Origin of the sequence: Pseudomonas sp. TH37, from assembly GCF_016650735.1 — a bacterium.
Taxonomy (GTDB): domain Bacteria; phylum Pseudomonadota; class Gammaproteobacteria; order Pseudomonadales; family Pseudomonadaceae; genus Aquipseudomonas; species Aquipseudomonas farris.
Map to the genome: position 1 here is coordinate 225,537 of NZ_JAEKFD010000009.1, position 57,158 is coordinate 282,694.

51 protein-coding genes and 4 tRNA genes (1 of these 55 only partly in view) are annotated in these 57,158 nt (G+C 58.9%); 34 read left to right on the plus strand and 21 right to left on the minus strand.

Annotation, left to right across the window (positions count from 1 at the left end; genetic code table 11):
- On the minus strand, positions 1-2 hold a 2-nt sliver of the coding sequence (locus JFU11_RS22140) for a PilZ domain-containing protein (protein ID WP_201062100.1). Its footprint begins 367 nt before the window's first position; only 2 of the gene's 369 nt are visible here; its start codon straddles the left edge of the window (only 2 of its three bases are visible, at positions 1-2); its stop codon lies off the left edge, out of view.
- Between the two features lie 158 nt (positions 3-160).
- Between JFU11_RS22140 and JFU11_RS22145 the strand changes: the two genes are divergently transcribed.
- The 3 genes from JFU11_RS22145 (at position 161) to yjiA (ending at position 3,572) form a co-directional block, all read left to right on the plus strand.
- The gene (locus JFU11_RS22145; RefSeq protein WP_201062101.1) at positions 161-2,227 is read left to right on the plus strand and encodes a carbon starvation CstA family protein; all 2,067 of its coding nucleotides are present in this window, start codon (positions 161-163) and stop codon (positions 2,225-2,227) included.
- Positions 2,228-2,241: 14 nt separating this feature from the next.
- Complete coding sequence (locus tag JFU11_RS22150; RefSeq protein WP_007895266.1) at positions 2,242-2,439, plus strand: YbdD/YjiX family protein; 198 nt, start codon at positions 2,242-2,244, stop codon at positions 2,437-2,439.
- A 161-nt stretch (positions 2,440-2,600) separates the two neighbouring features.
- Entirely contained in the window at positions 2,601-3,572 is a 972-nt protein-coding gene (gene yjiA, locus JFU11_RS22155) for a GTPase (RefSeq protein ID WP_123721381.1), read from the plus strand.
- A 97-nt stretch (positions 3,573-3,669) separates the two neighbouring features.
- Here yjiA and JFU11_RS22160 read toward each other — a convergent pair whose 3' ends face one another.
- From JFU11_RS22160 to JFU11_RS22180, 5 genes are all read right to left on the minus strand, one after another.
- Complete coding sequence (locus tag JFU11_RS22160) at positions 3,670-4,380, minus strand: GntR family transcriptional regulator (protein WP_201062102.1); 711 nt, start codon at positions 4,378-4,380, stop codon at positions 3,670-3,672.
- Between the two features lie 26 nt (positions 4,381-4,406).
- Positions 4,407-5,111 carry a FadR/GntR family transcriptional regulator gene (locus JFU11_RS22165; RefSeq protein ID WP_048396477.1) on the minus strand — a complete coding sequence of 235 codons (705 nt, stop codon included), beginning with the start codon at positions 5,109-5,111 and terminating at the stop codon, positions 4,407-4,409.
- 67 nt (positions 5,112-5,178) lie between these two features.
- Entirely contained in the window at positions 5,179-6,492 is a 1,314-nt protein-coding gene (locus JFU11_RS22170) for a C4-dicarboxylate transporter DctA (RefSeq protein WP_123721383.1), read from the minus strand.
- A 363-nt stretch (positions 6,493-6,855) separates the two neighbouring features.
- Positions 6,856-8,109, minus strand: a complete 1,254-nt coding sequence (gene glyA / locus JFU11_RS22175; protein WP_201062103.1) for a serine hydroxymethyltransferase — start codon at positions 8,107-8,109, stop codon at positions 6,856-6,858.
- 248 nt (positions 8,110-8,357) lie between these two features.
- On the minus strand, positions 8,358-12,206 hold the full coding sequence (locus tag JFU11_RS22180) for a bifunctional diguanylate cyclase/phosphodiesterase (RefSeq protein ID WP_201062104.1): 3,849 nt from the start codon (positions 12,204-12,206) through the stop codon (positions 8,358-8,360).
- Positions 12,207-12,492: 286 nt separating this feature from the next.
- Here JFU11_RS22180 and ettA point away from each other — a divergent pair, with 286 nt between their 5' ends.
- Positions 12,493-14,157 carry an energy-dependent translational throttle protein EttA gene (ettA, locus tag JFU11_RS22185; protein ID WP_123721386.1) on the plus strand — a complete coding sequence of 555 codons (1,665 nt, stop codon included), beginning with the start codon at positions 12,493-12,495 and terminating at the stop codon, positions 14,155-14,157.
- 181 nt (positions 14,158-14,338) lie between these two features.
- Here ettA and JFU11_RS22190 read toward each other — a convergent pair whose 3' ends face one another.
- The 4 genes from JFU11_RS22190 to JFU11_RS22205 form a co-directional block, all read right to left on the minus strand.
- Positions 14,339-14,833, minus strand: coding sequence for a GreA/GreB family elongation factor (locus tag JFU11_RS22190; RefSeq protein WP_123721387.1), 495 nt, complete (start codon positions 14,831-14,833; stop codon positions 14,339-14,341).
- 70 nt (positions 14,834-14,903) lie between these two features.
- Positions 14,904-15,260: a hypothetical protein gene (locus JFU11_RS22195; protein ID WP_008008678.1), complete on the minus strand. Its 357-nt coding sequence runs from the start codon at positions 15,258-15,260 to the stop codon at positions 14,904-14,906.
- Between the two features lie 175 nt (positions 15,261-15,435).
- Positions 15,436-17,289 (minus strand): DUF4105 domain-containing protein, encoded by a 1,854-nt coding sequence (locus JFU11_RS22200; protein WP_201062105.1) that lies wholly within the window; start codon positions 17,287-17,289, stop codon positions 15,436-15,438.
- Positions 17,290-17,394: 105 nt separating this feature from the next.
- Entirely contained in the window at positions 17,395-17,883 is a 489-nt protein-coding gene (locus JFU11_RS22205) for a DUF3015 domain-containing protein (RefSeq protein WP_201062106.1), read from the minus strand.
- Between the two features lie 277 nt (positions 17,884-18,160).
- On the opposite strand from JFU11_RS22205, the gene JFU11_RS22210 reads away from it, so the two are divergent.
- A complete protein-coding gene (locus tag JFU11_RS22210; protein ID WP_201062107.1) occupies positions 18,161-20,599 on the plus strand; it encodes an ATP-binding protein in 2,439 nt (812 codons plus the stop codon).
- A 328-nt stretch (positions 20,600-20,927) separates the two neighbouring features.
- Positions 20,928-21,269: a hypothetical protein gene (locus JFU11_RS22215; protein ID WP_007901845.1), complete on the plus strand. Its 342-nt coding sequence runs from the start codon at positions 20,928-20,930 to the stop codon at positions 21,267-21,269.
- Between the two features lie 5 nt (positions 21,270-21,274).
- Here the strand turns inward: JFU11_RS22215 and JFU11_RS22220 are convergent, their stop codons facing one another.
- The gene (locus JFU11_RS22220) at positions 21,275-23,104 is read right to left on the minus strand and encodes a hypothetical protein (protein WP_201062108.1); all 1,830 of its coding nucleotides are present in this window, start codon (positions 23,102-23,104) and stop codon (positions 21,275-21,277) included.
- Positions 23,105-23,264: 160 nt separating this feature from the next.
- Between JFU11_RS22220 and JFU11_RS22225 the strand changes: the two genes are divergently transcribed.
- From JFU11_RS22225 to JFU11_RS22235, 3 genes are all read left to right on the plus strand, one after another.
- On the plus strand, positions 23,265-23,753 hold the full coding sequence (locus JFU11_RS22225) for a TIGR00645 family protein (protein ID WP_007901849.1): 489 nt from the start codon (positions 23,265-23,267) through the stop codon (positions 23,751-23,753).
- Positions 23,754-23,962: 209 nt separating this feature from the next.
- Positions 23,963-24,259 (plus strand): DUF6482 family protein, encoded by a 297-nt coding sequence (locus tag JFU11_RS22230; RefSeq protein WP_052967582.1) that lies wholly within the window; start codon positions 23,963-23,965, stop codon positions 24,257-24,259.
- Positions 24,260-24,389: 130 nt separating this feature from the next.
- Positions 24,390-25,007, plus strand: coding sequence for an FKBP-type peptidyl-prolyl cis-trans isomerase (locus JFU11_RS22235; protein WP_007901858.1), 618 nt, complete (start codon positions 24,390-24,392; stop codon positions 25,005-25,007).
- 130 nt (positions 25,008-25,137) lie between these two features.
- Here JFU11_RS22235 and JFU11_RS22240 read toward each other — a convergent pair whose 3' ends face one another.
- The 3 genes from JFU11_RS22240 to JFU11_RS22250 form a co-directional block, all read right to left on the minus strand.
- Complete coding sequence (locus tag JFU11_RS22240; RefSeq protein ID WP_123721392.1) at positions 25,138-25,395, minus strand: hypothetical protein; 258 nt, start codon at positions 25,393-25,395, stop codon at positions 25,138-25,140.
- Between the two features lie 206 nt (positions 25,396-25,601).
- A complete protein-coding gene (locus tag JFU11_RS22245; RefSeq protein ID WP_007901863.1) occupies positions 25,602-25,943 on the minus strand; it encodes a zinc ribbon domain-containing protein YjdM in 342 nt (113 codons plus the stop codon).
- Between the two features lie 216 nt (positions 25,944-26,159).
- The gene (locus JFU11_RS22250) at positions 26,160-27,128 is read right to left on the minus strand and encodes a polyprenyl synthetase family protein (RefSeq protein WP_038981482.1); all 969 of its coding nucleotides are present in this window, start codon (positions 27,126-27,128) and stop codon (positions 26,160-26,162) included.
- Between the two features lie 240 nt (positions 27,129-27,368).
- On the opposite strand from JFU11_RS22250, the gene rplU reads away from it, so the two are divergent.
- The 5 genes from rplU to JFU11_RS22275 all read left to right on the plus strand — a co-directional run bounded on the left by rplU (position 27,369) and on the right by JFU11_RS22275 (position 31,130).
- Positions 27,369-27,683: a 50S ribosomal protein L21 gene (gene rplU, locus JFU11_RS22255; protein ID WP_007901869.1), complete on the plus strand. Its 315-nt coding sequence runs from the start codon at positions 27,369-27,371 to the stop codon at positions 27,681-27,683.
- A 35-nt stretch (positions 27,684-27,718) separates the two neighbouring features.
- Positions 27,719-27,994 carry a 50S ribosomal protein L27 gene (gene rpmA / locus JFU11_RS22260; protein WP_007901871.1) on the plus strand — a complete coding sequence of 92 codons (276 nt, stop codon included), beginning with the start codon at positions 27,719-27,721 and terminating at the stop codon, positions 27,992-27,994.
- A 193-nt stretch (positions 27,995-28,187) separates the two neighbouring features.
- Positions 28,188-29,411 (plus strand): Obg family GTPase CgtA, encoded by a 1,224-nt coding sequence (gene cgtA / locus JFU11_RS22265; protein ID WP_123357345.1) that lies wholly within the window; start codon positions 28,188-28,190, stop codon positions 29,409-29,411.
- Positions 29,412-29,534: 123 nt separating this feature from the next.
- Positions 29,535-30,653: a glutamate 5-kinase gene (proB, locus tag JFU11_RS22270; protein WP_038981484.1), complete on the plus strand. Its 1,119-nt coding sequence runs from the start codon at positions 29,535-29,537 to the stop codon at positions 30,651-30,653.
- 12 nt (positions 30,654-30,665) lie between these two features.
- The gene (locus JFU11_RS22275) at positions 30,666-31,130 is read left to right on the plus strand and encodes a CreA family protein (RefSeq protein WP_008068400.1); all 465 of its coding nucleotides are present in this window, start codon (positions 30,666-30,668) and stop codon (positions 31,128-31,130) included.
- A gap of 182 nt (positions 31,131-31,312) precedes the next feature.
- Here JFU11_RS22275 and rpsT read toward each other — a convergent pair whose 3' ends face one another.
- The gene (gene rpsT, locus JFU11_RS22280) at positions 31,313-31,591 is read right to left on the minus strand and encodes a 30S ribosomal protein S20 (protein WP_003185593.1); all 279 of its coding nucleotides are present in this window, start codon (positions 31,589-31,591) and stop codon (positions 31,313-31,315) included.
- A 252-nt stretch (positions 31,592-31,843) separates the two neighbouring features.
- On the opposite strand from rpsT, the gene murJ reads away from it, so the two are divergent.
- From murJ to ispH, 6 genes are all read left to right on the plus strand, one after another.
- On the plus strand, positions 31,844-33,382 hold the full coding sequence (gene murJ, locus JFU11_RS22285) for a murein biosynthesis integral membrane protein MurJ (RefSeq protein ID WP_123721393.1): 1,539 nt from the start codon (positions 31,844-31,846) through the stop codon (positions 33,380-33,382).
- A 129-nt stretch (positions 33,383-33,511) separates the two neighbouring features.
- Positions 33,512-34,462 (plus strand): bifunctional riboflavin kinase/FAD synthetase, encoded by a 951-nt coding sequence (gene ribF, locus JFU11_RS22290; protein ID WP_201062109.1) that lies wholly within the window; start codon positions 33,512-33,514, stop codon positions 34,460-34,462.
- Positions 34,463-37,294 carry an isoleucine--tRNA ligase gene (gene ileS, locus JFU11_RS22295; protein WP_123721395.1) on the plus strand — a complete coding sequence of 944 codons (2,832 nt, stop codon included), beginning with the start codon at positions 34,463-34,465 and terminating at the stop codon, positions 37,292-37,294.
- The gene (lspA, locus tag JFU11_RS22300; RefSeq protein WP_038981489.1) at positions 37,287-37,799 is read left to right on the plus strand and encodes a signal peptidase II; all 513 of its coding nucleotides are present in this window, start codon (positions 37,287-37,289) and stop codon (positions 37,797-37,799) included. The genes ileS and lspA overlap by 8 nt, the downstream gene beginning before the upstream one ends.
- Before the next feature lie 7 nt (positions 37,800-37,806).
- A complete protein-coding gene (gene fkpB / locus JFU11_RS22305; protein ID WP_187326444.1) occupies positions 37,807-38,244 on the plus strand; it encodes an FKBP-type peptidyl-prolyl cis-trans isomerase in 438 nt (145 codons plus the stop codon).
- 145 nt (positions 38,245-38,389) lie between these two features.
- Positions 38,390-39,337, plus strand: coding sequence for a 4-hydroxy-3-methylbut-2-enyl diphosphate reductase (gene ispH, locus JFU11_RS22310; RefSeq protein ID WP_033054296.1), 948 nt, complete (start codon positions 38,390-38,392; stop codon positions 39,335-39,337).
- Here the strand turns inward: ispH and JFU11_RS22315 are convergent.
- Entirely contained in the window at positions 39,334-39,861 is a 528-nt protein-coding gene (locus tag JFU11_RS22315) for a GspH/FimT family protein (protein ID WP_201062136.1), read from the minus strand. The two genes, ispH and JFU11_RS22315, sit on opposite strands and share 4 nt — an antisense overlap.
- Positions 39,862-39,992: 131 nt before the next feature.
- Between JFU11_RS22315 and JFU11_RS22320 the strand changes: the two genes are divergently transcribed.
- Genes JFU11_RS22320 through thiO form a run of 7 tightly spaced genes read left to right on the plus strand, consistent with a single transcriptional unit; the run spans position 39,993 to position 46,789 of the window.
- On the plus strand, positions 39,993-40,466 hold the full coding sequence (locus tag JFU11_RS22320; RefSeq protein WP_008008702.1) for a GspH/FimT family pseudopilin: 474 nt from the start codon (positions 39,993-39,995) through the stop codon (positions 40,464-40,466).
- A complete protein-coding gene (gene pilV / locus JFU11_RS22325; protein ID WP_123721398.1) occupies positions 40,463-40,912 on the plus strand; it encodes a type IV pilus modification protein PilV in 450 nt (149 codons plus the stop codon). Before JFU11_RS22320 ends, pilV begins: the two co-directional genes overlap by 4 nt.
- Positions 40,909-41,622 carry a prepilin-type N-terminal cleavage/methylation domain-containing protein gene (locus tag JFU11_RS22330; RefSeq protein ID WP_123721399.1) on the plus strand — a complete coding sequence of 238 codons (714 nt, stop codon included), beginning with the start codon at positions 40,909-40,911 and terminating at the stop codon, positions 41,620-41,622. The genes pilV and JFU11_RS22330 overlap by 4 nt, the downstream gene beginning before the upstream one ends.
- An 11-nt stretch (positions 41,623-41,633) precedes the next feature.
- Positions 41,634-42,113 carry a PilX N-terminal domain-containing pilus assembly protein gene (locus tag JFU11_RS22335; RefSeq protein ID WP_123721400.1) on the plus strand — a complete coding sequence of 160 codons (480 nt, stop codon included), beginning with the start codon at positions 41,634-41,636 and terminating at the stop codon, positions 42,111-42,113.
- Positions 42,100-45,216 carry a PilC/PilY family type IV pilus protein gene (locus tag JFU11_RS22340; protein WP_201062111.1) on the plus strand — a complete coding sequence of 1,039 codons (3,117 nt, stop codon included), beginning with the start codon at positions 42,100-42,102 and terminating at the stop codon, positions 45,214-45,216. Before JFU11_RS22335 ends, JFU11_RS22340 begins: the two co-directional genes overlap by 14 nt.
- Before the next feature lie 14 nt (positions 45,217-45,230).
- Positions 45,231-45,632 (plus strand): type IV pilin protein, encoded by a 402-nt coding sequence (locus JFU11_RS22345; RefSeq protein WP_048396484.1) that lies wholly within the window; start codon positions 45,231-45,233, stop codon positions 45,630-45,632.
- Positions 45,633-45,688: 56 nt separating this feature from the next.
- Positions 45,689-46,789, plus strand: coding sequence for a glycine oxidase ThiO (thiO, locus tag JFU11_RS22350; RefSeq protein WP_201062112.1), 1,101 nt, complete (start codon positions 45,689-45,691; stop codon positions 46,787-46,789).
- 41 nt (positions 46,790-46,830) lie between these two features.
- On the opposite strand, the gene JFU11_RS22355 is transcribed toward thiO, so the two are convergent.
- From JFU11_RS22355 to JFU11_RS22370, 4 genes are all read right to left on the minus strand, one after another.
- Positions 46,831-48,171: a sigma-54 dependent transcriptional regulator gene (locus tag JFU11_RS22355; RefSeq protein ID WP_201062113.1), complete on the minus strand. Its 1,341-nt coding sequence runs from the start codon at positions 48,169-48,171 to the stop codon at positions 46,831-46,833.
- A 2-nt stretch (positions 48,172-48,173) separates the two neighbouring features.
- Positions 48,174-49,763 (minus strand): ATP-binding protein, encoded by a 1,590-nt coding sequence (locus JFU11_RS22360; protein ID WP_123721404.1) that lies wholly within the window; start codon positions 49,761-49,763, stop codon positions 48,174-48,176.
- Positions 49,753-49,986, minus strand: a complete 234-nt coding sequence (locus JFU11_RS22365; RefSeq protein ID WP_201062114.1) for a PP0621 family protein — start codon at positions 49,984-49,986, stop codon at positions 49,753-49,755. The genes JFU11_RS22360 and JFU11_RS22365 overlap by 11 nt, the downstream gene beginning before the upstream one ends.
- Before the next feature lie 137 nt (positions 49,987-50,123).
- Positions 50,124-51,146, minus strand: a complete 1,023-nt coding sequence (locus tag JFU11_RS22370; protein ID WP_123721406.1) for an outer membrane protein assembly factor BamD — start codon at positions 51,144-51,146, stop codon at positions 50,124-50,126.
- Positions 51,147-51,297: 151 nt separating this feature from the next.
- Here JFU11_RS22370 and rluD point away from each other — a divergent pair, with 151 nt between their 5' ends.
- The 7 genes from rluD (at position 51,298) to JFU11_RS22405 (ending at position 56,390) form a co-directional block, all read left to right on the plus strand.
- Positions 51,298-52,260, plus strand: a complete 963-nt coding sequence (gene rluD / locus JFU11_RS22375; protein WP_007901932.1) for a 23S rRNA pseudouridine(1911/1915/1917) synthase RluD — start codon at positions 51,298-51,300, stop codon at positions 52,258-52,260.
- Positions 52,257-52,982 carry a peptidoglycan editing factor PgeF gene (gene pgeF / locus JFU11_RS22380; RefSeq protein WP_201062115.1) on the plus strand — a complete coding sequence of 242 codons (726 nt, stop codon included), beginning with the start codon at positions 52,257-52,259 and terminating at the stop codon, positions 52,980-52,982. The genes rluD and pgeF overlap by 4 nt, the downstream gene beginning before the upstream one ends.
- Before the next feature lie 129 nt (positions 52,983-53,111).
- Positions 53,112-55,676 (plus strand): ATP-dependent chaperone ClpB, encoded by a 2,565-nt coding sequence (gene clpB, locus JFU11_RS22385; protein ID WP_123721408.1) that lies wholly within the window; start codon positions 53,112-53,114, stop codon positions 55,674-55,676.
- 299 nt (positions 55,677-55,975) lie between these two features.
- Positions 55,976-56,051, plus strand: a tRNA-Asn gene (locus JFU11_RS22390).
- Positions 56,052-56,060: 9 nt separating this feature from the next.
- Positions 56,061-56,137, plus strand: a tRNA-Pro gene (locus JFU11_RS22395).
- A 5-nt stretch (positions 56,138-56,142) separates the two neighbouring features.
- Positions 56,143-56,218: transfer RNA gene (locus tag JFU11_RS22400), tRNA-Lys, on the plus strand.
- A gap of 95 nt (positions 56,219-56,313) precedes the next feature.
- Positions 56,314-56,390 (plus strand) — tRNA-Pro (locus tag JFU11_RS22405).
- A 105-nt stretch (positions 56,391-56,495) separates the two neighbouring features.
- Here JFU11_RS22405 and JFU11_RS22410 read toward each other — a convergent pair.
- Positions 56,496-56,891 carry a hypothetical protein gene (locus tag JFU11_RS22410; RefSeq protein ID WP_052967618.1) on the minus strand — a complete coding sequence of 132 codons (396 nt, stop codon included), beginning with the start codon at positions 56,889-56,891 and terminating at the stop codon, positions 56,496-56,498.
- Between the last annotated feature and the right edge of the window lie 267 nt (positions 56,892-57,158).

Consider the following 57,158-nt stretch of genomic DNA (forward strand, 5'->3'; position numbering starts at 1 on the left):
ATGGCGCAATCCTCTGAATGTCCGCTGACTATAGACCCGCATTGTTAAAGCCCGCCAGCAAAGACAGGCTCTGGATCAATGTCGGGGTATGGCCTTTGCCGTCAGTAGCGCTAAACTCCGGATGGCTGTCTTTCTTGTCCACTCTGGCTGGAATCATAAAATGAAAAATAATAATAGCCTGCTACGCCACCTACCCTGGCTGCTGCTGGCAATCCTGGGAGCGTGCGCCCTGGGCGTAGTGGCATTGCGCCGAGGCGAGGCGATCAACGCCTTGTGGATTGTGGTCGCCGCCGTGGCCATTTATCTGGTCGCGTACCGCTACTACAGCCTGTTCATCGCTAACAATGTGATGCAACTCGATCCGCGTCGGGCTACACCTGCCGTGCTCAACAATGACGGTCTGGACTACGTGCCGACCAACAAACACATCCTCTTCGGTCACCACTTCGCAGCCATCGCTGGCGCAGGGCCTCTGGTCGGTCCGGTATTGGCGGCGCAGATGGGCTACCTGCCCGGTACGCTGTGGCTGATTGCCGGGGTGGTGCTGGCCGGGGCGGTTCAGGACTTCATGGTCCTGTTCATGTCCACCCGCCGTAACGGCCGCTCTTTGGGCGACATGGTCCGTGAAGAAATGGGCCGCATCCCCGGGACCATCGCGCTGTTTGGCTGCTTCCTGATCATGATCATCATCCTCGCGGTGCTGGCGCTGATCGTGGTCAAGGCCTTGGCCGAAAGCCCGTGGGGTATTTTCACGGTGATGGCGACCATCCCGATCGCGATGTTCATGGGCATTTACATGCGCTACATCCGCCCGGGCCGTATCGGTGAAATTTCGGTGATCGGCGTGGCGTTGCTGCTGGGTTCGATCTGGCTGGGCGGGCAGATTGCCGCCGACCCGGTGTGGGCCAAGGCGTTCAGCTTTACCGGGATCCAGATCACCTGGATGCTGATTGGCTACGGTTTTGTGGCGGCAGTGTTGCCGGTGTGGCTGATTCTGGCGCCACGTGACTACCTGTCCACCTTCCTCAAAATCGGCACCATCGTTGCGCTGGCGATCGGCATTCTGATCACCATGCCCGAGCTGAAAATGCCGGCATTGACTCAGTTCATCGACGGCACCGGGCCGGTGTGGAAGGGCGGTCTGTTCCCGTTCCTGTTCATCACCATTGCCTGTGGCGCGGTGTCGGGTTTCCACGCACTGATCTCCTCCGGCACCACGCCGAAGTTGCTGGATAACGAGGTGAACGCCCGTTACATCGGTTATGGCGGCATGCTGATGGAGTCCTTCGTGGCGATCATGGCGATGGTGGCCGCTTCGGTGATCGAGCCGGGCGTGTACTTCGCCATGAACAGCCCGGCGGCGGTCGTCGGCGGTGACGTGGTGGCTGTGGCACAAGCTGTCAGCGGCTGGGGTTTCGCAATTACCCCGGAAGCGCTGCAAGCGGTGGCCAAGGACATCGGTGAAACCACCATCCTGGCCCGTGCCGGTGGTGCGCCGACCCTGGCGGTCGGTATCGCGCAGATCCTGCACAGTGTGCTGCCGGGTGAAAACACCATGGCGTTCTGGTACCACTTCGCGATCCTGTTCGAAGCGCTGTTCATCCTGACCGCCGTCGATGCTGGCACCCGAGCCGGCCGTTTCATGCTGCAGGACTTGCTCGGTTCCTTCGTGCCTGCGCTGAAACGCACCGAGTCCTGGACTGCCAACCTGATCGCAACGGCCGGTTGCGTGGCGATGTGGGGTTACCTGCTGTACCAAGGCGTGATCGACCCGCTGGGTGGCATCAACACCTTGTGGCCGCTGTTCGGTATCTCCAACCAGATGCTGGCTGGTATCGCGCTGATGCTGGCGACCGTCGTGCTGATCAAAATGAAACGCCAACGCTACGTCTGGGTGACCATGCTGCCAGCCGTGTGGCTGTTGATTTGCACCACCACCGCAGGCTTCATCAAGCTGTTCGACGCCAACCCGGCAATCGGCTTCCTGTCGCTGGCGAAGAAATACAGCGATGCGTTGGCCAACGGGCAGATTCTGGCCCCGGCCAAGAGCATCGAGCAGATGCAGCATGTAATCTATAACGCCTACACCAACGCAACGCTGACCGCGCTGTTCCTGTTCGTGGTGTTCAGCATCCTGTTCTATGCGCTCAAGGTCGGCATTGCCGCCTGGGGTACCAAAGAACGTACGGATAAAGAATCGCCGTTCCAGGCTCAGCCGGATGCGTAATCGAGGATTGCACCATGTTCAATGACCTGAGTCGCCTCGGTAAATACCTCGGTCAGGCTGCGCGCCTGATGGTCGGCATGCCCGACTACGACAACTACGTCGAGCATATGCAAACCAAGCACCCGGACAAACCGGTGATGAGCTACGAGATGTTCTTTCGCGAACGTCAGGAAGCCCGTTACGGTGGCAAGGGTGGGCCGAAGTGCTGTTGATGCAACAGCCTGGCTGATGCAATCCCTGTGGGAGCGGGCTTGCTCGCGAAAGCGGTGTGTCATTCAACATTAATGTCGACTGACACGACCTCTTCGCGAGAAAGCCCGCTCCCACATTTGTTTTGTGTTGTTTCTTAACTTTGTGAAACAGGAGAACCCGTTTGTCCTCTCCCATTCCAGTAACAATCCTCAGTGGCTTTCTCGGCGCGGGAAAAACCACGCTGCTGCGCTATCTGCTCAAAGCCGAGCACGGCCTGAAAATCGCCGTGATCGAAAACGAATTCAGTGACGCCGGTATCGACACCCAACTGTTGGGCGATGAGCCGGTACAAGTGATGACGCTGTCCAACGGCTGCGTCTGCTGCACCATCCACACCGATTTGACCAAGGCGCTGTACCTGCTGCTCGAACGCCTGGACAGCGGCGAAATAGCCTTCGATCGCTTGGTGATCGAATGCACCGGTCTGGCCGATCCTGCCCCTGTAGCGCAAACCTTCTTCATCGACGAAGAGCTGCGCGAGCGCTACATCCTCGACGGCATCATCACCCTGGTCGACGCCAAGCATGCCGAACATCACCTGACCCAGACCATCGCCCAGGCGCAGATCGGCTTTGCCGACCGTTTGCTGGTGAGCAAACGGGATCTGGTGGACGAGCCTGCCTTCACCGCTCTCAGCGAGCGTCTGACCCGCATCAACCGCCGCGCGCCGATTCGCTTGGTCGAGCACGGCAAGATCGACCTGGCAGAACTGCTCGACGTGCGCGGTTTCAACCTCAATGCCGATCTCGGCGGTGGAGTGAGTCTGCGTCCAGTGAGCAAGGCGCCGTCCATCGACCGTATCTCCAGCCTGGTGTTGCGCACCGACAAGCCGCTGGATATCGATAAGCTCAGTGAGTTCATGAACGAACTGCTGGAAGACCATGGCAAGCAATTGCTGCGATACAAAGGTGTTTTGAACATCCTTGGCGAACCGCGGCGCATGGTGTTTCAGGGGGTCTTGAAGCTGTACGGATTCGACTGGGATACGGAATGGGCTGATGATGAAACACGCGAAAGCGTGATCGTGTTCATTGCCGATGATTTACCGGAAGAGAAGATTCGTGAGGGGTTTGCGCGGGTGGCGGCAGGCTGAAACGTTTGTAGGGTCAGTGTTGACACCATCGCGGGCAAGCCCGCTCCCACAAGGTCAGCGGTGAACCTGTGGGAGCGGGCTTGCCCGCGATGGCGATTTAACCGGCAACATAACAATCCGGGCTGGGGATATCACCGGAGTTCAGCAATATTCGTTCAAGATGATCCGAATGCCGGCTCATTAACATGATCGCCTTCGCAGCATCCCTACGCTCTACCGCATCGACAATTGTCAGATGCTCCTGCCACGCGCAACAACTGCGCGTCTTCTCGCCAGATCGCGCAATCACCAATGAGGTCAGCGGCACCAGAGTGCCAAGAAAATGCGCCAACGGTGCGTTCCCCGCCATTTCGGCCAGTTGCAGATGAAATTCCCCTGACAATCGAATGGCCGGACCACGCGCCGTGCATTGGCGTTCGCTGTCGATCAAGGCGCGCAGGCGTTTCAGGTCCTGTGGGCGAGGTTGCTGGCAGGCCAGCCGAACCAGCGTGATTTCGGTCAGTCGTCGGGCATGCAGCGTCTGCCGGGTCTGCTCGACATCGGGTGCGGCGACTCGGGGACGATGATTGGTCCGAAGGACAATGATCTGCTGATGAGACAACTGCGTCAGCACGCCACGAATGTCACTGCGTCGAGCGCTGAACATCTGCGCCAGGCTGTCTTCGGTAAAACGACTGGCTGCATGGATGCGCTGTTCGAGAATAGCGTCGAAGATCCGTGAATAGAGATCATCCGCTGGCGGTTTCCCGGTGTCGGTTCGGGAGAAGGGCAGGGCAGTGAATATCTGTGGCGAGGCGAAGCTGTTCATGGCCTGTCTCCAGTTCGAAGAGGGGTTCAACTGCCGAGGTGGTCGTCCGGGATGTTCAATTCGATGCCCATCCGCTGACCTTCCCGAAGGATGTGCCGACGCATCTCGGCGCTGGCTTGGGCGCTGTTCTTGCTGCGAATAGCTCGTACGACGGCTTCGTTTTCTTCAAGTCGTTCAGCCAGATGCTCCGGCGAATTGCGCAGCACGTCGGCGCTTTGCTTGAGGGCGTTGCTGGTCTGCTGCACCACGCTCTGGAAAATCGGGTTCGAGGTCAGGGCGAACAGCTCCTCGTGAAACGCGATGTAGGCGTTCACGCCGGCCTCGCTGTCATTGGCCTCAAGGGCTTCGCGCATGTCCATCAGGGTCAGACGCAGCTGCCCGACTTCCTTGCTGCTGATGGACTGCGCCACCAGACCAACGATGAACGGTTCGAGGGTGTAGCGCAGTTGCAGCACGTCTTCCAGGCTGGCCCCGGCAACCGCGCTGTCGTGGCTTTGGCTGTCGCTGAGATTGGCCTCCAGCACCACCACGCCTTTACCCGGCATGGAACGCACCAGCCCGAGGGTTTCCAGCACGATGACCGCTTCGCGCAGGCTCGGGCGGCTGATGCCCAGTTGTTCAGCCAGTTCACGCTGGCCCGGCAACATTTCGCCGGAGCGCCACTGACCGCGGGCCAGCGCGGCCCGAAGTTTTTCTACGACTGAATTTACGACGGTTGACGAGGTAATCACTGTTCGCTCCATGAGCATCCATAACGATTGATGACCGTGCCTGCCCTCGGGCAGGCACGGCGATTATTCAAAACTCCTGCTGGTGCGCCGGGGCAACCGGTTTTCTCGGCTGGAAGGTATAACCCTGCTGGCCGGACAGCACCTTGTTTGCCCGTTGGATATCGATGTCTTTTTCCCAGCGGGCGATGGCCACGGTGGCGACGCAGTTGCCGATCAGGTTGGTCAGCGCACGGCCGATGCCCATGAACCAGTCCACTGCCAATACAAGCACCAGGCCGACTACCGGAATCGCCGGGATCGCCGTCAGTGTCGCCGCGAGAATCACCAGCGCCGAACCGGGAATCCCGTGGGCACCTTTGGAGGTGATCAGCGACACCAGCAGAATCGTCAGCAGGTCAGTCATGGCCAGCGGAGTGCCGGTGGCATTGGCGATGAACACGATGGCCAGGGTCAGGTAGATCGAAAAACCATCAAGGTTGAACGAGTACCCGGTCGGAATCACCAGCCCGACCGTGGAGCTGCCGATGCCCAGATGCTCAAGCTTGCGCATGATTTGTGGCAGCACGGCGTCGGAAGAGGCGGTGCCCATGACGATCAGCAGTTCTTCGCGCAGGTACTTGAGCAACGGCCACATCTTCAGGCCCGAAAAGCGCATCACCAGGCCGAGAATCAATGTCACGAAGGCCACACAGGTCAGATAAAACAGGCCGACCAGGCTGCCCAAGTGCTGCAGCGAATCGAGGCCATATTTGCTGGTGGTGAAAGCGATGGCGCCGAACACGCCGATCGGCGCCAGGCGCACGATCATGCCCATGATGCGGAAGATCACGTGGCTCAGTTCATTGATCAACCGGGAAATACCCGACGCCGCTTCGCCCACCAGATTCAGCGCGCTGCCGAACAGCACCGAAAACAGCAGGACTTGCAGAATGTTGTTTTCCGCGAAGGCGCCGATCACCGAAGTCGGGATCAGGTTCATCAGGAACTGGGTGGTGGTTTGCATGTGCTGACCGCGCTGGGCGATGTCGCCAATGTCGGCGGCGGAGAGCTGGTCCAGATGAATGTTCGCGCCGCTGCCGATGCCGGTCGTGAAGGCAAACACCAGGCCGATCACCAAGGCGATGGTGGTCAGGATTTCGAAGTAGATCACCGATTTCAGGCCGATGCGTCCGACCTTCTTCAAGTCGCCGGCACCGCTGATGCCGCTGACCACTACGCAGAACACGATCAAGCCAATGAGCATCTTGATCAGTTTGATGAAACCGTCGCCGAGGGGTTTGAGTTGCGCGGAGTATTCAGGAAGGGCCAGCCCACAGACGATGCCGAGCACCAGTCCGAGAACCACTTGAAGGAAGATTGAACGCGAGCACCATCTGAGCATGGGAGGAATCCTGGTCGGTGTCCTGGCTGCCGTGCGCGATGCGCATCAGATTCAGGACTTAATTATTGTGGTCTTACCGGTATGTCCAGTGCAGGCTCAGTCTACGCTGGGTTTTTTTAGGATTACAAGTGGAAATAGAAAAATTGGCATGACCGGTCTGACCAGTTGAGCTGATCCCGTTGAAAATCAAAAGATCGCAGCCTTCGGCAGCTCCTACAGAAACCGGGTACACCCGTGATTTCGCAGCCTTTGTAGGAGCTGCCGAAGGCTGCGATCTTTTGATCTCCATGGCCTTTATGGCGGACGAAAAAAAAACCGGCCATCACTGGCCGGTTTTTTCATTGCTGCGGTTTAGCGGGGCAATTAAGCGCCGTATACCGGCAGCTTCTTGCAGATGGCCTTGACCTTCTCACGAACGGCGTCGATCACCGCTTCGTTGTTCAGGTCCGCCAGGATGTCGCAGATCCAGCCGGCCAGCTCTTTGCACTCAGCTTCCTTGAAGCCGCGAGTGGTCACAGCCGGAGTACCGAAACGCAGACCGGAGGTGACGAACGGGGAGCGTGGATCGTTCGGTACAGAGTTCTTGTTCACGGTGATGAACGCTTTGCCCAGTGCGGCGTCGGCGTCTTTACCGGAGATCTCCTGCTTGATCAGCGACAGCAGGAACAGGTGGTTCTGAGTACCGCCCGACACCACGTCGAAACCGCGCTCGATGAACACGCCGGCCATGGCCTGGGCGTTTTTCACCACTTGTTGCTGGTAGGTCTTGAACTCAGGCTGCAGCGCTTCCTTGAAGCAGATCGCCTTGGCAGCGATCACGTGCTCCAGCGGGCCACCCTGGGCGCCCGGGAATACCGCGGAGTTCAGCTTCTTCTCGATGTCGGCGTTGGCGCGAGCCAGAATCAGGCCGCCACGTGGACCGCGCAGGGTCTTGTGCGTGGTGGTGGTCACGACGTCAGCGAATGGAACCGGGTTCGGGTAGACGCCAGCGGCGACCAGACCGGCCACGTGAGCCATGTCGACGAACAGGTAGGCACCGACTTTGTCAGCGATTTCGCGGAAACGCGGGAAGTCGAGGATCTGCGAGTAGGCAGAGAAACCGGCCACGATCATTTTTGGCTTGTGCTCAACCGCCAGACGCTCGACTTCGTCGTAGTCGATCAGGCCGTTGGCATCGATGCCGTACTGAACAGCGTTGTACAGCTTGCCGGAGGACGAAACGCTGGCACCGTGGGTCAAGTGACCGCCGTGGGCCAGGCTCATGCCCAGGATGGTGTCGCCAGCTTGCAGCAGGGCCAGGTAAACGGCGCTGTTGGCTTGGGAACCGGCGTGTGGCTGAACGTTGGCGTAATCGGCGCCGAACAGTTCTTTTGCTCGATCAATTGCAAGCTGCTCAACAATGTCGACGAACTCGCAACCACCGTAGTAGCGCTTGCCTGGGTAACCTTCGGCGTACTTGTTGGTCAGTACCGAGCCTTGAGCTTCCATCACCGCTGGGCTGGTGTAGTTTTCCGAAGCGATCAGCTCGATGTGTTCTTCCTGGCGCTGAGCTTCTTGCTCCATGGCGGCAAAAAGGTCGGCGTCGTACTTGGCAATAGTCAAATCACGGCTGAACATGGCGGTCCTCAAGGATCGGGGCAGAAAAGGGGAGCATTCTAACTCAATGGGTTTTAGATGGCATATGAAAGGACATCATGTCGCAGACAAGTGGGCTTCATGACCAGATATGCGGTGCCTGTACGGGCCTCATCGCAGGCTAGCCCGCTCCCACAAGAGTCGGTGTCAGCCAAAGATATCTGATTATCCGCAAATCCCTGTGGGAGCGGGCTTGCCCGCGATGAGGCCTGCAGCCTCACCACATAGCTTCAGTCAAACATGAACAACGCATCATTGCTGAACTGCGCCTCAAACCGACTCGCCGGCATTGGCCGGCCAAACAGATACCCCTGAACCTCATCGCAACCGTGCTCACGCAGGAAGTCGAGTTGCTCGTGGGTTTCCACGCCTTCGGCGATCACCGCCAGATTCAGGCTGTGGGCCATGGCGATGATCGCCCGGGCAATTTGCGCATCCTGTTCACCCGAGGGCAGGCCATCGACGAAGGTGCGGTCGATTTTCAGCACGTCGATCGGGAATTGCTTGAGGTAGTTGAGCGATGAATAACCGGTGCCGAAGTCATCGACCGCAATGCTCAGGCCGAGGTTTTTCAGCCCGGCGAGGATCTGCATCGCCTCGCTGACTTCGCGCATCAGGATACTTTCAGTCAGTTCAAGCTCCAGGCACGCCGGTGGCAGGCCGGTTTCCTTGAGGATGTTGGCGATCCGCGTGCCCAGTTGCCCGTCGGAGAACTGCCGGGCGGAAATGTTCACCGAGACCTTCGGCACCCGCACCTTGGCCTGGTGCCAGGCCTTGAGCTGACGGCAGGCTTCGCTGATCACCCAGTCGCCGACATCCACCACCAGCCCGAGCTCCTCGAGCACCGGAATGAAATCCGCCGGCGGCACCAGGCCGCGTCGCGGGTGGCGCCAGCGCAGCAGGGCTTCGGCACCGGTCAGGCGTTTACCGTCGCCGCTGAATTGCGGCTGGTAGTACAGCACGAATTCGTTTTGCTCCAGGGCATGACGCAAGTCGCTTTCCAGCTCCAGACGCTCCAGGGCGCTGGCGTTCATGTCGGCCTGATAGAACTGGAAGTTGTTCTTGCCGCGCTCCTTGGCATGGTACATCGCGGTGTCGGCGTTCTTCATCAATTGACTGAGTTCGCTGCCGTCCTGAGGGCTCAGGGCGATGCCGATACTGGCAGTGACAAAGAACTCGCGGCCTTCCAGCACGAACGGTTTCACCAGGCTGGCGAGGATCTGTTCGGCCACATGAATCGCCCGGTTCAGCGCGATCTCCCGGTTGACCCTCGGTTGCAGCAGCAACGTGAACTCATCGCCGCCCATGCGCGCCACGGTGTCGTCATCGTCGACGCAACCGAGCAGGCGCGTGGCCATTTCCTTGAGCATGCGGTCGCCGGCGGCGTGGCCCAGGGAGTCGTTGATCGGTTTGAAACGGTCGAGGTCGAGGAACATCAACACCACCCAGGACTTCTGCCGCTCAGCCGATTGCAGCGCGGTGTGCAGACGATCCTGGAACAGCGTGCGGTTGGGCAGGTGGGTCAGGGCGTCGTAATAGGCGAGGCGGTGAATCCGTTGCTCACTGGCCTTGCGCTCGCTGATGTCGCTGAAGAAACACACGTAGCTGGCCAGATCGCCTTCATCGTCAAGCACCGCGGTAATCCCGACCCAGGCCGGGTAATGCTCGCCATTGCGTCGCTTGAGCCAGACTTCGCCTTCCCAAGTGCTGTGTTGATGCAATTGCTTGAGCACATAGCGCAGATGGGCTTCCTGCTGCTCGTCGACGGTGAGCATGTTCGGCAACTGGTCGAGGACCTGGGCCACCGCATAGCCGCTGACGCGACTGAAAGCCTCGTTGGCCTGGACGATGTAGCCCGCCGGGTCAGTGATCAGAATCGCCGAGGTCGAGTGCTCGAATACCGTAGCCGCCATGCGCAGGTCTTTCTCGGCTCGACGTTGCTGGCTGATGTCGCGGCCGACCCCGAGCACACCTTCGAAGGCGCCGTGTTCGTCCCAGACCAGCACCAGACGCAACTCGATAGGGATCTTGCGTCCGTCGGCCCGCAGGCAGTCGAACAGAAACAGCTGGGTCTGCACCTGACTGCGCAGCAGCGCCAGTTGTTCGGGTTTATCCAGCGCTTTGCTGACCCGGTCCATCAGGCTGTAGATGCCGGTCAGTTGTTGCGGGTTGGCGATGGTCGATTGCCAGCCGTTCTGGAATATCCAGTCGGCGTCGAAGCCCAGCACGGCTTGCACCGAGGGGCTGACGTAGTTGAGCGCCATCTTGCTGTCGGTGGAGAAAATCACGTCGCTGATGCTTTCGGCGAGCATCCGGTAGCGCTGCTCACTGTCGCGCAGGGACTCGCTGGCTTCGATCTGCTCGGTGATGTCCTTGGCCACGCCGATGATGCGCGTGACCTGATCGTGTTTGTCCCGTGCCAGGGCCTGTTCGCGAATGTCGAAGCGCCGCCATTTACCATCGCGATGGCGGAAACGCAGCTGGCATTGCATCAGTTGGGTGTAACCCGCGTGACGTTGGGACTGGCGTGATCGGTGGTAGTAGTCGGCATCCTCGGGGTTCAAGAGGATTTCCCAGAAATACTCGCCCATCTGGTGCAGTTCGGTGCGGTTGTAACCCAGTGTTTGCCCCAGGTGATGGTTGCTGAAGATCATCCGCTGGCTGACCACATCCTGCACATACAGATGATCCGGTACGGTGCGCACCACGTCGGACCAGAACCCTTCACGCTCCAGCAGCGACAATTCGACGAGCTTGCGACTGGTGATGTCGCTGATGCTCAAGATCACGGCCTTGTAGTCGGCCTGATCTTCCGGCAGACGCAGCACCAGCCACAAATGTTGGTCGCGGCCATTGGCGTCCTGGAGTTTGATTTCCAGCTCAAGCTGTTTCTGTTGATGGAGCACTGCTTCGAGCACTTGATTGCCGACGGCCGTGCAGTCCAATGGGCAGCCGTCGATCAGCAGTTTCCAGGCTTGATCGCAGGAATTGACGTTGAGCAATTGCAGGGCGACCTGGTTGACCTCGGTGATGCGCAGTTCCTGCAGCAGTTGCTGGCGTTGCTCCGGTGTCTCGAGCCAGGCCTTCAACTGCTCGCTGCTGCTGAGTTGAGCCTTGTCGAAAAAACTTTTGAGCCCGGACAGGTCGAGCACGCACAGCGCAACGCCGGTGCCTTCGAAAATGTCCTGATAGCGTCGACGGCCCTCATGCAATTGGCGTTGACGGCGACGAATGTTCAGCAGAGCGATGAACGGCAACAAGGAGAGGGCCAGACCCAGCAAGCATTTGCCGATGAACGCCGGCAACAATTGTTCGATCACCCGTTGCCGGTCGAACAGCCCGCGCAGTTGCCAATCGCTGCTGCTCAGGGGGACTGTCAGCACGCTGTTGGCCAGTTCGTCTGCTGTCAGCACGGCTGGTTTGGCCGAGGGCTGGGCGTCATCGCGGCTGATGATTTGATGATTGATGCGGTTCTCCACCAGCCACTGGGGGCGGATGCCGACCTCGCCCTGTTTGGTCAGTGAGGAGAAAAACGTTGGCGTCAGGCGCAGGACCCAATAGCCGCGGCTGCTGCCGCTGGCCTGATGCAGGAGCAGGTGCACCACCGAACCGTCATCGGCATTGCTGAAATAGTGGGCCTGGGCACGGCTGCGCTGCACCAGTTCGCTCAGGTAATGGGCGTCCGGGCTGTCGGCGGCACTGTCGCTGAGGATTTTTCCGGAGGGACTGAGCAGCGCCAGGCTGCGCAGATCGGGCAGCGATTGCCGCAGTTTGCGCAGCAACGCCTGCTGTTCGTCGGGGCTTTGTGGTTGTTCGATGATCGGTAGCAGATTAAGGGCGATCTGGGCATTGAGTGCCATGTTGAGGCTGACTTGCGAAGCCAGATCGGCGGAGTAGTCGATGGTGTATTGGCGCTGGTTTTTCTGGGTTTCGCGAAGCTGATCCAGCAGCTGCCAGAACAGCAGTGCGAGCAGCAACAGCACGAGGGTCGCCAGCGCGCCCTTCAAGGTCCCGCGCAGGGGCGAGCCGGTCGCAGGATTGAGTGCGCTCACGGACGATGGCGGAGAGACATTAGACAAACTGTAATCCTGCGGTTTGGCTGGACTGGCGCGACGTGCACTATAAGCCGGACGCCCGAAGCGCGGCTAGCATGCCTTGAGTTGTGGCTAAGTGCCAGTCCCGCTCGGCTGGACTGCCTCCTGTCAATAAGGTAGCTTTGCCGGTTACGCGGGAGCGTTCCAGCTCCTAGAATCAGGTTTTTTTCAGCGCGCACGCTTTGATACCCATCAAACGAACGACGCGCATGGCCTGGCCGGGCATCGCCTGCGCTCCAATCATTCATCAGTCACTGACCCAAGGTTCTCCATGGCTCAATACGTCTTCACCATGCATCGGCTGGGCAAAGTTGTTCCGCCGAAGCGGGAAATCCTGAAAAACATTTCGCTGTCGTTCTTCCCTGGCGCCAAAATCGGCGTACTCGGTCTCAACGGTTCGGGTAAGTCCACGCTGCTGAAAATCATGGCTGGCGTCGATACCGAGTTCGACGGTGAAGCCCGTCCGATGCCGGACCTGAACATTGGCTACCTGCCGCAAGAACCGATCCTGGATCCGACCAAAACCGTTCGTGAAGTGGTCGAGGAAGCGGTCAGCGTGATCAAGGACGCTCAGGCGCGCCTGGACGAGGTTTACGCGGCCTACGCTGAACCGGATGCAGACTTCGACAAGCTGGCCGCCGAACAGGCCAAGCTTGAATCCATCCTGCAAGCCAGCGACGGTCACAATCTGGATCGCCAACTGGAAGTCGCCGCCGATGCGCTGCGTCTGCCAGCGTGGGATGCCAAGGTCGAATTCCTGTCCGGTGGTGAAAAGCGTCGTGTGGCCCTGTGCCGCCTGCTGCTGTCTGCACCAGACATGCTGCTGCTCGACGAACCAACCAACCACCTGGACGCCGATTCTGTCGCCTGGCTGGAGCACTTCCTGCACGATTTCCCGGGCACCGTGGTTGCGATCACGCACGACCGTTACTTCCTGGACAACGTCGCCGGCTGGATCCTCGAGCTCGACCGCGGCGCCGGTATCCCGTACGAGGGCAACTATTCGGGTTGGCTCGAAGCCAAGTCCGATCGTCTGGCGGCCGAATCCAAGCAGCAATCGGCTCACGAAAAGGCCATGAAGGAAGAGCTGGAGTGGGTGCGCAAAGGCGCCAAGGCCCGCCAGTCCAAATCCAAGGCTCGTCTGCAACGCTTCGAAGAAATGCAATCGCAGGAATTCCAGAAGCGCAGCGAAACCAACGAGATCTACATCCCGGCCGGTCCGCGCCTGGGTGATAAGGTCATCGAGTTCAAGAACGTCAGCAAGGGCTACGGCGATCGCGTGTTGATCGACAACCTGTCGTTCTCCATGCCTAAAGGCGCCATTGTTGGCGTGATCGGCGGTAACGGTGCCGGTAAATCGACCCTGTTCCGCATGCTGATGGGCAAGGAAACACCGGATTCGGGTTCCATCGAAGTCGGTGAAACCGTGCAACTGGCGTGCGTCGATCAGAGCCGTGAAGACCTGGATGGCAGCAAGACTGTGTTCCAGCAGATCTCCGACGGTTCCGATCAGATTCGCATCGGCAACTACGAGATCCCGTCGCGCACCTACGTTGGTCGCTTCAACTTCAAGGGCGGCGATCAGCAGAAGTTCGTCAAGGACCTGTCTGGTGGTGAGCGTGGTCGCTTGCACCTGGCCCTGACCCTGAAAGAGGGCGGCAACGTCCTGCTGCTCGACGAACCTTCCAACGACCTCGACGTTGAAACCCTGCGTTCCCTGGAAGAAGCCTTGCTGGACTTCCCGGGCGCCGCCATTGTGATCTCTCACGATCGGTGGTTCCTTGACCGCGTCGCGACTCACATCCTGGCGTACGAAGACGACTCGCAAGCGGTGTTCTTCGAAGGCAACTACACCGAGTACGAAGCCGATCGCAAGAAACGCCTCGGCGAAGCGGCTTCCCAGCCGCACCGCGTACGGCACAAGAAACTGGCCTGATTTCAGGTTGGTCGCATAGAAAAAACGGAGCCTTCGGGGCTCCGTTTTTTGTTTTTCTGTAGGAGCTGTCGAGTGAAACGAGGCTGCGATCTTTTGATCTTCCGCTTGGGATTGGAGCGGGTCTGAAAAGGCCTCGTTTCACTCGACAGCTCCTACAGGCGAGATCGCGACGTCATCGAACTTACCCGGCCTCTATTGCCAACACCTCAATCACCAAATCCCCCGCTGGTCGCTTCCACAACACTTCATCGCCCACCTGCGCCCCGAGCAACGCCCGCCCCAGCGGCGAGCTCCAATTGATCAAGCCATGGGCGGCATCCGCCTGGTCTTCTCCGACCAATTGCACGCGTTGCTCATGATCGTGTTCGTCGGCAAAGGTCACCCAGTTGCCGATCTGCACTTTATCGGCCGAGGAGGCCTGTGCGACCACTTGGGCGCTTTGCAAGCGCTGCTTGAAGTAGCGCCAGTCGCGATCGAGGTCAGCCTGGCGCTGCTTGTCGGCCAGCTCGCCTTTGGCGCTTTCCTCATCAAGCAGTTTTTGCAGTTCGGCGACTTTCGCCTGAAGCTGCGCCAGGCCCACTGGCGTGACGTAATTGGGCTGCGCGCTGACCTGCCGTTCGACTGGCTGATCGGCTTGCGCGGCGGCGTTATCTTCATTGACGAAGGCGCGACTCATGCTGTTCTCCCGTTATAGGGTTTGGGCCATGGTCGCAGGCTTTAAGTTTCGACGAATGTCTGTAAACGACTTATTGCGAGCGATAGGCTCGCGCGGCGTCCCTGTCTTTCTCTTGTTGCCAGGCCCGTTCGCGCTCGTCCCAATGGCGGTCCTTGTACTCGTTACGATCCTCGTTTTCACGCATGGCCTGGCACTGACGGAAGCCATCAGTCCAGCCTTCGGCGTATTGCTTGTCCTTGAGGTAACGCGGGACATTTTTGCGAAACTCGCCGGTGATCGCCCCGGCGGCTTGCCGGCCACTGATGCAACCGTCATCGAAGCCATCAGCGAACGCCGGCGGATAGCCCTTGGCGATCAGATCCTCGTGGGTCGACTGGCACCCCGTGATCACTACCAACAACCCCAACACACCCACGCAACGCCACATCTCGGACTCCTGGACCGTTCAACGGCCTATAAGGGAAGTCTAGAAGCGGATTTGTCAGCTGGGAGTGAAAGAAAGATCAAAAGATCGCAGCCTTCGGCAGCTCCTACAAAAGCGCGGTTATATGCGGTCCTGTAGGAGCTGCCGAAGGCTGCGATCTTTTGCGGTTAAGCAACGATCAATAGTGATACCACTTCACCTCAAGCATCACTTCGTTTTCGGGCGAAGCCAGGTGGCTGAATTCACGCTGGGCACTCAGGCGCACGCCCAGATTGCGCGACAGTTCCCATTGCTGATTCAGGCTCACACTCCGGCGCACCTCGCCATTGGTGAAGTAATCGCCCTTGGCTTCCAGGCTGAAGTTACCCAGGGGGTTTTTCCACAGCAGGCCGCTGTTGAAGCCCGCCGCCGGAGCGATGAAGCCCGCGAAGTCGTTGTTATGCTCCACACGCACGGTGCCCAAGGCGAAACCGAGCATGTCGTCACCCAGTTGCCAGGTCCCGCCGCCACCGCCGTTGACATGGCTGACCAGGGTTTCGTCATCATGCTTGCCCGGTACGCGCTCCAGGCCGCCGGTGACTTGCCATGACAGCGGCTGCAACAATTCATTGCGAGGCGTCAGCGAGCGGATGGTCGCCAGGTCCAGTTGCTGCAACTGCCAGTCATTGCCTTCGTATTGACGCAGCTTCATCTGCAGAATTTCGATCTGCGCACCGAGGGGGAAGCTTTCCATGTTGTCATTGAGATCGTGATAGGCCATGCGCAGGCCATATTCGCCGAAGGCCTTGTCGCCCCGGGTGCCGATGCCGGCCTGCCAGGTGCGGGATTCGTGACCGTCCTCGGGCAAGCCTGGTTGCGGAATTTCCAGCTCCGGGGGCGGGTTTTGATTGATTGCGCGTAGCAATTCGAAACTGCGTTGAGCCCGTTGCGGGTCACGCTCCTGACCATTGGCGCGATAACGCTCCAGACGATAAGCCGCATCGATGATCAACGCCTGACGGTCGCGAGGTAGAGCCTTGAACGCCGGGGTCTGTAATTGCTTCTGATCGGCGCTGACTTTCAGTACCCATTGCTGTTCTTCGGAGGTTAATGGCTCGGCACGGCTTAGCAGTTCACGCTCACGGGACGGGCGATACTCGATCGATTCCACCAGCCCGGCTTCTTTCACCGCTTTGACCGTGTCGGTAGGGATTGCGGTCAACGGGAATTGCTCGGTCAAATGCAGGCTCGGCCGCGCTACTTGCAGCAGTTCAAGCAGGCGGTAGGAGCAGTTTTCGTCGAAGAAGAAGTAGTCGAACTGGATCTGCTTGAGCTCCCAGACGTGCTCGACCATGCGCTCGGTTTCCTGCTGGGTCAGGTTCAGGCGGTATTCCCACAGGTCGCGGTTCTCGAGGCTGCGGTATTCCGAGAGTTTTTCCTGATACGGCACCAGCGCAAACAGCCCTGGATAGCCGCCCATCAAACCTTTCCAGGCGTACAGAATGCTGTTGTCCGAACCTTCGATGTAGGCGCCGAAGTTGATCGCGTAACTGAGCAGCGACGTCTTGTCGCTCTGCACATTGGCCTGATCGATACGCAGCAAGGTGTGGCCAAACATCGACGATGGGCTGTTCAGGTAGGCCGCCGGGAAAATCATCACCGCGCTGTGGGGCGAAACATCCTTGAACCATTGCTTGAACTCAGCACAGTCAGGTGTTGGCAGACCGTTCAGCTCAAGTTGCGCCTTGAGCCAGCGGGTGCGGGCCGGATAGACGCATTGTGCATGCTGCTCGCCGGCACTGGCCGGGGCATACAGTGCCTGCACGGTCGCCGCCAGTTCGCGGTCGGGGTGTTCGTTGCCATCGGGAGCGAGAAAGAATTTCTTGTCGCTGACATAGCTACGCCAGCCACCGAGCTTGGCGGTTTCGTAATGCCCCAGGGAAATCCAGAAGGGGTCGTTGGCCAGTTGCTGCAAACGTTGATTGTCGATATGTGGCGCGGCGGACAGCGGGGCGCAGACACAGAGCGCCAGCCAGGCAAGGCGTTTGAACATAGTGAGCAACTTAAGCCGAAAGAAACAAAGACCCGAAGGGGCAGGCCAAAAGGGCCAGGTTCAAAAAATAAAACCCGCTCCCCAAAGAGAGCGGGCCGGTCGAGCTTAAGCTTGAGTAGCGTACTTGGCCAGACGAGGGTCGCTTTTCAGCACGGCCAGGGTGTTGGTATGCACGTCATCAGCGGTCACGTCAGCTTTGCTGAAGATCTGCTGGAAGTGCTGATGAGTCACAGCGGCGAAGTGCGCACGGTCTTCCGGCGCCACGCCCAGTACCACGGCGTAAGTGGTCAGCGCTTCGCCCTGACCTTTAGCCATGTCTTCGGACAGCTCGTTCATCATGCCATTCATGGCGATCCAGGATTTGCCGCCATAGGTCAGCGACGCGTTGGTCGAGCAACCGTTGGTGCCGGAGGTCATACCGAACGTTGCATTACCGGAAGTGCCGTTGGTGGTGGATGCCAGGAAGTGTGCCGGGGTGCCACGCTGACCTTCGAACAGCAGGTTGCCCCAACCACAGTCCGGACCGCCTGGCGCCTGTGCCATGGCGTTGAGGGATACAGCGGTGAAGAGAGTACCGAGAAGAATCCGTTTCATAGCTATGTTCTCTTTGTGTGCATACCAATGGACAGGGTGCTGGCCCCTAATGGTGCCAGTGGGCCGGTTATTCGTTCCAGCCGCGCAGTTTGGAGTTTAGGCACGTTCCGGGGGTTCCGTTACTTTTTGCGAAACATTCGTTGAAAAACCCTGATTTTGAGCAGCTCGGCCCCAGGCGGAGGGTTTGTCTGAGCTTTGGCTTGAGGCGCGCCTTGCCAGTGAGGTACGGGCAGCGCCAGAATGCCGCTATCTGCCCCGCCTGATGTAAGGAAGCCCGATGCCTGATCCTGTTGCTGCCAGCTTGCGTCTAGCGCCTGAAGCGCTGACCCGTCCGTTTTCCGCTGAACAGTTCAGCTTCTCTACCACCAATGATCTGGAGCCCTTCCGCGGTGTGCTTGGCCAGGAGCGCGCGGTCGAAGCCTTGCAGTTCGGTGTGGCCATGCCACGCCCCGGTTACAACGTATTTGTCATGGGTGAGCCCGGCACCGGCCGGTTTTCGTTCGTCAAACGCTACCTCAAGGCCGAAGGCAAACGCCTGCAGACCCCGGCGGACTGGGTCTACGTCAATAATTTCGATGAACCGCGCGAGCCTCGTGCGTTGGAGTTGCCGTCGGGCACCGCCGGTGCTTTCATCGGTGACATCAACGGTTTGATCGACAACCTGCTGGCGACCTTTCCGGCCGTGTTCGAGCACCCGTCCTATCAGCAGAAGAAAAGCGCCATCGACCGCGCTTTCAACCAGCGTTATGACCGTGCACTGGATGTGATCGAGCGTCTGGCGCTGGAGAAAGAGGTTGCGCTCTACCGCGACAGCAGCAACATCGCCTTCACCCCGATGAGCGAAGGCAAGGCGCTGGATGAGGCTGAGTTCGCCCAGTTGCCGGAAGCCGAGCGCGAACGCTTTCATGACGACATTTCCGGGCTGGAAGAGCGGCTGAACGAAGAACTCGCCAGCCTGCCGCAATGGAAGCGCGAGTCGAGCAATCAACTGCGTCAGCTCAACGAAGAAACCATCACCCTGGCCTTGCAGCCATTGCTCGCGCCGCTGTCGGAAAAGTACGCGGAAAACGCAGGCGTTTGCGGTTACCTGCAAGCGATGCAGGTTTACCTGCTCAAGACGGTGGTCGAGCAACTGGTGGACGACGGCAAGACCGACGCCATCGCCCGTAAAATGCTCGAAGAGCAATACGCCCCGAGTCTGGTGGTCGGTCATCCGGCCAACGGCGGCGCGCCCGTGGTGTTCGAGCCGCACCCGACCTACGACAACCTGTTCGGCCGCATCGAATACAGCACCGATCAGGGCGCGCTCTACACCACCTATCGACAGCTGCGACCGGGTGCGTTGCACCGGGCCAACGGCGGTTTCCTGATCCTCGAAGCGGAAAAAATGCTCAGTGAACCGTTCGTGTGGGATGCGCTCAAGCGCGCCTTGCAATCGCGCAAGCTGAAAATGGAATCGCCGCTGGGTGAGTTGGGCCGTCTGGCCACCGTGACGCTGTCACCGCAACACATTCCGTTGCAGGTCAAAGTCGTCATCATCGGTGCCCGGCAGCTCTACTACACGTTGCAAGACCTCGATCCGGACTTCCAGGAGATGTTCCGTGTCCTGGTGGATTTTGATGAAGACATCCCGATGGTCGACGAGAGTCTGGAGCAGTTCGCCCAGTTGCTCAAAACCCGTACGTCCGAGGAAGGCATGGCGCCGCTGACCGCCGATGCGGTGGCGCGTCTAGCGACTTACAGCGCGCGTCTGGCAGAACATCAGGGGCGTCTGTCGGCGCGGATCGGCGATTTGTTCCAACTGGTCAGCGAGGCGGATTTCATTCGCGATCTGGCGGGTGACGACATGACCGACGCCGGACACATCGAGCGTGCGCTCAAGGCCAAGGCGACCCGCACCGGGCGCGTTTCGGCACGGATTCTCGATGACATGCTGGCCGGGATCATTCTGATCGACACCGATGGCGCAGCTGTCGGCAAGTGCAACGGGCTGACGGTATTGGAAGTCGGTGATTCGGCCTTCGGGATACCGGCGCGGATTTCCGCCACGGTTTATCCAGGTGGTAGCGGCATCGTCGACATCGAGCGCGAGGTCAACCTCGGCCAGCCGATCCACTCCAAAGGCGTGATGATCCTCACCGGGTATCTGGGCAGCCGTTATGCCCAGGAATTCCCGCTGGCGATTTCCGCGAGCATCGCCCTGGAGCAGTCCTACGGTTATGTCGACGGTGACAGCGCGTCTCTGGGTGAGGCGTGCACGCTGATCTCGGCCTTGTCGAAGACCCCGCTCAAGCAGTGCTTTGCGATTACCGGTTCGATCAACCAGTTCGGTGAAGTGCAGGCGGTGGGTGGGGTCAACGAGAAGATCGAAGGTTTCTTCCGACTCTGCGAAGCCCGTGGTCTGACGGGGGAGCAAGGGGCGATCATTCCTCAGGCCAACGTCGCCACGCTAATGCTCGACGAGAAGGTACTGGCGGCGGTGCGGGCGGGGCAGTTCCATGTCTACGCAGTGCGCCAGGCCGACGAGGCCCTGAGCCTGTTGGTCGGCGAGCCGGCCGGTGCGCCGAATGAGAATGGCGAATTCCCTGAAGGCAGCATCAATGCGCGGGTAGTGGAACGCTTGCGGGTGATCGCGGAAATGATCAGCGAGGAAGATCTCAAGGAAGCCGAAAAGGAGTTGGCGCAGGAAGCAATGCTGGAAATCAAACCGGCCTGAATAGTCGACCAAAAGAAGCAAGCTCTCTGTGGCGAGGGGGCTTGCCTCCGTTCGGCTGCGAAGCAGTCGTAAAATCGACTGATACGGTCTTTCTGATAAACCGCTTCAGCCGCTTTAAGGGCCGCTTCGCGGCCCAACGGGGGTAAGCCCATTCGCCACAATTCTGGCGTCAATATTCACACAGTGACCACTCGGCACCTTCTGGTCTTGGTTCGCGTGCGAACCAGACTTTTCTTCTATTATCTGCTCAAGGATATCGACAGTAATCACTGGATCGAGACAGCCTTCCCGTGGAGGCTGAAGACCGGATCTACCGAGGGTCGCCGCCATGTCGCGCAACCTCTGCCTCACCCGTCAATGCCTGGGTCTTGTGACCCGTATCGAATGTGCTATCCGCCCGCTGGCGGGAGATACGGGCATGTGGACCTTACTCTTCGCCGCCGGAATGGCCGGCGAGCAGCCTTCTGCCATCAAAGCCCAAGGCCCGTTTCGTGGGCCTGTCGTGGCTGAATCGATCCTCGACACTATTGTTGAAAGTCTGACCTTGCATGGCTACGAGCTGGCCGACGACCCGCAAATCTGGTGCCTGCATCTGCAAGCCCAGTTGCGAGAGATCAATGGCGGTCGTTACCGCAACCTTAGCGGTCCCGAGTTTCGACCCGAGCACTGAACAGACTATTGATCAAGGTTGCCTGGCTCAGCCTTGTCGAGTTTGACCTCGAACCCATATTGCACAGTGGTGAGGTTGGTTCGCTGATAAGTTTCCAGACGTGTGGGCTGGCCATAGAAGTAATGCACTGCAAATAACGCCGGGCCTTGCGCGCTGGCGTCGTGACTGACCGAAAGAATCTCCTTCAAATAGTTGCCACTGTCGTCCTTGGCGAAAAAACGCCAGTCCTGGGCTGGAAACAGCTTCAAATCCACCACCAACGCATTCCCTTTGAGCTCAAGGCCTTTGGGCAATTGGCGAGCGTCGTACATTTGCTGGTCGACAGTCGCCAGGAACTGCGGCATGGAGCCCACGGCGTAGGCCGGTGTTTCCGGAAACAGGTTCAGATCATAGGTGATGGCGCCGCGTATCGGATCGACCTGATACGCCTCCGGCGGCAGCTCTATCGGCCCATCGCGCTGGCCGTTGCGGTCTTGGGTAAAGAACGTCACCGGGCTTTCGCCGGGATTGAAAGAGGTGCCGAGCAGTTCGTCATTGAAGCTTCTGGGGTGATCGAATTCGATGCGCGCGGCACTCGGGTCATCCACCGACTGACTGATGCTGATGCTTTTTTTCAGTTGTTCCTCGCCCAGCGTTGCGCCTTTGAGCCAGGTCGCGGCCTGGTCGTCATACACCACCACCGGCAAGGTCAGTGGCTGGATGGTTTTTTCCGTAGTGTGCGGGTCGAAGCGGCGTATCGGCAGGTTCAGGTCCTTGTGGGTCACCGTAACCGCCGAGAAGTCCAGCAGGCTGACTTCGACGGTGTCGATCGGCCCGTTGAAGTAGACCTTGGTGTAATGCCGGGTTTGTTGCTTTTCAAACGCACGCTGCTCGTCATCGAGCTGTTTTTCGAACGCTTCGCTCCAGGCCTTCTGCTGTTGCATCTGTGTCAGTTGTTTTTGATAAAACGCAATTTGCGCGGCGGTTTCGTTGATCGCCCCTGAGCGAGAGATGAATTGCCCGGTGGCGTCCCTGGCCTGAACGATCAATGGGTTGAGTGATATGTCGCGTACCTCGGGGGCCAGCGGCGCGCTGTTATTGAATTCGATTTCGGCGTAGTTATTGCCCAGTTTCAATAAGGTGACGTTGAGATTGTCGATAGTGCGAGTCTGGCCGACGTCCTTTTTCGTCAGGTCGAAGTTGTAGAGCCGGCGCGGGGCGATGACTTCCACCTTGCCTTGCAGGCTCACCGGTTGTGGTTGGCTCGTCTTATCCACATCCAGGCCTTCGATGAAGGGGTAGGTCACCGTCAAATCATCGGGGTTGGTCAGGTTGGAGCTCGACGGGCTCAGCTGAATGCCGGGATCGGTTTCCGACCATTCCGGCTGGAACGGGATGACGCGCTTGTTGCTCAGGGTCACCGATTGCCATTCCAGGCCATGAGGAAAAAGGAACGCGCCCGGAATGTTGAAGTTGAAGGGGAATACCGGCTGCAGGTCGGTCAGGTAATCCGAGCTGGACTCCTTGTGCAGTACAAACAGACCGTTGATGTAGGTGTCGACCAGCTCCTGGGGTGTGGGGTAGTGCTTGAGCACGGCGAGGGCGTCTTCGCCGTATTCGGTGACTACTGGTTTGGTGTCGAGCTTCAGTTGCGCGCGCTCGAGTAATAACAGCGAACCGCCTAACTCGGCCACGGCATCCTTGAGCTTGGGGTCCTCAATCGCCTCCAGGGATTGTTCGAACTGTGCGATCTTTTCTTCGAGGCTGACCTGACGTTTCTCATCGCTGGGTGAACAACCACCCAGCAGTAACGTGAGGCAAAGTCCGGCACTCGTTAAAGGCAATCGCACATCCATTTCCAGTCTTCCTGTCCGACGTCGCTGACCGTTCAATGATCTGGACACTAGCAGAAAAACTTTGTCACACACACGCAGGTTGCGGATTTTCCGGCGGTTTCTGGGTGTAACAGGTGGCTGTTATACTCGCCGCCATTTCCAGCCCCTTGTGTGAGATTCAATGGAACGCTTTATCGAAAATGCAATGTACGCCTCCCGCTGGTTACTGGCGCCGATCTATTTCGGTTTGTCTCTGGGCTTGCTGGCGTTGGCACTGAAATTCTTCCAGGAAGTCTTCCACGTCATTCCTAACGTGTTCTCGATGGCCGAGTCGGATCTGATTCTGGTCCTGCTGTCGCTGATCGACATGGCGCTGGTGGGCGGCTTGCTGGTGATGGTGATGATCTCCGGTTACGAGAACTTCGTTTCTCAGCTGGATATCGACGACAGCAAGGAAAAGCTCAACTGGCTGGGTACCATGGATTCGTCTTCGTTGAAGATGAAGGTCGCGGCTTCCATCGTGGCGATTTCGTCGATCCACCTACTACGGATCTTCATGGACGCCAAGAACGTCGATCCCGAGCATTTGAAGTGGTACGTGGTCATTCACATGACCTTCGTGGTGTCGGCGTTTGCCATGGGCTATCTGGACAAGCTGACCAAGCACTGATCTGCATAGCACTTGTAGGAGCGAGGCTTGCCCGCGAAGGCGGCGTAACAGACAAACACTTATGTCGACTGACACGACCTCTTCGCGGGCAAGCCACGCTCCCACAGAGTTGCCAAAACAGACGGGCGGTGTCGCTTGTAGCTTGTACTTTGGCCCGTCGAGGCATATCCATGTAGAGATCCTGGCTCGCCACTGCGTGAGGTGCGTTCATGAACCTGCAAGAGTTGAATGCGTATGCCATCGCCGGAAAGGTCGATGAGCTGAACCTGATCTCGGTAGATGGCGTGATCTACGTGCTGGAGGCTCGTATGCATGGTTCGGCGTATCCATTGCGCGATACCCACGGCGAAATAATGCATCTGCGCTCGGTCGAGCATGCGCGTGACATGCTTCATGCCTTTCCCAAGTTGTCGTTCAACGTTATGCATGCGTCGGTCCATGACGAAATGTGCGGTGCCAGCACCGAGGAAAGCCTGAAAGTACCGATCACCTTCCGTTCTGTGTGACAGCGCTGGCGCCGCTCATCAACGACGGCATCTGTGCTAGTCTGCTCGCCCTTTTGATTCCGGGCGCGTTCCGGGACGCGCTGTGCACGCACGGCAAGTTCCAGGGCCGTCCGCACAGCGGAGCAGTGTCATGTCCGAAGTAAATCTGTCCACCGACGAAACCCGCGTCAGCTACGGCATTGGCCGTCAGTTGGGCGACCAGCTGCGTGACAACCCGCCACCGGGCGTTAGCCTGGACGCGATCCTGGCTGGTCTGACCGACGCGTTCGCCGGCAAGCCAAGCCGTGTGGGTCAGGAAGAAATGTCTGCCAGCTTCAAGGTGATCCGCGAAATCATGCAAGCCGAAGCTGCAGCCAAGGCTGAAGCCGCTGCTGGCGAAGGCCTGGCTTTCCTGGCTGAAAACGCCAAGCGCGAAGGCATCACCACTCTGGCTTCCGGCCTGCAATTCGAAGTGCTGACTCAAGGTGAAGGCGCCAAGCCAACCCGTGAAGATCAAGTGCGTACTCACTACCACGGCACCCTGATCGACGGCACTGTGTTCGACAGCTCCTACGATCGCGGTCAGCCTGCAGAATTCCCGGTTGGCGGCGTCATCGCTGGCTGGACCGAAGCCCTGCAACTGATGAACGCCGGCAGCAAATGGCGTCTGTACGTGCCGAGCGAACTGGCTTACGGCGCTCAAGGCGTTGGCAGCATTCCGCCGCACAGCGTACTGGTATTCGACGTCGAACTGCTCGACGTTCTGTAATGCCCGGCCTGTCGTTATGACGGGCTAATGTGGGAGCGAGCCTGCTCGCGATGCAGTCAACTCGGTTTTTCTGTGAAACCGAGGTGATGCCATCGCGAGCAGGCTCGCTCCCACAGTTTTTTGCGTTGTCTCATAGTTCGATCTTATGGTTCAGATCGTTGGTCGGGCGCAATGCCCGGGCATAGCAGAACAGAAACAGATTGCGTACCAGTTCCTTGAGCACCACCGGCTCGCTGGAACTTAAGCCGTTGACGTCCAGATCACCCTGATCCTGTAGCTCGTTCAAGGCTTCTTCTTCAAGCACCGCACAGACTTCCCCGGTTTCCCGATGCAGGATCCTGAGGTAGGGGTGTGGGCGGTCCAGCCAGGCATCGATCAAATAAGTCATGGGTCTCATCTCCATTGATGGGTTTCAATGAGAATAATTCTTATTCATCAAATAGCAAGGGTCTATTGGCGGTTTGTGTTTTTTTCTGCAGGGAAATTGCTGAGCATCAAAACGACTGGCGTTTGGCTACTGCGCGGGAATGCTGGGTGATGCGGGGAAGGGCAAAGCACCATCCCACGCCGGGCGCGGGATGGAATACAGCAGATTCAGACTTTTCTGACGAACTCGGATTTGAGTTTCATCGGACCAATGCCATCGATCTTGCAGTCGATGTCGTGGTCGCCGTCGCACAGGCGGATGTTCTTGACCTTGGTACCGACCTTGACCACCAGCGACGTGCCTTTGACCTTGAGGTCCTTGATCACGGTGATGGTATCGCCGTCCTGCAGGACATTGCCGACCGAATCCTTTTTCACGGTGTCATCGGAGGCCACTTCGGCTTCGCCACTGGCGGACCACTCGTGGGCGCACTCCGGGCAGATCAGCTGTGCGCCGTCTTCGTAGGTGTATTCGGAATTGCATTTCGGGCAGGGTGGCAACGTGCTCACTAAAGCTCCTTGGATTCAGGATGGCTAAAAAGCGCACATTATATAGGGTTTTAGGCGGGAGCGGGCAGGACGCTGATAGACCTGTGGGGGCGACCCGTGGCGAGGGGGCTTGCCCCCGTTGGGTTGCGAAGCGGCCCTGTATTTCAAAGATAAACCGCATGCAATGGGTTTACGACTGCTTCGCAGCCGAACGGGGGCAAGCCCCCTCGCCACAAGTTAGTGCGTGCGGGCGACCGCAAACTCGCTCAATTCCACCAATGCATCGCGGTATTCGCTGGCGGGCAGGGCGTCGAGGCACTTGATCGCACGGGCCACGTAGTCGCGGGCCAGTTGCGCGGTGTAGTCCAGCGAGCCGGAAGCTTCAACGGCCTCGCGAATGCGTTCCAGATCTTCGATACCACCTTTCTGGATCGCCTGACGAACCAGTGCGGCCTGCTCCGGAGTGCCTTCGCGCATGGTGTAGATCAGCGGCAGAGTCGGTTTGCCTTCGGCCAGATCGTCGCCGACGTTCTTGCCCAGGGTTTCGGCGTCGCCGCGGTAATCCAGCAGGTCGTCCACCAATTGGAAGGCTACCCCCAGGTGATCGCCAAAGGTGCGCAGCGCTTCGCTCTGTTCCGGCGAGGCACCGGCCAGGGCCGCGGCACTGTGAGTCGAGGCTTCGAAGAGCATCGCGGTTTTGCCGCGGATGACTTCCATGTAGGTTTCTTCGGTGGTGCTGGCGTCGCGGACCTTCGACAGCTGCAACACTTCGCCTTCAGCGATGATGCGCGTGGCTTGCGAAAGGATTTTCATCACCGGCATGGAGCCCAGTTCGACCATCATTTCGAAAGAACGCGAATACAGGAAGTCGCCCACCAGCACGCTCGGTGCGTTGCCCCACATGGCGTTGGCGGTCGAGCGGCCTCGGCGCATGCCGGACATGTCGACGACGTCGTCGTGCAGCAGGGTGGCGGTGTGCAGGAACTCGATGGTCGCAGCCAACAGGCGCAGGTCATCACCTTCGCGACCGAGTGCCTTGCCGCACAGCAGCACGAGCAACGGGCGCAGGCGTTTACCGCCAGCCGAGGTAATGTAGTCGCCGATTTTCGATACCAGCGGCACTCGGGAAGTCAGCTGTTTCTTGATGATGCCGTCGACGGCGCTAAAATCGTCCGCCACCGCGCGGTAGAAAGCTTGGGGTTGCATCAGCGACAGTTGCTCCAGAAGGGTTGCGCGGCATGCTAGGACCCACGTCCGGGCCTGTCAAGGCACGATGGACAGCCTCTTGCATCGCCCCGGCAGCTTGCGTACAATCGCGCACCCTGAACTTCCTGGGCAGCACCTGCCTTACGCAATTGCAAACAGGCCTTCCAGCCTTATGCAGCCATGCCAGCCAATACCTCTTCTTATAAAGAGCTGGGTGAGCAGGATTATCGGAGAAATACCATGTCTTATGCAGTAATCGTTACTGGTGGCAAGCAGTACAAAGTTGCTCCAGGTGAATACCTGAAGATCGAAAAACTGGAAATCGCTACCGGCGAATCCGTTACTTTTGATCGCGTTCTGTTGGTTGCCAATGGCGACGACGTGAATATCGGCGCTCCAGTTGTTCCTGGCGCTACCGTTGTGGCTGAAGTGATCTCCCAAGGTCGTCACGATAAAGTCCGCATCATCAAGTTCCGTCGCCGTAAGCACCACATGAAGCGTATGGGCCACCGCCAGTGGTACACCGAGATCAAAATCACCGGTATTCAGGCTTAATTTCAGCCTAATTCCTCACTAGGAGAATTGAACTCATGGCACACAAAAAAGCTGGTGGTAGTACCCGTAACGGTCGCGACTCAGAAGCCAAACGCCTTGGCGTGAAGATGTATGGCGGCCAGGTTATCATTCCGGGCAACATCATCGTGCGTCAGCGCGGCACCCAATTCCACGCTGGCTACGGCGTTGGCATGGGCAAAGATCACACTCTGTTCGCTAAAATCGACGGCGTGATCAAGTTCGAAGTAAAAGGCGCCTTCGGTCGTCGTTACGTAAGCATTGTCCCGAAGACTGACGTCGTCGCGGCATAATTACGTAGTTGCTGGAAAAGCCCTGTCTTGCGACGGGGCTTTTTCGTTTGTGGGGTGAGTCTCTTGCAAAGCTGTTTGTGATGGGCTCCAGCGCTGTATTGGCGGTCGTTGATTGAGGTCGCTGCGCTCATTTTTGCAAGAGTCTTATGTCTAGGTTTTTTCGGCTCGTCCGTATGGCGAGAGGCGTTTTGTTATGAAGTTTGTTGATGAAGTATCGATTCGAGTAAAGGCCGGGGACGGCGGCAACGGTTGCATGAGCTTCCGTCGCGAAAAATTCATTGAAAACGGTGGCCCGAACGGCGGTGACGGTGGTGATGGCGGCTCGGTCTACATGGTCGCCGACGAAAACCTCAACACCCTGGTGGACTACCGTTACACCCGGCACTTCGATGCCGAGCGTGGTTCCAACGGCGGCAGCACTGACTGCACCGGCAAGAAAGGTGAGGAGCTGGTGCTGCGCGTTCCGGTCGGCACTACTGTCATCGATTCCGCGACTCAGGAAGTGATCGGCGACCTGACCAAGGCCGGCCAGCGTCTGCTGGTGGCTCACGGCGGCTGGCACGGTCTGGGTAATACTCGTTTCAAATCCAGCACCAACCGGGCACCGCGCCAGACCACGCCGGGCAAGCCGGGTGAGCAGCGCGACCTGAAGCTGGAGATGAAGGTGTTGGCGGACGTCGGTCTGCTTGGTTTGCCGAACGCTGGCAAAAGTACCTTCATTCGCTCGGTATCGGCCGCCAAGCCGAAAGTCGCCGACTACCCGTTCACCACTCTGGTGCCGAACCTGGGTGTGGTCAGCGTCGATCGCTGGAAGAGCTTCGTGGTGGCGGACATTCCGGGTCTGATCGAAGGTGCTTCCGACGGCGCGGGCCTGGGGATTCGTTTCCTCAAGCACTTGTCGCGTACCCGTCTGCTGCTGCACCTCGTCGACATGGCGCCGCTGGATGACACCAGTGCTCCGGATGCCGCCGAAGTAATCGTCAGTGAGCTGACCAAGTTCAGCCCGTCCCTGGCTGAGCGTGATCGCTGGCTGGTGCTGAACAAGTGCGACCAGATCCTTGAAGAAGAGCACGATGCTCGCGTCAAGGAAATCGTTGATCGTCTGGAGTGGACCGGTCCGGTCTACGTGATCTCCGCAATCGCCAAGCAAGGCACTGAGCGTCTTTGCCATGACATCATGCGTTACCTGGAAGATCGTGCCGATCGTCTGGCTAACGACCCGGCCTACAAGGAAGAGTTGGCCGAGCTCGATCAGCGCATCGAAGATGAGGCGCGCGCCCAGTTGCAGGCGCTGGACGATCAGCGTGCCCTGCGTCGCAGTGGCGTGAAGTCGGTCCATGACATCGGTGAAGATGATTGGGACGAAGAAGATGTGGATGACGAAGACGGTCCGGAAATCATTTACGTGCGTGACTGATTCGTTGCGATAAACTTAAGCGCCGCTCACTAGAGCGGCGTTTTAGTATCTGGAAATCGGTAGTCACGAATAACGTTACGGGCAGCGCTGGGTCGTGCTGTCCTCAAGCTAAGGTTGAAGATGATGCGGAGCAAGGTGACAGGTGCGCAGCGTTGGGTCGTGAAGATCGGCAGCGCTTTGCTGACGGCGGACGGCAAAGGCCTGGATCGCGCGGCAATGGGTGTCTGGGTCGAGCAGATGGTTGCCCTGCACGAGGCGGGTGTTGAGCTAGTACTGGTGTCCTCCGGGGCAGTGGCGGCGGGTATGAGCCGTCTGGGCTGGACTGTACGACCCAGTGCAATGCACGAGTTGCAGGCCGCTGCCGCCATCGGTCAGATGGGGTTGGTGCAAGCCTGGGAGTCGAGCTTTGCCGAGCATGGCCGGCATACCGCGCAGATTCTCCTGACTCACGACGATTTGTCCGACCGCAAGCGCTACCTGAACGCTCGCAGTACGCTGCGCGCGCTGGTCGAGCTCAAGGTGATCCCGGTGATCAACGAGAACGACACCGTGGTCACTGACGAAATCCGTTTCGGCGACAACGACACGTTGGCGGCGCTGGTGGCGAACCTGGTCGAAGCCGATTTGCTGGTGATCCTCACCGATCGCGATGGCATGTTCGATGCCGATCCGCGCAACAATCCCGACGCCAAGCTGATTTACGAGGCGCGTGCCGATGATCCGGCACTGGATGCGGTGGCTGGCAGCACTGGCGGTGCGCTGGGTCGTGGCGGTATGCAGACCAAGTTGCGCGCTGCGCGTCTGGCGGCGCGTTCCGGTGCGCACACCATCATTGTCGGTGGGCGCATTGAGCGAGTGCTGGATCGTCTCAAGGCGGGCGAGCGCATCGGCACCTTGCTGTCACCTGAGCGCGGCATGCTGGCGGCACGCAAGCAATGGCTGGCCGGGCATCTGCAAACCCGCGGAACGCTGGTGCTGGATGCGGGGGCGGTGACGGCGTTGTCTCAAGGCAACAAAAGTTTGCTGCCGGTGGGTGTCAAACTGGTCCAGGGCAGTTTCCGTCGTGGCGAAATGGTGGTCTGCGTGGCGCCGGACGGTCGTGAAATCGCCCGTGGCCTGGCTAACTACAGCGCTCTGGAAGCACAAAAAATCATCGGTCAGTCGTCTGAGGCGATTGTCGGTCTGCTGGGTTACATGGCGGAGCCGGAACTGGTTCACCGCGATAACCTGATTCTGGTCTGAAGGAATACCTGAATGCGTGTGGCAAAAGGATTGTTGGGCTTGTTGTTGGCGATGCCGCTGTTGGCCTCGGCCGATGAAATTGGCCAGGTGTCGACGGTGTTCAAATTTGTTGGTCCGAACGACCGTATCGTTGTCGAAGCGTTTGATGATCCGAAGGTGGATGGCGTGACTTGCTACCTGTCGCGCGCCAAGACCGGCGGCGTAAAGGGTGGGTTGGGTCTGGCCGAGGATCGCGCAGAAGCATCTATTGCGTGTCGTCAGGTCGGGCCGATCAACTTCAAAGGTGAGCTCAAGGATGGCGAGGAGGTGTTCAAGGAGCGCACGTCCTTGGTGTTCAAGACCATGCAGGTGGTGCGATTCCTCGACAAGAAGCGTAATACGCTGGTGTACCTGGTTTATAGCGATCGTTTGATCGAGGGCAGTCCGCAGAATGCGGTGACGGCGATTCCGATTCTGCCGTGGGCGCACGCCCAATAAGCTAGCGAAGATCCAAATGTGGGAGCGGGCTTGCTCGCGAAGACTGACTGACATTCAGCGCCTATGCTGACTGTTGCGCCGCCTTCGCGAGCAAGCCCGCACACATTTTTTTGTGTGGCGTTTGCCAAATCGCAGGCAATAAAAAACCGACCCTGAGGTCGGTTTTTTAATGAGCGTGTCGCTTAGGCAGCAGCGGCAACGTTCAGGGCCTTTACGTGGCCATTCAGGCGGCTCTTATGACGAGCAGCTTTGTTCTTGTGGATGATGCCTTTATCGGCCATACGGTCGATAACTGGCACAGCCAGAACGTAAGCAGCTTGAGCTTTTTCAGCGTCTTTTGCGTCGATGGCTTTAACTACATTCTTGATGTAGGTACGAACCATGGAACGCAGGCTGGCGTTGTGGCTGCGACGCTTCTCAGCCTGTTTTGCACGTTTTTTGGCGGAAGGTGTGTTGGCCACCGTCGAGCTCCTCGAAAGACTTTTTAGGAAATAGCAAACAAAATAGGCCGCGAATCATGCCGATGAGTTGATGTCTTGTCAAGGGCGGTTGAAACGATCCGCTAAGTGGCAGGTATAGAACGTCGGGATATTTCTTTCCGGCGTGCGACCTGTAAACTCGCGAGCTTTGGCTCTGTGCTGTTGCGGCGCGGAGTATCGCATAAGTGGGCGCGTTGTTCGCCTGCTGTTTATCGACAGGCAAAAACTCTTTCAATGAATCTGCTCAAATCGTTGGCCGCTGTCAGCTCTATCACGATGCTCTCCCGGGTTTTGGGGTTTGTTCGCGACACCCTTATCGCTCGCGCATTTGGTGCGGGAATGGCGACCGACGCCTTCTTTATCGCCTTCAAACTGCCCAATCTGCTGCGGCGGATCTTCGCCGAGGGAGCATTTTCCCAGGCCTTCGTGCCGATTCTCGCCGAATACAAAAGTCAGCAGGGCGAGGAGGCGACGCGAACCTTCATTGCTTATGTCTCGGGCCTGCTGACGCTGGTGCTGGCGCTGGTCACTGCGCTGGGCATGCTCGCCGCGCCTTGGGTCATCTGGGCCACGGCACCGGGTTTCGTCACGACCCCGGAAAAATTCGAGCTGACCACCGATCTGCTACGGGTCACTTTTCCTTATATATTGCTGATCTCCCTGTCTTCATTGGCCGGAGCGATCCTCAATACCTGGAATCGCTTCTCGGTGCCAGCCTTCGTGCCGACCCTGCTCAATGTCAGCATGATCATTTTTGCGGTGTTCCTGACGCCGTATTTCGATCCGCCGGTAATGGCGCTGGGCTGGGCCGTTCTGGTGGGCGGTCTGGCGCAATTGCTGTTTCAGCTGCCGCACCTGAAGAAAATCGGCATGCTGGTGCTGCCGCGCCTGAATCTGCGCGATAGCGGCGTCTGGCGGGTCATGAAGCAGATGCTGCCAGCGATCATCGGCGTTTCGGTGAGCCAGATTTCGCTGATCATCAACACTATATTTGCTTCGTTTTTGGTGGCCGGTTCCGTTTCCTGGATGTATTACGCCGATCGCCTGATGGAATTGCCATCCGGCGTGCTGGGTGTGGCTCTGGGCACGATTCTGCTGCCGACGCTGGCCAGGACCTATGCCAGCCAGGATCGCCACGAATACTCGCGGATCCTCGATTGGGGGCTGCGCCTGTGCTTCATGCTGGTGTTGCCGTGCGCCCTGGCGCTGGGGATTCTGGCTGAGCCGCTAACGGTTTCGCTGTTCCAGTACGGTCAGTTCAGCGCTTTCGATGCGGCCATGACCCAGCGCGCGCTGATTGCCTATTCCGTCGGTTTGCTGGGGATTATCGTGATCAAAGTGTTGGCGCCGGGCTTTTATGCGCAACAAAACATCCGGACCCCGGTAAAAATCGCGATTTTCACCCTGATCGTTACTCAGCTGTTCAACCTGGTACTGATCGGTCCGCTGGCTCATGCCGGTCTGGCCCTGGCCATCAGCGCGGGCGCCTGCATCAATGCCGGGCTGTTGTTCTATCAGCTGCGCAAGCAGCAGATGTATCAGCCGCAACCGGGCTGGGCAAAGTTCGGGCTCAAACTGCTGGTGGCGGTGGCGGTGATGTCCGCGGTATTGCTGGGTGCAATGCACTTTATGCCGGCTTGGGCGGAAGGGCATATGCTGGAGCGTTTACTTCGACTGGGTGCATTGGTAATCGCCGGCGTGGTGGTCTATTTCGGCATGTTGCTGTTGATGGGCTTCCGTTTGCGCGACTTCAATCGCAAAGCGCTGAGCTGAGGCTTTTGTCTCGATAAACACGGGCGAGCCGGCGGTTTTGTCGGCTCGATCACTTTGGGTTACGGTGTTGCCTGTCGTCGGCCGCCGGGTGTGGTTATAATCGACCACTTTATGAGCAAGAAGCGCGTTATGCAGCTGGTTCGAGGCCTCCACAACCTGCGCCCCCAGCATCGGGGCTGTGTCGCCACTATTGGCAACTTTGACGGTGTTCACCGTGGTCACCAGGCTATCCTGGCCCGGCTGCGTGAGCGTGCGCTCGAGTTGGGCGTGCCCAGCTGCGTGGTGATTTTTGAGCCGCAGCCGCGAGAATTCTTCGCCCCGGACACCGCCCCGGCCCGTCTGGCCCGCCTGCGGGACAAACTGCAGCTGCTGGCCATGGAAGGTGTCGACCGGGTGCTGTGCCTGGCTTTCAATCAGCGCCTGAGCAAACTCAGCGCCAGCGAATTCGTCGATACTATTCTGGTGGACGGCCTCGGCGTACAGCATCTGGAAGTCGGCGACGATTTCCGTTTCGGCTGCGACCGGCTAGGGGATTTCGATTTCCTGCAGCAGGCTGGCGTCCTTCAGGGGTTTACCGTCGAAGCGGCGCAGACCGTCGAGCTGGACGGCATTCGTGTCAGCAGCACTCAGGTGCGTAACGCCCTGGCCGCTGCAGATTTTGCCTTGGCCGAGCGGCTACTCGGTCGTCCGTACCGGATTGCCGGGCGAGTCCTGCACGGCCAGAAGCTGGCGCGCCAGCTCGGTACGCCGACCGCCAACATACAACTCAAGCGTCGTCGTGTGCCGCTGTCCGGGGTTTATCTGGTCAACGTCGACATCGACGGCAAGACCTGGCCAGGCGTCGCCAATATCGGCGTGCGGCCAACGGTCCAAGGTGATGGCAAAGCCCACCTGGAAGTACATCTTTTAGATTTTGCCGGCGATCTGTATGACCGGCGTTTGACGGTGGTTTTCCACCACAAGCTGCGTGAAGAGCAGCGTTTCGCCTCTCTGGAGGCGCTTAAGACGGCGATCAATGCGGATGTCGCCGCCGCCCGTGCCCTGTCGCACCTAGCGCCAATCGCTAATGAAGAGCCTTAAATGACCGACTATAAAGCCACGCTAAACCTTCCGGACACCGCCTTCCCAATGAAGGCCGGCCTGCCTCAGCGCGAACCGCAGATTCTGCAGCGCTGGGACAGCATTGGCCTGTACGGTAAGTTGCGCGAGATTGGCAAGGATCGTCCGAAGTTCGTACTTCACGACGGTCCTCCGTACGCCAACGGCACGATTCACATCGGTCATGCGCTGAACAAGATTCTCAAGGACATGATTATCCGCTCGAAAACCCTGTCGGGTTTCGACGCGCCTTATGTTCCGGGCTGGGACTGCCACGGTCTGCCGATCGAGCACAAAGTCGAAGTGACCCACGGCAAGAACCTGGGCGCGGACAAGACCCGCGAACTGTGCCGTGCCTACGCCACCGAGCAAATCGAAGGTCAGAAGTCCGAATTCATTCGTCTGGGCGTGTTGGGCGACTTCGCCAACCCGTACAAGACCATGGACTTCAAAAACGAGGCCGGTGAAATCCGCGCCCTGGCGGAAATCGTCAAGGGTGGCTTCGTGTTCAAGGGCCTGAAGCCTGTGAACTGGTGCTTTGACTGCGGTTCGGCCCTGGCTGAAGCGGAAGTCGAGTACGAGAACAAAAAATCCGCGACCATCGACGTGGCCTTCCCGATCTCTGATGAAGCCAAACTGGCTGCCGCGTTCGGTCTGCCGTCTCTGGGCAAACCCGCCTCGATCGTGATCTGGACCACCACCCCGTGGACCATCCCGGCCAACCAGGCGTTGAACGTTCACCCGGAATTCAACTACGCCCTGGTCGACGTCGGCGACAAACTGCTGGTGCTGGCTGAAGAGCTGGTCGAGTCGTGCCTTGCCCGCTACAGCCTGGAAGGTTCGGTCATTGCGACCACCACCGGTAAAGAACTGGAACTGATTAACTTCCGTCACCCGTTCTACGATCGTCTGTCGCCGGTTTACCTGGCCGAATACGTCGAACTGGGCGCGGGCACCGGCGTGGTTCACTCCTCGCCAGCCTACGGTGTAGACGACTTCGTGACCTGCAAAGCCTATGGCATGGTCAACGACGACATCCTCAATCCGGTGCAAAGCAACGGCGTGTACGCGACGTCGCTGGAATTCTTCGGCGGCCAGTTTATCTGGAAGGCCAACCCGGCCATCGTCGACAAACTGTCGGAAGTCGGCGCGCTGCTGCACACCGAAACCATTGAACACAGCTACATGCATTGCTGGCGTCACAAGACTCCGCTGATCTACCGCGCCACCGCGCAGTGGTTCATCGGCATGGACAAAGAGCCTGCGACTGGCGAAACCCTGCGCAAGCGGGCGATCAAAGCCATTGAAGAGACCAAGTTCGTTCCGGCCTGGGGCCAGGCGCGGCTGCACTCGATGATCGCCAACCGTCCTGACTGGTGCATCTCCCGTCAGCGCAACTGGGGCGTGCCGATCCCGTTCTTCCTGAACAAGGAAAGCGGCGAGCTGCACCCACGCACCGTCGAGCTGATGGAAATCGTCGCCCAGCGCGTCGAAGTCGAAGGCATCGAAGCCTGGTTCAAGATGGACGCCGCCGAGTTGCTCGGTGAAGAAGCGCCGCTGTACGACAAGATCAGCGATACCCTGGACGTCTGGTTCGACTCGGGCACCACGCACTGGCACGTCCTGCGCGGCTCGCACTCGATGGGCCACGAGACCGGTCCACGCGCCGACCTGTACCTGGAAGGTTCGGACCAACACCGCGGCTGGTTCCACTCGTCGTTGCTGACCGGTTGCGCCATCGACGACCACGCCCCGTACCGCGAGCTGCTGACCCACGGTTTCACCGTTGACGAGTCCGGTCGCAAAATGTCCAAGTCTTTGGGCAACGTCATCGCGCCGCAGAAGGTCAACGACACCCTGGGTGCCGATATCATGCGTCTGTGGGTCGCTTCTACCGACTATTCGGGTGAAATGGCGGTTTCCGAGCAGATCCTGCAACGCAGTGCGGACGCCTACCGGCGCATCCGTAACACCGCGCGCTTCCTGCTTTCCAACCTGACCGGTTTCAACCCGGCCACCGACATCCTGCCGGCCGAAGAAATGCTGGCGCTGGACCGTTGGGCGGTGGATCGCACCCTGCTGCTGCAACGCGAGCTGCAAGAGCACTACGGCGAATACCGCTTCTGGAACGTCTACTCCAAGATCCACAACTTCTGCGTGCAGGAGCTGGGCGGTTTCTACCTCGATATCATCAAGGACCGTCAGTACACCACTGGCGCCAACAGCAAGGCCCGTCGTTCGGCGCAAACCGCGCTGTACCACATCAGCGAAGCGCTGGTGCGCTGGATCGCGCCGATCCTGGCGTTCACCGCCGACGAGCTGTGGCAGTACCTGCCGGGCGAGCGTAACGAGTCTGTGATGCTCAACACCTGGTACGAAGGCCTGACCGAATTGCCGGAAGGCTTCGAACTGGACCGCGCCTACTGGGAGCGGATCATGGCGGTGAAGGTGGCGGTCAACAAGGAAATGGAAATCCAGCGCGCGGCGAAGGCCGTCGGTGGCAACCTGCAAGCCGAAGTGACGCTGTTCGCCGAAGACGCGCTGAGCGCCGATCTGGCCAAACTGAGCAACGAACTGCGCTTCGTGTTGATTACCTCGACTGCTACCGTTGCGCCGTTCGTTCAGGCGCCGGGCGATGCCGTGGTCACCGAAGTCGGCGGTTTGAAACTGCAAGTGGTCAAGTCGAGCCATGCCAAGTGCGCCCGTTGCTGGCACTGCCGTGAAGACGTCGGCGTGAACCCGGAGCATCCGGAAATCTGCGGTCGTTGCGTAGACAACATCAGCGGCGCTGGCGAGGTTCGTCACTATGCCTAACGCCGTTGGCCGTTTCGGACGGCTGAGCTGGCTCTGGTTGAGTTTGCTGGTCCTGGTCATCGACCAGGCCAGCAAGTTCTACTTCGAAGGCTCGCTGAGCATGTACCAGCAAATCGTGGTAATCCCCGATTACTTCAGCTGGACCCTGGCCTACAACACCGGCGCGGCGTTCAGTTTCCTGGCTGACAGCTCGGGCTGGCAGCGCTGGCTGTTCGCCCTGATCGCGGTGGTGGTCAGTGCGGTGCTGGTGATCTGGCTCAAGCGCCTGGGGCGCAACGAAACCTGGCTGGCAGTCGCCTTGGCGCTGGTGCTGGGTGGCGCGTTGGGTAACCTGTACGACCGCATTGCCCTGGGCCATGTGATCGATTTCATTCTGGTGCATTGGCAGAACCGCTGGTACTTCCCGGCGTTCAACTTTGCCGACAGCGCAATTTCTGTCGGTGCCGTGATGCTTGCACTGGATATGTTCAAAAGTAAAAAGACCGGAGAAACCGTTCATGACTGAACAGGTATTGGCTGAGCAACGCATCGGCCAGAACACGGAAGTCACCTTGCACTTTGCATTGCGTCTGGAGAACGGCGACACCGTCGACAGTACCTTCGACAAAGCCCCGGCGACCTTCAAGGTTGGCGACGGCAACCTGTTGCCAGGTTTCGAAGCAGCGCTGTTCGGCTTTAAGGCCGGCGACAAACGCACCCTGACCATCGAGCCGGAAAACGCTTTTGGTCAACCGAACCCGCAAAATGTGCAGATCATCCCGCGCTCGCAGTTCAAGGATATGGAACTGTCGCCTGGCTTGCTGGTGATCTTCAACGATGCGGCCAATACTGAGCTGCCCGGTGTGGTGAAAGAATTCGATGACGCTCAGGTGACCATCGACTTCAACCACCCGCTGGCCGGTAAAACCTTGACCTTTGACGTCGAGATCTTCAACGTCAAAGCGCTGTAACTTGTGGGAGCGAGCCTGCTCGCGATGGCGTCATCACATTCAACATCAATGTTGACTGACGCACCGCTTTCGCGAGCAGGCTCGCTCCCACAGTAGTTTTTTCACTGTTTTCGCTATTTCTTGCGCGCAAGACACGAGGCACAGCATGCAAATCAAACTCGCCAACCCCCGTGGCTTCTGCGCCGGTGTGGACCGGGCGATCGAAATCGTCAACCGCGCCCTGGAAGTCTTCGGGCCGCCGATCTACGTGCGCCACGAAGTGGTCCACAACAAATTCGTCGTCGAAGACCTGCGCGCCCGTGGGGCGATCTTCGTCGAAGAGCTGGATCAGGTGCCGGATGACGTGATCGTGATCTTCAGCGCCCATGGCGTTTCCCAGGCCGTGCGCACCGAAGCCGCTGGCCGTGGCCTGAAGGTGTTCGACGCTACCTGCCCGCTGGTGACCAAGGTACACATCGAAGTCGCGCGCTACAGCCGCGACGGCCGTGAATGCATCCTCATCGGCCACGCCGGTCACCCGGAAGTCGAAGGCACCATGGGCCAGTACGATGGCAGCAATGGTGGCGCGATCTATCTGGTCGAGGACGAGAAAGACGTCGCCGCGTTGCAAGTAAACAACCCTGAAAAACTGGCCTTCGTCACCCAGACCACCCTATCCATGGACGATACCAGTCGCGTGATCGACGCCCTGCGTACTCGGTTCCCGGCCATCGGAGGTCCGCGCAAGGACGATATCTGCTACGCCACGCAAAACCGTCAGGACGCCGTCAAGCAGTTGGCAGACGAATGCGACGTGGTGCTGGTGGTCGGCAGCCCGAACAGTTCCAACTCCAATCGCCTGCGTGAACTGGCTGAACGCATGGCCACCCCGGCCTATCTGATCGACGGCGCCGAAGACCTGCAAAAGAGCTGGTTCGACGGTGTCGAGCGTATTGGCATCACGGCCGGTGCCTCCGCTCCGGAAGTACTGGTGCGTGGTGTGATCCAGCAATTGCAGGCCTGGGGCGCCACCGGGGCCGATGAACTGGCCGGCCGCGAGGAGAACATCACGTTCTCCATGCCTAAAGAATTGCGCGTGCGTTCGTTGCTTTAACGTTTTCCCCCCGGACACAACGCCTGCTCAGCCTTATGGCTGCGCAGGCTGACGCGGCCGGTCCGGGCCAGCACCACCTGGAGCTGACTCACCGGTTCGTGGCTTGCGCATAGATGCAATGTCCCCGCTTGAAAGGCTCGTCCGGGCATCAGCGGTTCGCCCAGACTGCTGAAACGCACGAAACGCCTGACCGCCCAATTGCCGACAATCGGCACCCGGGTGCTACTCGCGTGCTCAACCAGTAGTGGATTGCTGCTGTCCTCCGGGCCTTTGCCACTGACATCCAGAATGATCCGCCAGCCCTGACCCCAGTCGCCGTTGATGCCGTGTATCACAACACTCTGATTGCGTGTGATAGCAGCTGTTCTGGCATTACGCATACCACTGACAATCGACTGCGCCGCCTGCTCCCGATGGTTCGATTCTGTCAGTGCGGCGAACGCCGGGCTGACCAGTTGCAGAACAATCCCGAAAATTGTCAGTCCCATGAGCAGTTCGATCAGGCTGAAACCTTGCTGATGCATGTCATTTCCTTCCCTGGAGTGCTGCGGCCCGCACGATCCCTGCGCGAGTAATGGCAAAACAACCGTACATCTGCCGGTCGAATGTTCTAGCGTGTAGAAGCAGGTATAGCCGACGGCAACGGAGGGCACCGATGGATCATCGTACAAAAGGTTTCACGCTGATCGAGCTGCTGATCACGCTCGCCGTGTTTCTGATCCTGATCAGCCTGGCTGTTCCGGCGTTTACCCGCTCGGTGCAAAGCACCAAGGCCGACACCGAGATCGGCGACCTGCAACGCGCGCTCAATTACGCCCGGCTTGAGGCGATCGACCGGGGCATTACCACCCGGGTTCGTCCGACAGCAGGCGGGAGTGTCTGGACCGGCGATCTGACCGTTTATGACGGTACCGGCAATCCGGCCAATGTATTGCGGGTTGTTCCAGCGATGAGCAGTGGTGCAACTCTGACGCTAACCTCAGGAGTGACCGCTATTGATTTCAACAATCTGGGCGGTTTGTCGGCACCGTCCACGGCAGTCGTGATCAGCTATGTACTGGGGGCGCAGAGCCGGACGTTGAATGTGTGTTTGAACGGACGAATTCTATTGGGTGGAAGTTGCGGATGAGGGGTTGGAGCAAGCGTGCACAGGAGGGCATGACGCTGATCGAGGTACTGGTCGCGTTGTTGGTTCTGGCCGTGGGGTTGTTGGGCGCGGCGGCGATTCAGCTCAATGCGCTGAAATACACCGATAGCTCGCGGATGACCAGTCAGGCGAGTTTTATCGCCTACGACATGATGGACCGCATTCGCGCCAACTCCGGCGCCGATTACACCGTTACGCCACCGACCTCGGGCAACCTGAGCGTGGCCCGGGATCAGGATCTTTACGATTTCACCACCAACATCGTCAATTTCGGCGGCGCCACAGCGACCGGTAGCATCACCCGCAACCAGCGGGTGTACACCATTACCATTACCTGGGACGACTCGCGGGCCGCCAATACCGCCGACTCGCGCCGCAGCTTCGTCGTTGTCAGCCGCGCCACCGTTGATCCGGCGACGACACCATGATCAGAGCCAGCAAAGGTTTCGGCCTGATCGAGTTACTGATCGCCCTGGCGTTGAGTCTGGTCGTGGTTCTTGGCGTGGCGCAGATCTTCATCGCAGCTAAAAATACCTACGTCAGTCAGAACACTGCCGCCGGCATGCAGGAAGATGCACGGTTCGTCCTGAGCAAAATGATTCAGGAAATCCGCATGGTTGGCATGTTCGGTTGCCTGGGCACGATTATCGACTCCAGCTCGGCAGGGAATTTCAATGCCAGTCAAATCACGCCGATCAGTTGGGACAATGCCAACCTCAAATTAACGCTCGTCACCGCGGATGTCGGTGGCAGTGGCGGGGTGCCGACCTGGACGGTCATTTCCGATTGCCGCAATATCGCGACGGCCTACACCGGTGCACGCATCCCGGCATCGGGGCAGTTGGCATTTCCGATCCGGCGATTGGTCTACAGCTTCAGCAACAACCAGCTGCTGATGGGCTCTGGTGCCGGCACGCCGACGCAGCAGGTGCTGGTGAACAACGTCAGTGCCTTCAATGTGAGCTTCGGCCTCGCCAGTTCGGCCACGGATACGGCCGCCTCCACCTATAGCAGCAACCCATCCGATCCTGCACGAATCCGCAGTGTGCGACTGACGCTGACGCTAACCGACCCGAACGGCCGGGTACACGAACAAACCTTCAACGTGGTTGCCGCCTTGCGCAACCGGTTGCCATGAGGGGAGGGCCGATGAGTATTGCTCCCATGACCCCTCACGCCCAGCGCGGCATGGCGCTGTTGGTCAGCCTGGTGTTTCTCCTGGTGCTGACGTTGATCGGGCTTTCGTCGATGCAGAGCGCTACGTTGCAGGAAAAAATGGCCGGCAGCGTGATCCTGCGTAATCAGTCGTTCCAGGGCGCAGAAGCGGCATTGCGTGTCGGCGAAAGCGCGGTGCAACTGGACACCTATTCATTGCCGGTTTGCAGCGGTACCAGCCAATGCGCCCCGCCAGTCGAGGTGTCGGTCATTACCACCGCCGGGTTCAACTCCACCTCGGGGGTGACCTGGATCGCCTCCGGCAGCGGCTTTTACGGGGTGCAGAACATCGGCACCACCCTGACGGCCGTGAACGTGCCGAGCAACACGTCGGCAACGCTGTACCGGGTGACCGCCGTGGGCATCGCGGGCAATTCGCGCAGTGTGGTGGAGAGTATCTATGCGAAGTACTAAGACCCGTACAGGCTGGCGCCGTTGGTTGTTGCAGTTGTTCTGCGGCGCGGCGTTGAGTCTTTATCTGGCAGCGCCGACTTACGCCTTCACGCCCTCGGATTCGCCGCTGTTGAACGCCGCCGCCGTGGCGCCCAATGTAATGCTGTTACTCGACGACTCGAAGAGTATGAACAGCATTATCTGGGCGGCAGGCTTCGACCCGACGGTCGCGCGCACCCCGGTGACTATTTGCCTCTCCAATGGTTCGTGCAAGAAAGGCCGCGAGCTTGACATGACCGATACCAATATTGCTTTGTCGAGTTTGACTCGAGGAACATGTTCGAAGGATTGGTACGGTTTTTATAACAACAGCTCTACCGGTCTGGAGTCGCTTTGCCTCAAGCTTCCCGATCCGGTGGGGAGCGAGGACACGCTATATACGGCGAATTACCTGTCCTATCTGATAAGCCTGGCGAACAATGCCGACCGGGATTTCACCGATGGCTCGATCCCCAATGATTACCGGATGAATGTGGCGCGCAACGTTTCCAAGACGTTGGTGGCCAGCAACCGCTCGCTGCGCATCGGCCTCGCGACGTTCAACCTGGCGGTCGGCAACCATAAGAATGACGGCGGTTACATCGTCCGTTCGGTCAGTGATTTGTCGGCAGTCAGCGGCACCGTGACTCAGGCTCAGGCCGATACCAACTACAACGCATTGATCGCCGGAATCGACGAACTGAGCGCGGAGGCCAATACGCCCCTGGCGGAAGCCTATTACGAGATCACCCGCTATTTCCGTGGCATGGCGCCGTACAACAACTCGACGCCCACCACCTACACCAGTCCGATTCAGTATCGCTGCCAGAGAAATTACGGCGTGGTAATCACCGGCGGTCTGCCGACCTACGACCGAACCTTTCCGACCGACGATCCGGGTGGCAGCGCGTTACCGAACTGGGACGGTATCAGCAATAACGATGGCGCCAACCTCTTCGGCGATGATCAGGGCGACACCCTGTTCCTGGATGACATCGCCAAGTTCGCCTTCGACATCGACATGCGCTCCACGGGAACCGATGCTACGGGCAAAAGCTGGGATGCCCTGGATTTTTCCCGGCAGAACATGAATACCTATACCGTGGGTTTCACCGCGGCAAACCAGATGCTGGCGGACGCCGCGACCTACGGACAGGGAAGGTACTACCAGGCGACTGATGGCACGGGACTGAACAGCGCACTTTCTTCGGCTTTGAGCGACATCACCTCCAAGGCCGGATCAGGTGGCAGCGGCGTTGCCAGCGGTACGACCCTGACCAGCAACTCAGCCTACTTCCAGACCACCTACGACCCCAAGGACTGGCGGGGCACTATCAAGTCCTTTAGCTTCACATCGGCGGGCGCGGTGAACACGGCGGCGGTGCTGTGGACGACCGATACCACCATCGTGCCCGGTGCTACCGCGCCGACCTACCAGTCCTGGAATACCCTGACCAAAGCTGCTGTCACTCTGGCCTACAGCAACTTCTCCCCGGTCCAGCAGGATTCTCTCAACCAGGGGCTGCCCGTCGGCATCACCGGTAGTGATCTGGTGGAGTGGAGCAAGGGCACCAATAAAACCGGCTTGAAAACGCGCAGTGTATTGCTCGGCGATATCATCAATTCGCCTCTCGTGCTGGCCGCGCCCACGGACAAAACCGCGTCCGATCTGGTGGGTGACACCACCTACAGCACCTACCTCGCCACCAAAGCCGCCAACATGAACTCCAGCCTGGTGGTGAACGCCAACGACGGTTTTGTAAACGTCATCAACTCGACCAACGGTGTCAGACGCTACGGCTATATGCCCTCCAGTGTGCTGCCATCATTGCGCTACATCGCTGACCTCACTTACATCAACGGTGTAAGCCACAAGTTTTTGGTCGACGGTCAGGTCGGTGTGTTCGATGCTCAACTCGATAGCGCCTGGAAAACCCTGGCGATTGGTGGAACAGGGGCGGGCGGCAAAACCTTCTATGCGCTGCAGCTGTTCGACGCATCGGCCGGTAACGTGACCAGGGCGTTGTGGGAAATCAGTGCACCAGCCACGGCTGATGCGGCGAACGTTTTCAATGATCTGGGTTATGCCTATGCACGCCCCGAAGTGGCACGCTTGGCCGATGGTCGCTGGGCGGCGTTCATTTCCAACGGTTATGGCAGTCACTCCGGAGTGGCAGCGCTGTATGTGGTGGATATCCGCGACGGCTCACTGATCAAGAAGATCGTGGTCGACAGTACAGACACCACCAACGGCTTGTCGTCGGTGAAGCTCAGGGTCAACTCGCAGAACGTGGTGCAGGCCGCCTATGGGGGCGACTTGAAGGGACGGTTGTGGAAGTTCGATTTGAGTGGCACCACCACAGACACCTGGGGCGTGGCGTTTTCCGGCAAGCCGTTGTTCACCACGGCGGGAGGGGCGACCCAACCGATCACCGTACAACCATTGCTCGCCGATCACGCATCGGGCGGTAAGCAAGTGTTGTTCGGTACCGGCAAATTAAATGAGGCCGCCGACAAGACCAACAAGGATCTCCAGGCGTTCTACGCGGTATGGGATGCGGAGGGTGGCGCGGGGCAAATCACCACTTCCAGCTTGCAGGCGCAGGCGGTGACCGGCGTTTTTTCGGGCAGCTCCGGGCAATTCATCACCACCAGCCAGAACGAAGTGACCTACCCGGCAAAGAAAGGCTGGTACTTGCCGTTGGTGTACAACAACGTGCTGACGGGAGAGCGAGTGATCAATCAGGCCACTCTGGTATCGGGGCGAATCGTGTTTACCACGGCCAGTATGGATACCACGGACCCCTGTGCCGGCTTCGGCAGCGGCAAACTGATCGAACTCGATGCGTTCAGCGGTAAGATGCTCAATTACGCGGTGCTCGACACCAATGCCGACGGGACGGTCGACAGCACTGACACAATTTCCAGTGGGGTGATCTTCACTGGCGGCATCCCGACCCTGAACGCGGTCGTCAACGACGCCTCCCGCAAGATTGTGAACGACTCCGGTGGCGGCATCAGCACACTGGTGGAAAAATCCGGTGGCGGCAGCGGCCGTCGCATCATGTGGCGACAAATACAGTAAGTGAGAGTTGAGGCATGCGCAGATCCAACCGAGGTTTTACCCTGATCGAAATCATGATCGTGATTGCGATCATCGGGATCGTCATCACTATTGGCTATCCAAGCCTCACCGAGTATGTAAAAAAGGGCCGCCGTACTGAAGTGGCCGGGCTGCTTTCCGAACAGGCACAGATCCTCGAGCGCTTCTATTCGAAGAATAATGTCTACACCAATGCCATCGGTCTGAGCGCCGGCAATGATTTCTATACCATCACCCCGACCCTGACCGATCAGACCTTCCTGCTGACGGCAACACGCAAGGCCGGATCGAGCATGGCGAGCGACAAGTGTGGTGACTTCACGCTCACCAACACGGGCGTCAGAAGCATGGTCAATGCGACGGCCGGCCAGACCACCAAGAGTTGCTGGGGTCGCTGAGTTTATTTTTCGGGCGCCCTTTACGCCCTCTGTCTATTGAACGGTTGGATCAGAACATGAGCAGGCAACAGCAAGTGGTGATTGTCGGCGGCGGGGTGATTGGCCTGCTGACGGCGTTCAATCTCGCGTCCGAAGTACAGAGCGTCGTGCTGCTGGACCGCTCGAATGTCGGTCAGGAGTCGTCCTGGGCCGGTGGCGGGATCGTCTCGCCCCTCTATCCGTGGCGTTACAGCCCGGCGGTCACTGCGTTGGCTCATTGGTCCCAGGATTTTTATCCACAGCTGGCAGAACGTTTGTTCGCCGCCACGGGTGTCGATCCTGAAGTGCACACCACCGGGTTGTACTGGCTGGACCTGAATGACGAAGCCGAAGCGCTCGCCTGGGCCAAACGGGAAAATCGTCCGCTGCGGGCTGTGGATATCTCTGCGGCACACGATGCGGTGCCGGTATTGGGCGCCGGTTTTTCGCGGGCGATCTACATGGCCGATGTGGCCAATGTACGTAATCCACGGCTGGTGAAGTCCCTCAAGGCAGCGTTGCTGGCGCTGCCGAATGTGACGATTCATGAGCAGTGCGAGGTCAGCGGGTTTATCCGTGAAGGCGCTGCGGTGGTCGGGGTTCAGACTTCGATGGGGGCCATTGCGGGTGATCAGGTGATTTTGACGGCCGGGGCCTGGAGCGGTGACTTGCTGAAAAGCCTGGGCCTGGAGTTGCCGGTCGAGCCGGTCAAAGGCCAGATGATTCTTTACAAGTGCGCGGCGGACTTCCTTCCGAGCATGGTCCTGGCCAAGGGGCGTTATGCCATTCCTCGGCGTGACGGGCACATTCTGATCGGCAGTACGCTGGAGCATGAAGGCTTCGACAAGACGCCGACCGACACTGCGCTGGAAAGCCTGAAGGCCTCGGCGGTGGAGTTGATTCCGGCGCTGGCGGATGCCGAGGTGGTGGGGCATTGGGCCGGGTTGCGACCGGGGTCGCCGGAAGGGATTCCCTATATTGGCCGGGTGCCGGGTTTTGACGGGCTCTGGCTCAACTGCGGGCACTACCGTAATGGACTGGTGCTGGCGCCGGCGTCGTGTCAGTTGTTTGCGGATGTGATGCTGGGTAGGGCGCCGATCATTGATCCTGCGCCGTATGCGCCGGCCGGGCGGATCTGACCGAACGATCTTTGTTGTTTGTCAGATCGCCTTCGATGCCCTCAATCCAACCCCAATTTCTTGAGCCTGTAACGCATCGACCGAAACGACAGATTCAACCGCTGAGCCGCCGCCGTGCGGTTCCAGCGGGTTTCTTCCAGGGCCTGGAGGATGAGTTTGCGTTCGACGTTTTCCAGATAGGCTTCCAGGTTGTCGATTTGCGTCAGGTCCGGCACGTCGCCGTCCGAGTTGCAGTTACCTTCGGCCAAGCGCAGGTCGCTGGCTTCGATCTGTTTGTTCTCGCACAAGGTGTGGGCTCGTTCGAGCATGTTCTCCAATTCCCGCACGTTCCCTGGAAACCGATAACTTTTCAGTGCATCGAGGGCTTGCGGGTGGAGTTTTGCGGCGGGTTGGCCAGTGCCGGTCGCTAGTCGCTTGAGCATATTGTTGGCTAGAAGCTCAATGTCGTCGCGGCGTTCGCGCAAGGGCGGCACCCGCAACTCGATCACGTTCAGACGATAGTACAAGTCCTGGCGAAAGCGTTCGGCGGCGACTTCGGTATCGAGGTCTTTGTGGGTGGCGCAGAGTATGCGCACATCGACCACGGTTTCCTGCTGCCCACCGATGCTGCGCACGGCTTTCTCTTGAATGGCCCGCAATAGTTTGACCTGCATCGCCAGCGGCAGGTCTGCCACCTCATCGAGGAACAAAGTGCCGCCCTGTGCGGCCTGGAACAGCCCGGGTTTGTCTTCGATGGCGCCGCTGAAACTGCCTTTGCGATGGCCGAAAAATTCGCTTTCCATCAATTCCGACGGGATAGCCCCGCAGTTCACCGGTACGAATGGTCGGCTGGCGCGTGGGCCTTGATCGTGGATCAGTCGGGCGACCAGTTCCTTGCCACTGCCGGACTCGCCGCTGATGTACACCGGGGCCTGGCTGCGTGCCAGTTTGTCGATTTGTTTGCGCAGACTGCGCATCGGTAGTGAGTCGCCCAACAGGCGACGGTCGATGGCGCTGCTGGCACCGCCTGGTGCAGGCAAACTCAAGGCACTGGTGACCAGTTCGCGCAGGCGGGTGAGGTCGACCGGTTTGGTCAGAAAGTCGAAGGCTCCAGCCTTGAGGGCGTTGATTGCCGTCTCCAGGCTGCCATAGGCCGTGATCATCGCTACCGGCACTTGCGCATAGCGCTGCTGGATGTGCTGCACCAGCGCCAGACCGGTGCCGTCGGGCAGGCGCATGTCGGTCAGGCACAGGTCGAATGTCTCCCGTGCCAGCAGTGCTTGCGCTTCTGCGAGATTGCGGGCGCTGAAGGTGTCGAGTTTCATCCGTCCCAGGGTGATTTCCAGGAGTTCGCGAATATCCGGCTCGTCGTCGACGATCAGGATTTTTTGCCGTGGGCTCATGTTCAACTTTGTTTCCGTCCGTGAGCAAAAGTGATGCGAAAGCAGCCGCCGCCTTGGCGTGGTTTGAAGTCTAGGCGGGCCTGATTGCTTTCGCACAGCTCACGGGACAGATAAAGCCCCAGGCCAGTACCCTGGCTGCTGGTGGTGAAGAACGGTTCGAACAAGTGCGAGCGCTGCTCCGGCGCCACGCCGGGGCCATCGTCCAGGACTTCAAGGGTCGGCAACTGGCTCTCCGGGTCGAGATACAACTCAAGCCAGGCTTGAGCCTGAGCGTGTTTCAGCGCGCTATGGCGCCAGGCGTTGCGCAGCAGATTGTCGAGAATCTGGGTCAGCTGATTCGGGTCCATCAGGGTTTTGAAGTTTCCCGAGCCGATGCGCAGGTGAATTTGCTGACGTTCGGTCGCCCCTTCGCGGGTTTCAGCGACAAAATGCTCCAGCCACGGCCGTAGATCCAGCCGTTGCGGCACGGTTTGCTGGCGACGAGACAGTTGCAGGACGTTTTCGATTACCCGATTCATTCGCTGAGAGTGGTCTTGAATAATCTGTGTCAGACGCCGATCCGCGCCGTTCAGTTCCTCGGATTCCTGCAGTAACTGGGCGGCATGACTAATGGCACCCAGTGGATTGCGGATCTCATGGGCAATACCGGCGGTCAGGCGACCGAGGGCGGCGAGTTTCAGTTGCTGGGCCTGTTGGGCGATTTGGGCGAGGTCTTCGAGAAAAACCAGCGTCTGGTGGTGCGGGCTATGGTTCAGGGCAATGAAACTCGGTTGCAGCTCAAGGCCATTGCTGGCGATTTTCAGGCTTTGTGGGCGCAAAGTCGGATTGTTGAACCACAGTTGGAGCCGCTCGACCAACGGCATCGAATAGTCGTCGATCAACTGGCCATCGAGTTTTTCCTGCCCCAGCAAGGTCAAGGCGCTGTGATTGGCCAGTTGCACATGCCGTTGGTCGTCCAGCACCAGAATGCCCGTGCGCATGCGTTGCAGGATCAGTGCGTTGAGGGCTTCGAGGCTGAGCACTTCGCTGGCCCGCTGCTCGGCCAGGGTTTCGCTGACTTCCAGTCTTCGGATCAAGCCTTGCACCAACAATGCTGCGGCAAAACACAGGGCGCCGAGAGTGCCGACTTGCAGGTAATCGTTGGGAGTGGTGGGGTGGCTGAAGCTCAGAAGGAAGCTCAGACCCACGATGCCGAGGGCGCCAACTGCCGCAATCAGCAGGCCGATGCGCCCGCGCAGCAGGGTGTTGCTGATGACTACCGACACGATCAACAGGTTGCCGATGGCGCTGGGCATGCCGCCAGCGGCATAGAACAGGCCGCATAGCAGCAGGACATCGACCAGCGCCAGGCTGAACAACTGCGCCGGGCGCCGGGTGTTCCCCTGAAAGACCACCAGCAGGATATTCAGCACCAGGTACAACCAGCTGCCGTTACGCAGCAAGTCATCATTGGCGAACGTCAGCAACTGGTTGTCCATGTTGCTGGAGATCAACAGCACCAAGGTGATGCCGATGCTTAAACGGTAGAGGTGATAGAGGCGCAGCAGTCGCTGGGCCTGTTTGTTGCCGGGACTGGACGTCTCAGCGATCACTGGAACCCGGGCCTTGCTCAAGGTGAGCCTGGCTGCAATACCACTGTTGTTGAAGGCTCAGCGCGCGGTCGCGGGGCAGGTGTACACCGCAATGAGCACAGCGGACCATGGGTGGAGCATCTTGCTCGCGCGGCGTGTTGGTGCCCGAAGCCGGGCCCTTGAACTTGCGCCAGAACCATACCGCAGCGGCAATCAGGGCGATCCAGAACAATAAACGAAGCATGGTGAGCTGCTTTTTGAGTAGTGAATTGGCAGTTTAGCCAAGGACGGGTCAGGCGCACAGCGCAATACGCTCACCCCTGAAATCCGGTAATAAAAAAGGCGCCTCGAAAGGCGCCTTTTCGGCACAACACCCCAGCGTCAGTCGAACACGCCGAAGGTCATGTAGCTGAACCACGAGCGGTCGGTGTTGTTGGCTTCGGACTCGTGCTGCTCTTCTTCGATCACATCGCCGTTTTCATCTTTAGGCTTGAGCTCGTTCGGAATCGAGTCCTTGGCATCCTGGAACTGCCTCTGTACGTCCTGGTTGGCGCGGGTTTCACCCGGCGGCAGCGGCGGACGGGATTCGATCAGGCCCAGGGTGGCCTTGCTCAGCCACGAACGGTTGTCGGCTTCGTCCTTCGAAGGCACGAACTGACCGTCCACCAGGCTTGGGTGGTTCGGGTAGTTGAGCTTCAGGGTTTCGAGGGTGGTCGCGGCCAGTTCGTCCAGGTGCAGACGCTGGTAGGCTTCAGTCATCACCGCCAGGCCGTCACCGACCGAAGGGGTTTCCTGGAAGTTTTCCACCACGTAACGACCACGGTTCGCGGCGGCGACATAGGCCTGACGAGTCAGGTAATAGTCGGCAACGTGAATCTCGTAGGAAGCCAGCAGGTTGCGCAGATAGATCATGCGCTGCTTGGCGTCCGGCGAGTAGCGGCTGTTCGGGAAGCGGCTGGTCAACTGGGCGAACTCGTTGTAGGAGTCGCGAGCGGCGCCCGGGTCACGCTTGGTCATGTCCAGCGGCAGGAAGCGCGCCAGCAGGCCGACGTCCTGGTCGAAAGAGGTCAGGCCCTTGAGGTAGTAGGCGTAATCCACGTTCGGGTGCTGCGGGTGCAGACGAATGAAACGCTCGGCGGCGGACTTCGCAGCCTCAGGCTCGGCATTCTTGTAGTTGGCGTAGATGAGCTCGAGTTGAGCCTGATCGGCGTAGCGACCGAACGGATAACGCGACTCCAGCGCCTTCAGCTTGGCTGTGGCGGCGGTGTAGCTATTGTTGTCCAGATCGTGCTGAGCCTGCTGGTACAGCTCGACTTCGCTCAGGTTTTCGTCTACGACTTCCTTCGATGAGCAAGCAGCGGTCAATGCGAGGATGGCGATCAGCAGCAGGTGTTTCACTTGCATGGCGGCTTGCGTCCCTATGACGGCCGCTGTCTTGGGCGGGGCCGTCCTGTTATGATGAGTGCCCCGTTGAAAAGCCTCGGGGCAAAAGACGCCGTATTTAACCACAAGCGCGCAGCCGAAACCAAAGGCTGTGCCGACGCCTAGTCTGAGCATGTCCGATAAAATTGAACTTCGCGCAGAGGTGCCGTCCGAATTGGGCGGCCAACGCCTCGATCAAGTCGCCGCACAATTATTCGCTGAGCACTCGCGCTCGCGCCTTTCCGCCTGGATCAAAGACGGCCGCCTGACTGTGGATGGGGCGGTTATCCGCCCGCGAGACATCGTTCACGGTGGCGCCATTCTTGAGCTGACTGCCGAGCAGGAAGCTCAGGGCGAATGGATCGCTCAAGACATCGAGCTGGACATCGTCTATGAAGACGACGACATCCTGGTCATCAACAAGCCTGCGGGCCTGGTGGTGCATCCGGCTGCCGGTCACGCTGACGGCACCTTGCTCAACGCCTTGCTGCACCACGTGCCGGACATTATCAATGTGCCCCGCGCCGGTATCGTGCATCGCCTGGACAAGGACACCACCGGTCTGATGGTGGTGGCCAAGACCATTCAAGCGCAGACACAGCTTGTCACGCAATTGCAGAGCCGCAGCGTAAGCCGGATCTACGAGTGCATCGTGATCGGTGTGGTGACAGCCGGCGGCAAAATCAACGCGCCGATCGGTCGTCATGGCCAGCAACGCCAGCGCATGGCTGTGATGGAAGGTGGCAAGCAAGCCGTCAGCCATTACCGCGTGCTCGAGCGTTTCCGCTCCCACACTCACGTGCGGGTGAAGCTGGAAACCGGTCGTACGCACCAGATTCGCGTGCACATGGCGCACATCAACTACCCGTTGGTCGGAGATCCTGCCTACGGCGGTCGTTTCCGTATTCCGCCGGCCGCCAGTGTGACCATGGTCGAATCCTTGAAGAATTTCCCGCGTCAGGCGCTGCATGCGCGGTTCCTGGAGCTGGACCATCCGACCACCGGTAAACGCATGAGCTGGGAATCGCCACTGCCGGACGACTTCGTCTGGTTGCTGTCGCTGCTCAAGCAGGACCGCGAGGCGTTCATCGGATGAGTGACTGGCTGACTCCCGACTGGCCTGCGCCTGCCGGGGTGAAAGCCTGCGTCACCACCCGTGCGGGCGGCGTCAGTCTGGCGCCGTTCGACAGCCTCAATTTGGGCGATCATGTCGACGACAGCCCGGAAGCTGTCGCCGAAAATCGCCGTCGCCTCACCGATCATTTCTCTATTCATCCGGCGTGGTTAAAGCAGGTTCACGGCATTTTCGTGGCTCAAGCGGATCCAAGCTTGGTAGCCACTGCCGACGCCAGCTGGACGGCAACACCCGGTATCGCTTGCACCGCGATGACCGCCGACTGCCTTCCGGTGCTGTTTTGCGACCGCGCCGGCACCCGCGTCGCTGCGGCCCATGCCGGGTGGCGCGGATTGGCCGCCGGTGTGCTTGAAGCAACCCTCGACAGTCTGGCCGTGCCGCCTGAAGACGTGCTGGTCTGGCTCGGCCCGGCCATTGGCCCACAAGCCTTTGAAGTCGGCCCGGAAGTGCGCGAAACCTTCGTCCAGCAATTGCCTGAAGCCGCCAAAGCCTTCGTGCCGAGCCAGAATGCCGGCAAGTTCATGGCCGACATCTATGAGCTGGCGCGTTTACGTCTGGCCGCTCGCGGCGTTACCGCTGTTTATGGTGGCGGTTTCTGCACCGTGACCGACCCTCGCTTCTTTTCTTACCGCCTTAGCCCACGCACCGGTCGGTTTGCGTCCCTGATCTGGCTCGAACGCTAGACTTGTCTGATCTGCATCAACGTCACGGCGCTTGAATCTCCCAGAATCGACCACATCTAGTGAGGTATCTGGCAGGTTTCTTCATTCAGGATGTTTATAGGTCCGGCCTGCTCAAAAGGAAGGTGACCCATGCGTATAGACCGTTTAACCAGCAAGTTGCAGTTAGCCTTGTCCGACGCCCAATCCCTGGCCGTCGGCCTCGATCATCCGGCGATTGAGCCGGCGCATTTGATGCAGGCCATGCTTGAACAGCAGGGTGGTTCGATCAAACCCCTGCTGATGCAGGTGGGTTTCGACGTCAATAGCCTGCGTAAAGAGCTGACCAAAGTCCTCGATCAGCTGCCGAAAATCCAGAATCCGACCGGCGATGTGAACATGTCGCAGGATCTGGCGCGCCTGCTCAACCAAGCCGATCGTCTGGCCCAGCAGAAGGGCGACCAGTTCATCTCCAGCGAACTGGTGTTGCTCGCTGCCATGGACGAGAACAGCAAGCTCGGAAAATTGTTGCTGGGCCAGGGCGTGAGCAAGAAAGCCCTGGAAAACGCGATCAATAACCTGCGCGGCGGTGAGGCAGTCAATGATGCCAACCACGAAGAATCCCGTCAGGCGCTCGATAAATACACCATCGACCTGACCAAGCGCGCCGAAGAAGGCAAGCTCGATCCGGTAATCGGCCGTGACGACGAAATTCGTCGCACCATTCAGGTCCTGCAACGCCGCACCAAGAACAACCCGGTGCTGATCGGTGAGCCTGGCGTGGGTAAAACCGCCATCGCCGAAGGCCTGGCACAGCGCATCATCAACGGTGAAGTGCCGGATGGCCTGAGAGGCAAGCGTCTGTTGTCTCTGGACATGGGGGCTTTGATTGCCGGTGCCAAATACCGCGGCGAGTTCGAAGAACGCCTTAAATCCCTGCTCAACGAACTATCGAAGCAGGAAGGGCAGATCATACTGTTCATCGACGAACTGCATACCATGGTTGGCGCCGGTAAAGGCGAGGGCTCGATGGATGCGGGCAACATGCTCAAGCCTGCGTTGGCTCGTGGTGAACTGCACTGCGTCGGCGCGACCACGCTCAACGAGTACCGCCAATATATAGAGAAGGATGCGGCCCTTGAGCGGCGCTTCCAGAAAGTCTTGGTGGACGAGCCGAGCGAAGAAGACACCATCGCCATCCTGCGTGGCCTGAAAGAGCGTTACGAGGTTCACCACAAGGTGGCGATCACCGACGGTGCGATCATCGCCGCGGCCAAGCTCAGTCATCGCTACATCACCGATCGTCAGCTGCCGGACAAAGCCATCGACCTGATCGACGAAGCCGCCAGCCGCATCCGTATGGAGATCGACTCCAAGCCGGAAGTGCTGGACCGTCTGGAACGTCGTCTGATTCAGCTGAAGGTGGAATCCCAGGCACTGAAGAAAGAAAGCGACGACGCGGCGAAGAAACGTCTGGAAAAACTGCAGGAAGAAATCGTTCGTCACGAGCGTGAGTACTCGGACCTCGAAGAAATCTGGAACTCGGAAAAAGCCGAGGTCCAGGGTTCGGCGCAGATCCAGCAGAAGATCGAACAGTCCCGTCAGGAACTGGAAGCCGCGCGCCGTAAGGGCGACTTGAACCGCATGGCCGAGTTGCAATACGGGGTGATCCCGGACCTGGAGCGCAGCCTGCAAATGGTCGATCAGCACGGTAAAAGCGAAAACCAGTTGCTGCGCAGCAAGGTGACTGAAGAAGAGATCGCCGAAGTCGTGTCGAAGTGGACCGGCATCCCAGTGTCGAAAATGCTCGAGGGCGAGCGCGAAAAACTGATGAAGATGGAAAGCCTGTTGCACCAACGTGTGATCGGTCAGGACGAAGCAGTGATCGCCGTTTCCAACGCCGTGCGGCGTTCCCGCGCCGGGTTGTCCGACCCGAATCGCCCGAGCGGTTCGTTCATGTTCCTCGGCCCGACCGGTGTCGGTAAAACCGAGTTGTGCAAGGCGCTGGCCGAGTTCCTGTTCGATACCGAAGAGGCGATGGTGCGGATCGACATGTCCGAGTTCATGGAGAAACATTCCGTGGCTCGACTGATCGGCGCGCCACCGGGTTACGTGGGCTATGAAGAGGGCGGTTACCTGACCGAGGCGGTGCGTCGCAAGCCTTATTCGGTGATCCTCCTGGACGAGGTCGAGAAGGCCCACCCGGACGTGTTCAACATTTTGCTGCAAGTGCTCGAAGATGGCCGTTTGACCGACAGCCATGGCCGCACGGTGGATTTCAAAAACACCGTGATCGTCATGACCTCCAACCTCGGATCGGTGCAGATTCAGGAACTGGTGGGTGATCGCGAAGCGCAGCGCGCGGCGGTGATGGATGCGATTTCCACGCACTTCCGGCCGGAGTTCATCAACCGGGTCGACGAAGTGGTGATTTTCGAACCGCTGGCTCGGGATCAGATCGCCGGCATTACCGAGATCCAGTTGGGTCGCCTGCGTAGTCGCCTGACCGAACGCGAGCTGAAGCTTGAGCTGAGTCCGGAAGCGATGGATAAGCTGATCGCTGTCGGTTACGACCCGGTGTACGGCGCACGACCGCTCAAACGGGCGATCCAGCGCTGGATCGAGAACCCGTTGGCACAGTTGATTCTGTCGGGTCGATTCATGCCTGGCGATACCGCCAAAGGTGTCGTGGAAAACGACGAAATCGTTTTCGTCTGACGCTCGGCGGCAGTGCAATAAAAGAAGGCCTCGCATTGCGAGGCCTTTTTTTCGCCAGGCTGTTGAACTCAAAGGAAAAGGCTTGTAAAGTGCGCCCCGCAGTAAGTCGCCCTGAAGGGTTTCTGCTCCCCAAGCAGGAATCTGAAATAAGTTGCAAATCATTAACTTGAAAGCAATTTAGGGGGTTGACAGAGGTGCTTAAGATTGTAGAATAGCGCGCCTCAGACACACGAACGCAGCGATGCGAACGGGTCGAAGAGGTGAAGCAAGCTTCACAGTTGTAAATTGAAATATGTAGTTCCGTGATAGCTCAGTCGGTAGAGCAAATGACTGTTAATCATTGGGTCCCAGGTTCGAGTCCTGGTCACGGAGCCAATTTCAAACCGGGGTATAGCGCAGTCCGGTAGCGCGCCTGCTTTGGGAGCAGGATGTCAGGAGTTCGAATCCCCTTACCCCGACCATTTTTGGGTCGTTAGCTCAGTTGGTAGAGCAGTTGGCTTTTAACCAATTGGTCGTAGGTTCGAATCCCACACGACCCACCATTTTTGAAACCAGTTAGCGCTGGAATCGAATCTTAAGATCAGAGGCCAAAAGCGCTGATCGAAGAAGGCGCCTTTCAAAGGTGCCTTTTTTTTACCGGGGTATAGCGCAGTCCGGTAGCGCGCCTGCTTTGGGAGCAGGATGTCAGGAGTTCGAATCCCCTTACCCCGACCATATTAAAAATCCTCGTATCGAAAGATACGGGGATTTTTTTTGTCTGCTGCAAATGCAAAAAAGCCCTGCTTCTCGTTGGAAAAGCAGGGCCTGGTCTTCAGAGACTTAGCTATTGTCTTTCAGGTGCTCGAACAAGCCCTTCGGCATTTTTTTGCCATTGGTTTCGTAGTTGGCTTTTACGTTATCAAAAGCCTCTTGTTCGTCGATCTGGCCGTCATGGTTGGTGTCGATCTTGTCGAAGTCAGCCTTGGGCGCCACTTTCAAAAATTCCGCGCGGGATACCTTGCCGTCATCATCGGTGTCAGTCTTGGCCATCGAGGCGTCACCGCACTTGCCTTCGCCACATTTACCTTCAGGCGTCTTCACGACCTGTTCCGCCGAGGCCAGCAGGTAGCCCTGAGTCAGCGGCTGCGAAGCGAAGACAGAACCGGACAACATCATGCCTCCGGCCAGGACAGCGCCGAGCAGGCCAACGGTGTTTTTGCTGAGAGTACGGGACATTACAAATCTCCTGGGTTGCACAACACAACCGCTCGATAAAGGACGCCACGTGAATGCGGCGATGACCGAAGCAGGCAGTGCCTTGCTCGGGTGTGGCCATTTAGCGGGCGTGGTGTATCGCTACTGTGTCGCGCAAGGGGGGGCTTTGTAAGCGAAGGGATGGAATCAGTGGGGGAGATACAGTGAGACACACAAGTGTCCGCAGGTTGGACCGAGGCGCCTGCATCGCGGGCAAGCCACGCTCCCACAGGTTATGTGCCGACCATG

Excerpts from the sequence above, each read along its gene's own strand:
- JFU11_RS22145 (WP_201062101.1), top strand. The coding sequence starts at position 161 with ATGAAAAATAATAATAGCCTGCTACGCCACCTACCCTGGCTGCTGCTG.
- JFU11_RS22150 (WP_007895266.1), top strand. The coding sequence starts at position 2,242 with ATGTTCAATGACCTGAGTCGCCTCGGTAAATACCTCGGTCAGGCTGCG.
- JFU11_RS22160 (WP_201062102.1), bottom strand. The coding sequence starts at position 4,380 with ATGAACAGCTTCGCCTCGCCACAGATATTCACTGCCCTGCCCTTCTCC.
- JFU11_RS22170 (WP_123721383.1), bottom strand. The coding sequence starts at position 6,492 with ATGCTCAGATGGTGCTCGCGTTCAATCTTCCTTCAAGTGGTTCTCGGA.
- glyA (WP_201062103.1), bottom strand. The coding sequence starts at position 8,109 with ATGTTCAGCCGTGATTTGACTATTGCCAAGTACGACGCCGACCTTTTT.
- ettA (WP_123721386.1), top strand. The coding sequence starts at position 12,493 with ATGGCTCAATACGTCTTCACCATGCATCGGCTGGGCAAAGTTGTTCCG.
- JFU11_RS22190 (WP_123721387.1), bottom strand. The coding sequence starts at position 14,833 with ATGAGTCGCGCCTTCGTCAATGAAGATAACGCCGCCGCGCAAGCCGAT.
- JFU11_RS22195 (WP_008008678.1), bottom strand. The coding sequence starts at position 15,260 with ATGTGGCGTTGCGTGGGTGTGTTGGGGTTGTTGGTAGTGATCACGGGG.
- JFU11_RS22200 (WP_201062105.1), bottom strand. The coding sequence starts at position 17,289 with ATGTTCAAACGCCTTGCCTGGCTGGCGCTCTGTGTCTGCGCCCCGCTG.
- JFU11_RS22205 (WP_201062106.1), bottom strand. The coding sequence starts at position 17,883 with ATGAAACGGATTCTTCTCGGTACTCTCTTCACCGCTGTATCCCTCAAC.
- JFU11_RS22210 (WP_201062107.1), top strand. The coding sequence starts at position 18,161 with ATGCCTGATCCTGTTGCTGCCAGCTTGCGTCTAGCGCCTGAAGCGCTG.
- JFU11_RS22215 (WP_007901845.1), top strand. The coding sequence starts at position 20,928 with ATGTCGCGCAACCTCTGCCTCACCCGTCAATGCCTGGGTCTTGTGACC.
- JFU11_RS22220 (WP_201062108.1), bottom strand. The coding sequence starts at position 23,104 with ATGGATGTGCGATTGCCTTTAACGAGTGCCGGACTTTGCCTCACGTTA.
- JFU11_RS22225 (WP_007901849.1), top strand. The coding sequence starts at position 23,265 with ATGGAACGCTTTATCGAAAATGCAATGTACGCCTCCCGCTGGTTACTG.
- JFU11_RS22230 (WP_052967582.1), top strand. The coding sequence starts at position 23,963 with ATGAACCTGCAAGAGTTGAATGCGTATGCCATCGCCGGAAAGGTCGAT.
- JFU11_RS22235 (WP_007901858.1), top strand. The coding sequence starts at position 24,390 with ATGTCCGAAGTAAATCTGTCCACCGACGAAACCCGCGTCAGCTACGGC.
- JFU11_RS22240 (WP_123721392.1), bottom strand. The coding sequence starts at position 25,395 with ATGACTTATTTGATCGATGCCTGGCTGGACCGCCCACACCCCTACCTC.
- JFU11_RS22250 (WP_038981482.1), bottom strand. The coding sequence starts at position 27,128 with ATGCAACCCCAAGCTTTCTACCGCGCGGTGGCGGACGATTTTAGCGCC.
- rplU (WP_007901869.1), top strand. The coding sequence starts at position 27,369 with ATGTCTTATGCAGTAATCGTTACTGGTGGCAAGCAGTACAAAGTTGCT.
- rpmA (WP_007901871.1), top strand. The coding sequence starts at position 27,719 with ATGGCACACAAAAAAGCTGGTGGTAGTACCCGTAACGGTCGCGACTCA.
- cgtA (WP_123357345.1), top strand. The coding sequence starts at position 28,188 with ATGAAGTTTGTTGATGAAGTATCGATTCGAGTAAAGGCCGGGGACGGC.
- proB (WP_038981484.1), top strand. The coding sequence starts at position 29,535 with ATGCGGAGCAAGGTGACAGGTGCGCAGCGTTGGGTCGTGAAGATCGGC.
- JFU11_RS22275 (WP_008068400.1), top strand. The coding sequence starts at position 30,666 with ATGCGTGTGGCAAAAGGATTGTTGGGCTTGTTGTTGGCGATGCCGCTG.
- murJ (WP_123721393.1), top strand. The coding sequence starts at position 31,844 with ATGAATCTGCTCAAATCGTTGGCCGCTGTCAGCTCTATCACGATGCTC.
- ribF (WP_201062109.1), top strand. The coding sequence starts at position 33,512 with ATGCAGCTGGTTCGAGGCCTCCACAACCTGCGCCCCCAGCATCGGGGC.
- ileS (WP_123721395.1), top strand. The coding sequence starts at position 34,463 with ATGACCGACTATAAAGCCACGCTAAACCTTCCGGACACCGCCTTCCCA.
- lspA (WP_038981489.1), top strand. The coding sequence starts at position 37,287 with ATGCCTAACGCCGTTGGCCGTTTCGGACGGCTGAGCTGGCTCTGGTTG.
- ispH (WP_033054296.1), top strand. The coding sequence starts at position 38,390 with ATGCAAATCAAACTCGCCAACCCCCGTGGCTTCTGCGCCGGTGTGGAC.
- JFU11_RS22315 (WP_201062136.1), bottom strand. The coding sequence starts at position 39,861 with ATGCATCAGCAAGGTTTCAGCCTGATCGAACTGCTCATGGGACTGACA.
- JFU11_RS22320 (WP_008008702.1), top strand. The coding sequence starts at position 39,993 with ATGGATCATCGTACAAAAGGTTTCACGCTGATCGAGCTGCTGATCACG.
- pilV (WP_123721398.1), top strand. The coding sequence starts at position 40,463 with ATGAGGGGTTGGAGCAAGCGTGCACAGGAGGGCATGACGCTGATCGAG.
- JFU11_RS22330 (WP_123721399.1), top strand. The coding sequence starts at position 40,909 with ATGATCAGAGCCAGCAAAGGTTTCGGCCTGATCGAGTTACTGATCGCC.
- JFU11_RS22335 (WP_123721400.1), top strand. The coding sequence starts at position 41,634 with ATGAGTATTGCTCCCATGACCCCTCACGCCCAGCGCGGCATGGCGCTG.
- JFU11_RS22340 (WP_201062111.1), top strand. The coding sequence starts at position 42,100 with ATGCGAAGTACTAAGACCCGTACAGGCTGGCGCCGTTGGTTGTTGCAG.
- JFU11_RS22345 (WP_048396484.1), top strand. The coding sequence starts at position 45,231 with ATGCGCAGATCCAACCGAGGTTTTACCCTGATCGAAATCATGATCGTG.
- thiO (WP_201062112.1), top strand. The coding sequence starts at position 45,689 with ATGAGCAGGCAACAGCAAGTGGTGATTGTCGGCGGCGGGGTGATTGGC.
- JFU11_RS22355 (WP_201062113.1), bottom strand. The coding sequence starts at position 48,171 with ATGAGCCCACGGCAAAAAATCCTGATCGTCGACGACGAGCCGGATATT.
- JFU11_RS22365 (WP_201062114.1), bottom strand. The coding sequence starts at position 49,986 with ATGCTTCGTTTATTGTTCTGGATCGCCCTGATTGCCGCTGCGGTATGG.
- JFU11_RS22370 (WP_123721406.1), bottom strand. The coding sequence starts at position 51,146 with ATGCAAGTGAAACACCTGCTGCTGATCGCCATCCTCGCATTGACCGCT.
- rluD (WP_007901932.1), top strand. The coding sequence starts at position 51,298 with ATGTCCGATAAAATTGAACTTCGCGCAGAGGTGCCGTCCGAATTGGGC.
- pgeF (WP_201062115.1), top strand. The coding sequence starts at position 52,257 with ATGAGTGACTGGCTGACTCCCGACTGGCCTGCGCCTGCCGGGGTGAAA.
- clpB (WP_123721408.1), top strand. The coding sequence starts at position 53,112 with ATGCGTATAGACCGTTTAACCAGCAAGTTGCAGTTAGCCTTGTCCGAC.
- JFU11_RS22410 (WP_052967618.1), bottom strand. The coding sequence starts at position 56,891 with ATGTCCCGTACTCTCAGCAAAAACACCGTTGGCCTGCTCGGCGCTGTC.